Source organism: Janthinobacterium rivuli, from assembly GCF_009208735.1.
In the GTDB taxonomy this organism is placed as follows: domain Bacteria; phylum Pseudomonadota; class Gammaproteobacteria; order Burkholderiales; family Burkholderiaceae_D; genus Janthinobacterium.
Genome location: NZ_WFLJ01000022.1, coordinates 57,672 through 111,916, shown reverse-complemented (window position 1 = coordinate 111,916; position 54,245 = coordinate 57,672). Strand labels below are relative to the sequence as shown.

Here is a 54,245-nt window from a genome sequence, read left to right as displayed (position 1 = left end):
CATCTCGCTGGCGGAGGGACAGGCGCTGGCGGCGCTGGCCGGGCGGAAAAACCTGCTGTTTGCGCTCACGCATACCTACAGCGGCTACCCGCTGCTGCGCCACGCGAAAGCCTTGGTCGAGGCGGGCGAGCTGGGCGAGCTGCGCCTCGTGCAAGTGGAGTATTCGCAGGATTGGCTGGCCGACGCCATCGCGGCCGGCGGCATGAACGAGGGCAACTGGCACAACGACCCGCGCAAGGCGGGGCCCGGTGGTGTCCTGCTCGACGTGGGCTTGCACGCGTATCATTTGGCGCAGTTCGTCAGCGGCCAGACGCCGCAGCAGGTGCTGGCGGAACTGTCGACCTTTGTACCGCATCGCACCCTGGACGACCACGTGCAGGTGATGCTGCGCTACGCCAACGGCGCGAAAGGCACCCTGTGGGCCAGCCAGGTGGCGACGGGCTGCGAAAACACGGTGCGATTGCGCCTGTTCGGCAGCAAGGCGCAGCTGGACTTTGATCAGGAACAGCCGAACGAATTATGGTTCATGCCGCAGGGCGGCAACCGCCAGCTCTTGCGCCCGGGCCGGGTCGACAGCGCCGCCGCGCGCCACGCCACGCGCGTGCCGGCCGGCCATCCGGAAGGCTATCTGGAAGCGTTCGCCCAGCTGTACCTGGATGCGGCCTTGCGTATCCGCGCGTTGCAATCGGGCTTGCCCGTGCCGGAAGCGGCGCGCTGGTTGCCCACCGTCACCGATGGCGTGGCCGGCCTGGCGTTTGCCGAAGCCGTGCTGCGCAGCCATGCGGCGGGTGCCAGCTGGACGAACCTGGCAAGCTGACTGTTACACTGGGGCATGCGCTCCTTTACCATCACCATCGTCCCGCAAGGCTGGCAATTCCCGGCCGCCGCCGGCACCACCGTGCTGGCCGCCGCCGAGCTGGCCGGCATCCGCCTGCTCAGTTCCTGCCGCAACGGCACGTGCCGCACGTGTCTCTGTCATATGCCCGAGGGCAAAGTCCGTTACACGGTGGACTGGCCCGGCATCAGCCCCGATGAACGGCTCGACGGCTACATCCTGCCCTGCGTGGCCGTGGCGGACAGCGATCTCACCATCCAGGCGCGCGCCGTGCGCACGGGCAATTAACTCAGGACGGCTTGCCGCCCTTGAGGCGCTGCAGCAGCGCGTCCACGCTGTCGCTGACGGGCAAGCCATGGCGGCGCAGCAGCTGCACGTGCAAGACGAGGTTTTCCAGCACCAGCTTGGCCGCCACGGCCAGCAGGGCCAGGTTGCGGTCTTCCGGGCTGAAACTTTCCATCGCGTCGGCCATCTCGCACAGGTGGTTGGCGATCAGTCCGCGCAATTCCTGCTCGTTGAAGGGCAGGTCGGCAAAATCGATGGGATCGGCCACTTCCACTTCCTGCATCAGCACCGCTAGTTCTTCCGGGGTAATCGTCATGCCTGGCCTCCTTGTGTGCTCGGCCCTATTTTAGGCCATGCGCCATTGTATCGTCGGCAAAGCGGACTAGAATGAGTGCTGGCCAATGACGTCGAAGGCAGCATGGCGCACTTGCATTTTACGCAGCAACTGGCACGTTTCCTCGATGTCCCCACGCTCGAGGTGGCCGCGCCACGGCTGCGCGCCGCGCTCGATGCCGCGTTCGCGCGGCAGCCGCGCCTGCGCGGCTATGTGCTCGACGAGCAGGGTGCCTTGCGTCCCAACGTGGTGATCTTCATCGACGGCGCACGCTGCCGCGAGCGGCGCGTGCTGGACGACGCCTTGCGGCCCGACAGCCAGGTGTATATCTTGCAGGCACTTTCAGGAGGTTGACGCCATGACAGCAGTCCCGCAGCGCGCGTATCTCGGCACCCGCAAGGGCTTGTTCCAGTTCGATGTCGATGCGGCCGGCGCCTGGCAGCTGGCGCTGGTGCAATTTGCCGGCGACCCCGTCTCCATGCTGTTGCACGACGGCCGCGACGGCGCCCTGTACGCGGCCCTGAACCTGGGCCACTTCGGCGCCAAGCTGCACCGTCTCGACGCGGGCGCCAGTGCGTGGCAGGAAGTCGCCGTGCCCGCCTATCCCGCGAAACCGGAAGGCAGCAGCGATACCGTGGACTGGACCTTGCGGCAGATCTGGTCGCTGGCGGCCGGCGGCGCGGACCAGCCCGGCGTGCTGTGGGCGGGCACCTTGCCTGGCGGCCTGTTCCGTTCAAGCGACCGGGGCGACAGCTGGCAACTGGTGGAATCCCTGTGGAACGCGCCGCAGCGGGCGCAGTGGTTTGGCGGCGGCTATGACGTGCCCGGCATTCACAGCATTTGCGTCGACCCGCGCGACAGCGCCAAGGTGCTGGTCGGCGTCTCCTGCGGCGGCGTCTGGCAAACGGTCGATGGCGGCGCCAGCTGGGCCTTGAGCGCGACGGGCATGCGCGCCGATTACATGCCGCCCGAACTCGATGAAAACGAAGCCGTGCAAGACCCGCACCGCATCGTGCGCAGCGCCGGCGCGCCAGACGCGCTGTGGTGCCAGCACCATAACGGCATCTGGCGGTCGCGCGATGCCGGCTGGCACTGGGAGGAGGTGACGACGGCGCCGCTGTCGCATTTTGGTTTTGCCGTGGCCGTGCATCCGCGCGATGGCGACACGGCCTGGTTCGTGCCGGCGCAGGCGGACGTGCTGCGCATTCCTTTGGATGGCGCGCTGGCCGTGACGCGCACGCGCGATGGCGGGAAAACCTTCGAGGTGTTGCGCGATGGATTGCCGCAGCGGCATTGCTACGACCTCGTGTATCGCCACGGGCTGGCGCTGGCCGACGATGGGCGCAGTTTATTGATGGCGTCAACGACGGGCGGCGCCTGGTATTCCAGCGACGAGGGCGAACATTGGCAGACCATCTCTGCCCACCTGCCGCCCGTTTATGCCGTTTGTTTTTCCACGCCGTAGTAGCACAGGAAGATATCGACGGCCAGTTCCGTCACTTCGCGCCGGCGTGCCGGGCCCAGCAAAGGCTCACCGAGGGTGATCTGCGGCCAGAAGGCAAAGGTTTTCAAGGGCGACATCAGCAGGTGCGCCACTTCCAGCGTCTCGCCCGCCTTGATGCGCCCGTCCTGCTGCGCCGCGCGGATCCAGATATTCAGACCCGTTTCCTTTTCATTCAGGCGCGCCACCATCGCCTGCGCGCGCGCGGGCGAGTGGATGGTTTCGCCAAAGATCACGCGCGCCAGGTCGATGAAGGCCGGGTCGCACAGCAAGTCCATTTTCTGCTCGACCAGGGCCAGCACCTGCGGGCGCAGCGGCTGGTCGGCAACATAGGGTACGGCAGGCTGGGCCATGCTGCTTTCCCACATGCGCTGCAGGATTTCCGCGAACAGCTCGTCCTTGCTGGGGAAATGGTTGTACACGGTGCGCTTGGAAACGGCGGCCGTGGCGGCGATCCTGTCCATGCTGGTCGCATCGAAACCGTGCTCGCGGAACTCGGCGATGGCGGCATCGACGATGGCGACGCGCTTGCGGTCGGTGAGGCGTTGCGGTGCGGCCATGGCTGAAAATCTCCTTTGAAAACAATATTTTACACCTCTTGGTTTACTTTGCCTGGAATTGGAACTACACTGTGTAGTGTAATTTAATCCTTGTGTTTTATTGACTGGGCCGCACATGCACTTGCACCGTATCTTATTCTTGGGAGTCCTGATCATCATGAGTTCTTGCACCTTGCGCGCCGAACCTGCGGCGCCTGTTGAGTCCTTACAACGCCACGAAGGCAAGTTCCGCAATCCCGTGCAGATGCACAAGCTGGGCACGACAGCAACGCTCAAGCTGCTGTGGACATTTGTCTTTGACAAGCCCGACAGCACGGTGCCGGCCGCTGCCGTGCCCGTGCAAGCCTTGACCCAGGCGCAGTTGCTGGCCGCGCCCGACAACAGCCTGTTTCGCCTCGGTCACTCGACCCTGCTGCTGAAGCTGAACAATGAATTTTTCCTCACCGACCCCGTGTTTTCCGAGCGCGCCTCGCCCGTGCAGTGGGCGGGACCGAAGCGTTTCCACCAGCCGCCCATCAGCATCGCCGACTTGCCGCCGATCAAGGCCATCATCCTGTCGCATGACCATTACGACCACCTCGACCAGGCCGCCGTGCTGCAACTGGCCACCAAGACCGACCACTTCGTCGCGCCGCTGGGCGTGGGCGACACCTTGGTCGCCTGGGGCGTGCCGGCCGCCAAGGTACGGCAGTTCGACTGGTGGCAAGGCACCACGATTGCCGGCGTGAAACTCGTCGCCACGCCGTCGCAGCATTTTTCCGGACGTGGCTTGTTTGATGGCAACCAAACCCTGTGGGCGTCGTGGGTCATCGACGCGCCGGACGTGCGCGTGTTTTTCAGCGGCGACTCCGGCTATTTCGATGGTTTCAAGCAGATCGGCGACCAGTACGGCCCGTTTGACGTGACCATGATCGAGACGGGTGCCTACGACAAGCTGTGGCCGGACGTGCACATGCAGCCGGAACAGACCTTGCAAGCCCATCTGGACTTGCGCGGCAAGTGGCTGATGCCTGTGCATAACGGCACCTTTGACCTGGGGCTGCACGCGTGGCATGAACCGTTTGACCGCATCACGGGACTGGCGGCGAAGCAGGGCGTGCACCTGGCCACGCCGCAGATGGGCGAGGCGGTCGACCTGGCGCAGCCGAAGAAGGGCGAAAAATGGTGGCTGGCGATGCTGGAAGAGGAAATGCTGCGGTAATTTACGCCGTCACGTCGATCAGGCGTCCCAGGGTCTGGCCATAGCCGTTCAGCTGGGGCGTGCTTTTCGGCGCGGCGGGGGCCGGTTGCTGCGGCACGGCCACCTTGATCGCCCGGTCCAGCTGCGGCGCCTTGATGGCGGCCGGGGCATCGGCCTGCGCTTGCTGGTTGCTGCGCTGCGTCTGGCTCAAGGTTTCCTGTTCCCGCGCCAGCAACTGGCGGCTTTGCGCCAGTTGTTCGCTGTCGCGCTGTACCTGGTTCTGGCCCTGTTCGACCCGGCGTTGCGCCGTGGCCAGCGAGGCTTGCAAGTTGTTGACGGACGTTAGCGTGACCACATTGTTCACCTTTGAAAGTATGTCCAGGCGTGCAGGCAAGGGGGGAGGCCGGGCCGATGTGGCGCGCCGGGCATCATTGCCCGAACATGCCAGGCGGTAACCTTTACCTGAATCAAGAGTAGGACAAATTCTCCCACAGTTCCAGTCAATTATGTTTTCTTGATAATGCTATCGTGCGCGTCCTGTGTTGCGGAAGCGACATGCCGAAAGGAATGGAAGTGAGTACATGCTATCGCTTCTGTTTATTGTTTCTCTGCCATCGGCGATGCTGCTGTGCGGAGAGGGAGAGAGTAGTTACATTCAAAATGTTGTTTTTTAGATAGTCAATGTATTGTTGTTTTCATACCATGTCTGCGCACGCGAATGCGCGGTCTGGGTGGCGCTCTGGGCTATAATGGACGGTCAGAGTTGGTTTCTTTTGCCACACAGACAGGTAGTTAACATGAATCTCAAGAGCCTCGCAATTGCCCTCGGCATGTCGAAAACGACAGTCAGCAGGGCGTTGAACGGCTATCCGGAAGTCAATTCCCGCACCCGTGAAATCGTCCTGGCCGCTGCCAAGAAAGTCGGCTACCGGCCCAACCCGCTGGCGCGCAGCCTGGCCGTCGGCCGCACCAATGTGCTGGGCATGATCTATCCGCTGCTGCCCAGCGACCTGGGCGACAGCGTCTTTCTTTCCGTGGTCAATGGCATGTCCGACGCCGTCGAAGCGTCGAAGATGAGCCTGATCATCGCCCCCGTGTCGCCGCAGAATGAACAGCCGTCGTATGAAACCATGGTGCGCGGGCGCCAGGTCGATGGCCTGGTGGTGGGCCGCACCAAGGTGGTCGACGAGCGCATCGCCTACCTGACGAAGGTGGGCTTTCCCTTTGTCGCGAATGGCCGCACGCGCATCGACGCGCCGTATGCGTATTTTGATTACGACAACGACACGGGCATCGACCTGGCGGTGTCCTTCCTGGCCGCACACGGCCACCAGCGCATCGCCCTGCTGAGCGCGCCGCTGGATCTGCACTTCGCCTACGAACGCAAGGAGAGCTTTATCCGCTGCATGGCGCAAGCGGGCTTGCCGGTCGATCCCGCCTATCTGCTCGACAACACTTTCGACCGCCGCAGCGGCTACCAGGCCATGCAGCAATTGCTGGCCTGCTCGCCCCGTCCCACGGCCGTCATTGTCGATAATCACCTGTCCGGCGTGGGCGTGGTGCGCGCGCTGATGGATGCGGGCATCGAGATCGGCAAGGAAATCTCCGTCATCGTCTGGGGCAATGTGGAAGATACCTTGATCGGCATCAACGTCACCACCATCGACCAGCCCGACCTGCGCCGCGCCGGCGCCAAGATGGTCGAAATGCTGCAATCCCTGCTGGCCGGCACGCCGCCGGAACGGCTGCAGGAAATCTGGCAACCGGTGCTGTTGCCGGGGGCGACGGTGGGACGCTGCGCGGAATGAATCAGCATGTATTGCAAGTCCGGGACTCGTCCCGGACTTGGTTCTACGGTATCTAATGCTATCTCTTACGCTGTTTTCTCGGCATCTTCCGCAGGCAAATGCATCAGGACGGTAGCCTTCAATTGTTCTGCATGGGTGTACAGATCGTCTAGGCTGGCGATGGGGAACTTTTCCTCTTCCCTCTTTTGATTGAACAGGCCAACGGCAAGTTTTTCAGTATTGTTGAAGCGTAGGCGGCAAACTGGCTTACGATTATTGTCGTCTAACAAGATTGCACAGTAACTCTGCGAATCACGCATGACAATGCGGCGCGAACTGACAACACCGCGCAGTATCGCGCGGATGATGTGCAATCCTTCGATCTCTTCTGGTGTCGTGATGATCGGGTTTTCAACGACTCCTTCAGGAGGAATGACTGGCGCCAGTTCTTGTGCCGGCGATGATTCCGGCGTCATTGCACCCTTGAGGCGATCATTGATGCGCTCCCCCAATAATTGCTCAAATGCCCGTTTAGTAATGACGGTAAATTGATCTTTGACAGCGGGTGTAAAGCGCTTTCCTCCGAGTAAATCTGATGACAATATTTTTACAAATTCTTCGGAGGGATTGAGTGTCCATTCTGCCAGGCGATTCTGGATGGCACGCGTATATTTTAGATCGTTTGCTGTCGTCAATATGGTATCGACGTCGAATTGGGATTTTGCAAATTTCTTGAGTTCATCCACATCCCGCTCTTTGAAGTCCAGAATATTAAACTCAAAGAAGGGTTTTTCGTCCATCTTGTTGGGTTGCTCAAGGTCGGTGAAGAATTTATAGGTAAGTCCATTTGTCAAGACACCGAATCTTGCTGCGGTGACATGGAAATATCTGAACAACTGCCCAGCATGATTGATGCTCAGGTCACCACCACTTTTCTTGCATTCGAAGAGAATAATTGGTTTTCCTTCACTGAGAATCGCATAATCGACCTTCTCTCCTTTTTTTGTGCCCACATCGGCTATTAATTCTGGTGTCACCTCAGTGGGATCGAATACGTTGTAACCCAATATCTGGATGAAAGGCATGATCATTGCGTTTTTTGTGGCCTCCTCCGTCTGGATAATATCCTTGGTTGCTGCAATCCGGGAGGCAAGTGTCCTGAGCTGGTCGATTAAATCCATTGCTTTTCCTATGACGTGGGTAGAAATGCGTGAACACACTCGTTCCTGTTGAAAGTACAGAATGAACGAATAAGTTTTGCACGAATTTCATCTTCATGGCAATGAAAATCGAATTTTATGAAAAAAGCAGATACATAGAAAAATTACAAGTTGATTTCGATGACTTAAATGAAATTATTTTTACTGAAAATATGATTAATTTAATATTCCTTGAAATTTCTCGTCATCAGGCGTATTGGGATTAGCGAAAGTAATCAAATTTTCGATCATTCGCTCTATATTGCACTACGGGCTCCGCTTCCAATCCAGTTCATTGATCTCATGCGGTACCCGATTGCGGCTCTAATGAAGCAGGAAGATTGCCCCGGTGGCCCAGTGTTTGATCACGTGATGGTAAGTAACTGATTTGTATGAAAAATATGGTTTTGTTGTTTTTCTGGTGTGCATAAAAATATGCAGATATGAATAAAAATGCGCTATACCGGCAGTGTGTACTGTTGCCGGTATAGCGCAGCGCGAAGCAAGCGCCTTAACTTGGGGTCTTAGGCCGCGTGTTTCGTACCATTGGCCAGCACCGCCAGCAATCTCGCCTTGTCCTGGCGATACGTGGCGACGGCCGCTTCCTTGACGTGGCCGAAGCCGCGGATTTTTTCGGGCAGCGTCGCCAGTTCCACGCAGGTGGCCAGGTTGTCCGCCGTCAGGTTGACCAGCATGCCGGCCAGCAATTCGCGGTATTCGACGATCAGCGCGCGTTCCATCTTGCGCTCGGCCGTATAGCCGAAGACGTCGAAGGTGCCGCCTCTGAGCCCCTTGGCTTTCGCCAGCAGCTTGAAGGCGCGCCACATCCAGGAACCGAACTCCGCTTTCACGAGGTGGCCCTTGGCATCTTTCTTGGCGAACAGCGGCGGCGCCAGGTTGAATTTCACGGAGAAATTGCCCTCGAATTGCTGCTGCAATTGCTCGACGAAACGGCCATCCGTGTACAGGCGTGCCACTTCGTATTCATCCTTGTAGGCCAGCAATTTGAAGTAGCTCTTGGCGACAGCCGTCGACAGTTTCTGGCCCAGTCCCAGGGTGTTTTCGCGGTCGCGTACCTGTTTGACCAGGGTCAGATAACCATCCGCATACGCGGTATTTTGATACGCGGTGAGGAACTCCACGCGCTTCTTGATGACGCTGTCGAGGCTTTGCGGCATTTGCACGACGATGGCTTGCGACGGCGTGGCGATCTGCGTGACACGGCGCACGTCGACGGCGGCGCGGCGGCCCCACAGGAAACTCTTCTTGTTCGACTCGATGCCCACGCCATTGAGTTCAATGGCGCGCAGCAGGGCCGCTTCCGTCAACGGGATGCGGCCCTTTTGCCAGGCGTAGCCGAGCATGAACAGGTTGGCGGCGATCGAGTCGCCCATCAGCGCCGTGGCCAGTTTTGTGGCATCGATGAAGTCGGCCGCGTCCGCGCCGCCGACGGATTCCTCGATCAGCTGGCGCACTTCCGCCGTCGGATATTGCCAGTCGGCATTCTGCGCAAACGTGCCCGGCGGCTGCTCGTGCAGGTTGACGACGGCCAGGCTTCTGCCAGGACGCATTTTCGACACGGCATCCTGCGCGCCGGCCGTCAGCATGTCGCAACCGAGAATCAGGTCCGCCTCGCCCGTGGCGATGCGCTGGGCGCGGATGTGCGCCGGGGACCTGGCGATCTTCACGTGCGAGGTGACGGAACCGTTCTTTTGCGACATGCCCGTCATGTCCAGCACGGACGCGCCCTTGCCTTCCAGGTGGGCCGCCATGCCCATCAGCGCGCCCACGGTGATGACGCCCGTGCCGCCGATGCCGTTGATGAGGATGTTGTACGGCGCGTCGCAAGCGGGCAGGACGGGTTCCGGCAGGGGGCCGAAGTTGTCCGTCTCGCCCGCTTTACTCGCGCCCGTTTTCGTCTTTTTCAGGCTGCCGCCCTCGACCGTGACGAAGCTGGGGCAAAAGCCCTTGGCGCACGAGTAATCCTTGTTGCACGAGGATTGGTCGATGGTGCGCTTGCGGCCAAATTCCGTCTCTTTTGGCAAGATCGACACGCAGTTCGATTGCACGCCGCAGTCGCCGCAGCCTTCGCAGACGGCGTCGTTGATGACCATGCGTTTGGCCACGTCCGGATACTCGCCTTTTTTGCGGCGCCGGCGTTTCTCGGCCGCGCAGGTCTGGTCGTAGATCAGCACGGATACGCCTGCTACTTCGCGCAATTCGCGCTGCACGGCATCCATGTCCTTGCGGTCGTGCAAGGTCAGGTGGGCGGGCAGGTTGCTGCGGTCGCTGTAGCGGCTCAAATCTTCCGTCACCAGCGCGATGCGCGCGATGCCTTCGGCCGCCACCTGCTGCGCCATCATCGGCACGGTGATGAGGCCGTCGACGGGCTGGCCGCCCGTCATGGCGACGGCGTCGTTGTAGAGGATCTTGTAGGTGATGTTCACCTTGGCCGCCTGCGCGGCGCGGATGGCCAGGTAGCCGGAATGAAAGTAGGTGCCGTCGCCTAGGTTCTGGAACACGTGCGGCAGTTCGGAAAACGCGGCCTGGCCGATCCACGGCGCGCCTTCGCCGCCCATGTGCGTGGTCAGCTTGTTCATTTCCGGGTAGATCGACGTGGCCATCACGTGGCAGCCGATGCCGGCCAGCGCCAGGCTGCCATCGGGCACCTTGGTCGAGGTATTGTGCGGGCAGCCGGAGCAGTAAAACGCGGGGCGGAACGGCGTGTTCACGGCCTTCTTCAGCACGGCATCCTTGGCGTCGAGAAAACTCAGGCGTGCCTTGATCAGGTCGCAGGTGACGGGGTCGGAAATCAGGCGCGCGATGCGGCTGGCGATGACCCGCGCCACTTGCGAGACGGAAAAATCCGCCTTCGACGTGAGCAGCCATTCGCCGCGCGGCGCCACCCATTCGCCCTTTTCATCGAACTTGCCGATGACGCGTGGGCGCACGTCGTCGCGCCAGTTGTACAGCTGTTCCTTGAGCTGGTATTCGACGATTTGCCGCTTCTCTTCGACCACGAGAATTTCATCGAGGCCTTGCGCGAATTCGCGCACGCTGTCCGGTTCCAGCGGCCACGGCATGGCCACCTTGAACAGGCGCATGCCGACGTCGGCCGCCATTTGCTCGTCGATGCCCAGTTCTTCCAGCGCTTCGAGCACGTCCAGGTAGGATTTGCCGGAGGCGATGATGCCCAGCTTGGCGTTCGGGCTGGCTATGGTGGTGTGGTTGAGCTTGTTTTCGCGCGCGTAGGCGAGGGCCGCATAGATCTTGTAGTCCTGCATCAGCGCTTCCTGGTTGCGCGCCTGCTGGCCCAGCGGGATGCTCGACAGGCGGGCGTTCAGGCCGCCTTCGGGCATGATGAAATCCTGCGGAATTTTCACTTCCACGCGGAACGGGTCGGCGTCGATGGAGGCTGACGATTCGACCGTGTCGGCCAGCGCCTTGAAGGCCACCGTGCAGCCGGAAAAGCGCGACATGGCCCAGCCGTGGATGCCCAGGTCCAGGTATTCCTGCACATTGCACGGATACAGGACGGGGATCATCGAGGCGGAAAACAGGTGGTCGGACTGGTGCGGCAGGGTCGAGGAATACGCGCCATGGTCATCGCCGGCCACCAGCAGCACGCCGCCCAGTTTTGAAGTTCCCGCATGGTTCATGTGCTTGAAGACATCGCCGCAGCGGTCCACGCCAGGGCCCTTGCCGTACCACATGGCGAATACGCCGTCGTACTTGGCCGGGCCGATCAGGTCCACTTGCTGCGAGCCCCAGACGGCCGTGGCGGCCAAGTCTTCGTTGACGCCGGGCACGAACTGCACGTGGTGCGCTTCCAGCTGTTTCTTCGCTTTCCACAGGTTTTCGTCGAGGCCGCCCAGGGGCGAACCGCGGTAGCCGGAAATGAAACCGGCCGTGTTCAGCCCGGCGGCCTGGTCGCGCAGGCGCTGCATCATGGGCAGGCGCACGAGGGCCTGGATGCCGGACAGGAAGATGGCGCCGGAAGTGGCCGTGTATTTGTCGTCGAGGCTGACGGTGGTCAAACGGGATGTGTCGGGGGGCGTAGATGGCGCGGCACCGGCGTTTCTAGCGAACGCTGCGGAGCCGTTTTCCGTGGTCACGGACATGGCTGTCTCCAAAAGGGTGTTTCAGATAGCGGCTGCACATGGGGCGCGCCCGGTAAGGCGCGCGCTGTGCAGACGGGATGGCCGCGTGTGGGCGGCACATAACTAGTTTAAATTTAAAATAGTTAATGTGGTCAGTGTAGATCGATCGAGGGGAAGGGGCAAATACGCTTTGCCGATGGGGGTATAAGAAATACTTATGCCATGGGCGAGAGCACGTTCGCGCCCACCCAGCGCCCGCTGCCGCACAGTTCGGCGGCCACTTGCAGCACGAGGTGCTTCACGGCGTTGCCCGCGTTCGTCAGGGGGATGTTTTTCGAGGCGCACAGGGCTACCGTGCGCGACAGGACGGGGCTGTGGATGGCGTAGCTGCGCATGGCGCCGCTGTTCAGTTCGGCCAGCACGGGCGCGGCGGGCAGGATGGTGGCGCCCATGCCGGCCAGGATGGCCGATTTTAAAATGGCGATCGAGTTGATCTCGATCACGTTCGCCGTTTCCAGGCCCAGTTCGCGCGCGCGGCTGTCGATGCGCGGGCGCACGCCGTGCTGCAGGCCCGGCAGGATCAGGGTGGCGCTCAAGGCTTGCTGGAATGACACGGCATGGCCGGTCGGCGCGAACGGCGAATCGCTGCGGCAGATAAAACGCATTTCCTCTTCCACCAGTGGGCTGCAGGCAAACGGCGTCAGCTGGCCATCGTCGAACAGCACGGCCAGGTTGATGCGCCCCGATTTGAGCTGCTCATTGAGGTTGCCCGTGATTTCTTCCGTCAGTTGCAGGGTGATTTCGGGATAGCGTTCGCGCGCGGCCAGCAGCAGGGGCAGGGCCAGGGCGCCGGAGATACTGTGCGGCAAGCCCAGGGTGACATTGCCGGACGGCCGCGTGGCGCTTTGCGTGACGGCCGAGCGGGCGTCGGCCACCTGTTTCAGGATCGCCTGCGCATGTTCGTAAAACACCTTGCCCGCATCCGTGCTGAGTACGCCCTGGGCCGAGCGGTGCAGCAGCTGCACGCCCAGCTCCTCTTCCAGCTGGCGCAGCTGCTGCGTCAGGGCCGGCTGCGCCACGTGCAGGATCAGGGCCGCGCGCGACAGCGAGCCGTGGTCGACGATGGCAACAAAGTAGCGTAATTGGCGCAGTTCCATGGGTCCCAGACGCGGTGCGGTGATTGGAGAAAACAGGCTGTTGCGCCGCAGCGCCGAAGGCGGCCAGCAGAATAACAATTTTGTTATACTCATTCTAGCGCTTTCGGTACTCCAGCCGCGTATTTGTGGGATGACAGCATGCTCAAGAAAGTTGATTCGTCTCAATTAATAGTGGGCATGTACATCCATGACCTCAGTTGCGACTGGATGACGCACCCATTCGTGCGCAACCGTTTCCTGTTGCGCAGTGACGATGAAATCCGCAAGATCGTGCAGGCCGGCATCCATGACGTGGTGATCGACAGCGACAAGGGCCTCGACGTGCAGGACGCGCCCACCGTGGCGCAGGCGCGCGCCGAGACGGAGCGCGAACTGGTGCAGATCGCCACGCCGCCACAAGTGGTCACGCGCGTGTCGTTGGGCATGGAACTGGCGCGCGCCACGCAGGTGCGGCGGCAGGCGGCCAGCCTGGTGCGCACGGTGATGGCCGATGTGCGCCTGGGCAAGGCTGTTGAAATCGACCGCGTGCAGCACACCGTGCAAGACATCACCGAATCGATCCTGCGCAATCCCGGCGCCCTCGTCGGCTTGCTGCGCATCAAGAGCAAGGATGACTACACCTTCCTGCATTCCGTCAGCGTGTGCGCGCTGCTGGTGGCGTTCTGCCGCTCGCGCGGCATCGATGCGGCCACCACGCACCAGGCCGGCCTGGGCGGCTTGCTGCACGACACGGGCAAGGCGCTGGTGCCGGACAGCGTGCTGAACAAGCCCGGTCCTCTGACGCCGGAAGAATTTTCCATGATCAAGCGCCATCCGCGCGACGGCTACGACATCCTGCGCCAGTCGCCCGAGGTGGGCGCCATTCCGCTCGACATCGCCCTGCATCACCACGAGCGGCGCGACGGCAGCGGCTACCCGGACCAGCTGGCCGGCGACGCCATCAGCGAGCTGGCGCAGATGGCCGCCATCGTCGACGTGTACGACGCGCTGACGTCCGACCGCAGCTATCACAAGGGCATCGCCGCCGCCGAGGCCCTGCGCAAGATTTATGAGTGGAGCAAATTCCATTTCAACCCCGTGTTCGCGCAGGATTTCATGCGCTGCGTGGGCATCTATCCGGTCGGCACCATGGTGATGCTGGAATCGGGCCGTCTGGCCGTCGTCGTCGAGGCGCACGAAAGTAATCTGCTGGCGCCGAAGGTGAATGTGTTTTTCAGTACGAAGAGCAAGACCTACATCAAGCCGGAAACGGTCGACCTGTCGCGCGGCTTCGGCTTTGGCGGCGCCGACAAGATCGTCGGCCATGAGTCGGCCGCCAAGTGGCAGGTCGATCCCATGCGTTTTTTATCGCTGGCGGATGCCTAGAAGAACTCTGCCGTATCGTTCGAGGTGATGGTAGTTAACAGGCCCTTGGCGACCAGTTCGTCATAGTGGCAGGCCAGGTTGCGGCCATGGCTTTTCGCGTAATACAAGGCCTGGTCGGCGCGGCCGAGGATGATGACGGGCGCCTCGTAGGCGTTGATGCTGACGAAGCCCACGCTGACGGTGACCCTGCCCACTTGCGGGAAGTCGTGCGCCTCGACATTGGTGCGGAAGCGGTCGATGATTTTCTGCGCGTTTTCCAGTGTGATCGAGCGCAGCAGCACGACGAATTCCTCGCCGCCGAAGCGGAAGATGCGGTCTTGCGAGCGGAACGACGATTGCAGCTGGTTGGCGATCAGGATCAGCACTTCATCGCCATACAGGTGGCCGAATTTATCGTTGACCAGTTTGAAGTGATCGACGTCGATCACGGCCAGCCATTGCCGTTCCGTGTCCGTATGGTGGCGCCGTTCCTCATCGACGGGACGCGGCTTGTCCGCTTCCGGTTCGCCGCGGCTTTGCAGGATCTTTGCCAGCTGGTCGTCGAAGGTCTTGCGGTTCAACAAGCCGGTGAGCGAATCGCGTTCGCTGTAATCGAGCAGGTTCTGGAAATTGCGGTACACGCTGACGATGCCGCCGATCACCTGGATGGTGGCGCCCGTGTACGGCGTGGGGTTGGTGATTTCCAGGCAGGTGGTGACCTGGTCGCCGATCCAGATGGGCAGCCACAGCAGGTGGCGGCCGTCGGCGCACAGGGTGTCGGCGCTCGCTTCATGGCGCTTGATGCAGGCGGCCAGCGCCGGATAGTCCGACAACGGTTCGCCCGGCAGGGTCGGGTCGTTATGTTCTTCCATGCGGGCTACGCTGCCCGCCACGATGATGGCCCGCGACCGCACGAACACCTGGCCACGCACGGTGGTCAGGGCCAGCACACGGGTCTGCGACGCGGCAGCGAGTTCCTGGACCGCCGAGATCACGGAGATGTCGAGCATCGTGTGATCGCGGTGCCCGGTCATGTCCACCATGTGTTTCAGTAGGGAGTCCATTGTCGTTCTCTGGAAAGTAGTCACACAAGTGTCGTCATACCAGCATTGCATCAAGCAAGAGCATGTTCGCGTCCGTCTACAAGAAGCCAAGATTTATTTGGTGGCATGACGCTCTGTACCGCCGGGCGAGAGGCCTTTCCAAAGAAGAGCTAAGCAGGATAATGTCTTTTTGCCTAATAGGCAATTAACGTATGCAATATTTCATGTAAATACATGAGATTCATGCACGTCATTGCAAAAAACTTGCCCTGACGAAGGCTTTCAATCCTGATCGCAACATTTGCATGCGTCAGCCTTCATCTCAACAGAGTTTGATAATTTCCATATGGAAACTTGTGGCGCGTCAATTTGCCAAAACGTGGACGCTTTATAGTCAATGCAATGGCGCAGAAATTTACGGCAGGAAACATATTAGCAGGAATGGGCAATGTTTCACACCCGATTGCGCCAGGGACTTGTGATTCACTTTTGGGAGCTTGTCATGCATACCTTCCTGTCGGCAGTACAGCAGTTTGTCAAGGATGAGGATGGCATTACGGCAATCGAATACGGCCTGATTGCGGCCTTGATGGCTACCGCCATCACGGCCGGTTTCTTGCTGATCAAGACCAACTTGCTGGCCGTCCTCACCGACATTTCGTCGAACCTGGTGTTGACGCCCTAAGCGGGTGCCCGCCGCTGGCCGGCCAGTGGCGGGTTTTTTTCAGGAGGTGTCGCATGCCTGCCTATGCCGTATTCGACCTGCTGTTGCTGTGCTTCGTGACGGGGGCCGCCGTCAGTGATTTGATCCGCCGCAAGATACCGAATGGCGTGGTGTTGTCCGGCATCCTCGCCGCCCTGGCGCTGCACCTGTGGCTGTGGCCGCAAAGCGTGCTGCCGCTATGGCTGGGCGGCATGGCGACGGGCTTCTTCCTCTTTTTACCCTTGTACGTGCTGCGCGGCATGGCCGCCGGCGACGTCAAGCTGATCGCCATGGTGGGCGCCTTTGCCGGTCCCTGGCCCGTGCTGCAGATCTGTTTCGCCACGTTTGTCCTGGGCGGCGTAATGGCCGTGCTGATGATCACCTGGCAGGGCAAGTGGCGCGCCTGCCTCGGCAATCTGCGCCAGCTGCTGTGGCCGATGATCGCGCGCATGGCCGGCATTCCCCTGGCGCCAAACGCACTGGGCAGCGGCGCCAGCGTGGGCAACCTGCCGTACGGACTGGCCATCGCCCTGGGTTGCCTGGTGGTGCAAGGGCGGCATTATTTCTGATTGGTATTCATTGCTCTTGATCAATGGGCACCAGTCCCCGCTCGCTAGAATGAATTCTGTTGAATGCCCTCTTAACCGGCTTGGAGACGCAGCATGACCGAAGTCGACTATTCCATGAGCACCGAGAGCGCGCCGCGCCCTGCCGACGCGAACCTGATGCCGCCCTTGCCGCCGCAGCCGAAGAGCTTGCGCGAAACGGGATTGGAGCGGCCCCTGGTCGTCGAACTGATCGCCAAGCTGATGTTTGTGAGCGGCAAGACGCATCTGTCCGCGCTGACGACGCGCTTGCGCCTGTCGATCAATGTCTTGCGCGAAGTGCTCGATTTCATGGTGACGGAGCAGATGGCCGAAGTGGCCTGGCGTGGCGAATCCGAGATCGACGTGCAATATCAGCTGACGAACGCCGGCAAGCAGCGCGCCAGTGCCTTTCTCGAGCGTTGCGCGTATATCGGCGCCGCTCCCGTCACCCTGGAAGCGTACCGCGCCATGGTGGCGCGCCAGTCGTGGCTGGCGCAGGAGCAGCGCGTCGGCAGCGATGACCTGGCAGCCGTGCTGGGCGGCGCCCATGCGGGGCCGGGCATGCTCGACGTGGTCGGCGCGGCCCTGCATTCGGGGCGCTCGCTGCTGCTGTACGGTCCGCCCGGCAGCGGCAAGTCGACCCTGGCGCTGCAGCTGGGACAGTTGCTGCACGGTCTGGTCGCCGTGCCCTACGCCATCGTCGTCGGCCAGGAGATCATCCAGTTGCACGATCCGGCCCAGCACCTGCCGCCCGCGCCGCAGCACGTCAGCCATGCGCGCCAGGCGCTGGAGCGGCGCAGCACGGACATCCGCTGGGTGCTGTGCCAGCGTCCCGTGATCCACGTGGGCGCCGAGCTTGACGCCGGCATGCTGGAACTGCGCCATGACGCCAGCGGCGGCTGCTACCAGGCGCCGCCCCATGTGCGCGCCAACAACGGCATGCTGATCATCGACGACCTGGGCCGCCAGCGCCTGGGCGCGCAGGAGCTGCTGACGCGGCTGATGCAGCCGCTGGCGCGCGGCAGCGACCAGCTCGCTCTACCCGGCGGCGTGCAGATCAGCGTGCCGTTCGACAACGCCCTCGTGCTTGCCACGAACGTGCCGCCGGGCGAACTGTTCGACCCTGCCTTGCTGCGCCGCATCGGCTACAAGGTGCAGGTGGGACCGCTGGCCGAGAGCGCCTATCGCGCCTTGTTCCGCCAGCAATGCCGGCTGGCCGGCATGGCTATCGACGAGCCGGCCCTGAACCATTTGCTGCAGTTACATGGTGCGCAGGGACGGCCCTTGCTGGCCAGCTATCCGCAGGAATTGCTGGCGCGCATAGGCGACTTCGCCGGCTTTGCCGGCAGCGAGGCGCGCCTGACGGTGGGCGCCCTGGAACAGGCCTGGAGCAGCCTGTTTGCCAGCTGCGACATGCCGGCCGCCAGCCTGTGCGAGCGTATCGCATGAAAAACCGGCGCGCCCTCCTGATGATGGGCCTGGCGGTGGTGCTGGGCCTGCTGGCCGTGCTGCTGGCTTCGCATTGGCTGCTGCGCCAGACGCCGGCCGGCAAGGGCAAGATCGTCGTCGCCGCCAGCGACGTCAACCTGGGCCAGCGCCTGACGCCGGAGATGCTGCGCCTGGCCGAATGGCCGGCGGAAAGCTTGCCGCAGGGCGCGCTGCAAGATCCGGCGAAACTGGCGGGACGGGTGCTGAAAACCAGCGTGCTGCGCGGCGAGCCGCTGAGCGAAGCCAAGCTGGCGCCGGCCGGCACCCTGGGCGGCCTGTCAGCCCTGATCACGGAAGGGCGGCGCGCCATCACCGTGCGCGTCAACGACGTGATCGGCGTGGCCGGCTTCGCCTTGCCGGGCAACTATGTCGACATCATCGTCAGCACCCAGCAAGATGCCGGCGACCGTGCGTTTCCGCAAAGCCGCAACATTTCCAAGATCGTGCTCGAACGCATCCTCGTGCTGGCCGTGGCGCAGGAAGTGGGGCGCGACGAGACCAAGCCGCGCGTGGTCAATGCCGTGACCCTGGAAGTGACGCCGGAACAGGCGGAAAACCTGGACCTGGCGCGCAGCGTGGGCAGCCTGTCGCTGGTGCTGCGCAACCAGGTCGACCCGCAGCCCGGTGTGACGACGGGCGCCACCAAGCTGACCCTGCTGGGCGGCCCGCACGACGACGAGCCCGCTCCCGCCGCCGCCGTCGCGCCCGTGCTGGCCGTGGCGCCGCGTCCGGTGCGCGTGGCGAAGGCGCCGCCGGAGCCACAGCGCCAGTGCAGCGGCGTCATCGACGGGACGCGCCAGTCGCGCGAATGCTTTTAGCTGGCTTGCTCAACCATGGACACGCTCATGAACCGCGCCTTGCTGATACTGTGCTGCCTGCTGTCGCCGCTTGCCGGCGCGGCGGCCGATCCTGGCCCGCGCTGCGGCGGTGAAGCGGCCTCGCCCGGCAACCTGCAGCTGCAGGTGGGCAAGTCGAGCATGCTGCGCCTGCCCGAGGCGGTGCAGCAGCGCAGCGTGGGCAATCCGGCCGTCGTGCAAGCCATGCTGGTCGCGCCCGACACTTTATATGTGGTGGGCGTCGACGTGGGCAGCACCAACATGATCATCCAGGGAAAAAGCGGCGTGTGCAGCGTGGTGAACGTCAGCGTCAGCATGGACCCGGCCGGCTTGCAAGCGACTCTGGCGGCGCTCATGCCGGAAGAGAAAGCCATCCGCGTGACGGCCGTGGCCGACACCCTGGTGCTGTCGGGCACGGTGCAGGATGCGGGCGCCGTGCTGCGCGCCGTCGAGCTGGCGCACGCCTATGTGCGCCGCGCTACGGTGCCGCTGGCCTTGCCCAAGCCTGCCGATGGCGCCGCCATGCCGCCCGCCGCCACGGCGCCCGCTAGCGGCGCGGGCGCCGCGAACAGCCGCATCATCAACATGCTCGACGTCAGCGCGCCGCAGCAAGTGATGCTGGCCGTGCAGATCGCCGAAGTGTCGAAGTCCCTGCTGGAACGGCTGGAAGTGGGCGCCACCCTGCGCCTCGCGTCCGGCAGTTGGGCCACCACCTTGCTGTCGAATTTCCTCAGCGGCACGGCGAATGGCTTGCTCGACGTGCGCAAGTCGAATGGCCGCCAGCAGCTGACCATCGAGGCGCAGAAACAGGATGGCCTGGTGCGCATCCTGGCCGAACCGACGGTGATGGCGATCAGCGGGCAAGAGGGCAGTTTTTTGGCGGGCGGCAAGATATTCATTCCCGTCGGCCAGGACAACAACAAGATCACCCTGGAAGAGCGCGAGTATGGCGTCGGCCTGCGCTTTACCCCCACCGTGCTGTCGGGCGGGCGCATCAATTTGAAGGTGGCGCCGGAAGTGTCGGAACTGTCGCGCGAGGGGGTGGGCATTTCCGCCGCCGGCGTCAGCGGGCGCTCAATTTTGCCCGTCATCACCACGCGGCGCGCTTCGACCACGGTGCAGCTGTACGACGGCCAGAGCTATGCCATCGGCGGCTTGATCAAGAACAACCAGGTGAGCAACATCACGGGCGTGCCCTGGCTCAGCGAAGTGCCGATTCTCGGTGCGCTGTTTCGCAGCACGGATTTCCAGCACGACCGCACGGAGTTGTTGTTCGTCATTACCGCGCACCTGGTGAAACCCTTGCCGGCCGACGCCGTGCTGCCGACGGCCCAGCTGGCGCCGCCTTCGCGCAGGGACTTGATGTTGGGCGGCAAGATGGAAGGCACACCGCCGTCCGTGCCGCTGCCGCGCGCGGCCAATGGTTTCGAGTTGAAATGAGACGGGGAGACACGCCATGCCGAACTCGCTCCTGACATCGCTGCGGCGCCTGCCAGTGCTGGCGCTGGCGCTGCAGCTGGCCGCCTGCGCGCACAGCAGCACGCCGCAATTGGATCCGCGCTTCGGCGACGCCGTGCGGCTGGCCATGGCGCAGCAGGTGCGCGATCCGGCCAGCGCCGCCAATCGCGCGCCGGTTGACGGTCTCGACGGCCCCAGCGCGCACGCCGTCATGCAGCGCTATCGCGCCTCGTTCGTCGAACCGAACGGCCAGGCGCCGCAGCCGCTGCAGTTCATGCTGGGAGGCGGCAATGGCAAATAGACGCCAGGGGCAACGCGGGGCGATGCTGATCGCCTTTTCCATCCTGCTCATCGTGGTGCTGGGCTTTATCGGTCTGGCGCTCGACGTGGGACAGGTCGTCGGCCGCAAGACGGAATTGCAGAACCTGGCGGACAACGCGGCGCTGGCGGCCGCGGCGGAACTGGTGGGCACGCCCGAGGGCTTGCTTGCTGCCGTGACGAAAGCCAAGAGCAGTGCCGCCGACCGCAGCGTATGGCGTCGCCGCATGGAGGGCGCCATCCTGTCGGACGCCAGCATCCGCTTTGCCAGCGCGCCCGACGCACCCCTCGGGGAGTGGCATGCGGCGGGATCCGTGCCCGATCCTGCCACGGCGCTGTTCGTGCGCGTCGATACGCAGGCCAATGATCCGGCGCTGGGACGGGTGGCGACGGCGTTCCTGGGCGCCTGGTCACCGGCGCTGCGCACCTTGGACACGGGCGCGCGCGCCGTGGCGGGACGCACCAGCCTGCACCTGACGCCGCTGGCCATCTGCGCGTTGTCGGCCAGCGCGGCCAGCCCGCGCACGAACGCGGCGCTGCTGCCGGCCGTCGAGCTGCTGGAATATGGCTTTCGCCGCGGCGTGGCATACAACCTGTTGAAGCTCAATCCGCATGGCCCGGCGGCCGAGCATTTCGTGCTCAATCCGCTGGGCCGGCCGGGCGTGCTGGGGACGCCTCAGCAGGTCGGCGAAGCGAGCGTGCTGCCGTTTGTCTGCAGCGGCACGGTGCTGTATCCGCGCATCGGCAGCGCCCAGGTACATGTGCACCGGCCCTTTCCCGCCGCGCTGTGGCCGGCCTTCAATGCGCGCTTCAACGAGCATGCGGGCAGCGGCTGCCATCCCGTCACGGCGCCGCCGGACACGAATATCCGCGCGTATCCGAATACGGCCGCGAGCTGGTGGATGACGAACACGCCCGACGCGCCCAGCGCCCTGAGCATCGGCAATCCGCTGCTGTCCGTGGCCGATCCGGAATCGAACGCGGCGCCGCCCGCCATCGGCAGCTATGGACCGCTGTGGTCGTTTTCCAGGGCGGCCAGGTACAGTAACCCGAAGCCGGCCGGCGGCTACCTGCCATTTGCCACCAGCGACTGGCCCAAGCTGTATCCGGCCAGCCCGTCCGCGCCGGCCGCCAAGTCCGGCTACCCTGCCACGCCGCCATACCAGACGCTGGGATTCCAGACGGCGCCGAGCGGCAACACGGGCGTGGCGCAGCGCCGGCTGCTGCACATTGCCCTGCTGGCCTGTCCCGTGCCGGCCGGCAGCGACGTGCTGGCCCAGGTGCGCGGCATCGGCCGCTTCTTCATGACGGCGCCGGCCAGCAATGGCATGCTGAGCGCAGAATTCGCGGGCCTGGCGAGCGAGGGATCGCTGGCCGGCCCGGCGGAGCTGCTGCGATGAGGCCGCTGCGCCGCGCGCCGCGTCGCCAGGGTGGTGTGGCCGCCATCGAGCTGGCGCTGATCCTGCTGTTTTTCATGGGACTGCTGCCCTTCGTGCTGCTGTTCGGCCGCGCGCTGCTGGTGTACACGGCCCTGCAGAAAAGCGTGCATGACGCGGCGCGCCACATGGCGACCATGCCGCTGCCGCAGATGAGCAGCATCGGCACGGCGACCGAGGGTGTCGCGTTTTCCCGGCAGATGGTGGTCGATGCGATGGCGGAAAGCTGGCCGCAAATGGAGACCGTCCGGGTCAGCGTGGACTGCGTGTATGCCGACGAGCCCTATGCCTGCGGCAACTTCGCGACAGCGCCGGTGCAGGTGCGCGTCAAGGTGGCCGTGGACATGCCGGTCGATTTCCTGCCCGCGCTGACGCGCCCGTGGCTGCCGCAGTTGGCGCCGATCCCTTTGCGTGCCAACGCAATAGTGCGCTATGTCAATTAACTCGCGCCCCCGCCGGCAGCGCCAGGGTGGCGTCTTCGCCGTCGAATTCGCCATGCTGGCGCTGCTGTTCTTCCTGTTCCTGTTCGCCATGCTGGAAGTGGCACGCGCCGTGTATCTATGGAATATGGTGCATGAAATCACGCGGCGTGCCGCGCGCGCCGCCGCCGTCACCGATTTCAGCGATGCCGGCGCCTTGCAAGCCGTGCGTACGCACGCCGTGCTGCGCGCCACGCCGGGCACGCTGCCGCTGGGCGGCGGCATCAGCGACGCGTATGTGCGCATCGATTATTTGTCGGAAAGCGCTGGTGGCGCCGCGCCGGCGGCAGTGCCGGTGACGGTGATGCCGGCCTGCCCGCAGCGCAACCGCATCAATTGCCTGGACGATCCGCATGGCGCCAGTTGCATCCGTTTCGTGCGCGCGCGCCTGTGCCAGCCGGGCGTTGGCGCGCGCTGCGAGGCCGTGCCCTACCGGCCCGTCCTGCCGCTGCTGGGGGTGATGTTTCCCTCCGGCGCAGCGGCCATACGTTTGCCCAGCGGGACCACCATGGCGGTGGCCGAGTCACTGGGATATCCGGACAATCCCGGTTTTTGTCCATGAGCGCCAGGCCGTCGGCGCCGCCGAGTGTATCGCATAGAGTGAAGGAGGGGTGATGAAAGCCTTGATGATTAGCCGCGACGCCAGCTTGCACGATGAAATCGCGGCGCAAGGCGCGGCCCGTATGCCCGTGCTGCGGCTGCTGGAACGGCGCAGCGGCCTGCGCGACGCCGTCGAGCGCATGTTGCCCGAGGCGCCGGAGCTGGTTATCGTCGACGCCAGCGGCATCGATGCCGATGAAGCCGATTTGCTCGAACGCCTGGCGCGCCAGTATCCGCTGGCCGTGCTGATGCTGCTCACGCGCGGCCAGCAGCAGGATGTGCTGATCCGCGCCATGCGCGCCGGCATGCGCGAAGTGCTGCAACTGCCGCTGGTGCACAAGGCCTTCCACGAGGCGATGGACCGCGTCGATATCCAGGCCGGCGTGACGCAGATGCGCGACGGCAAGGTGCTTGCCTTCATCTCATGCAAGGGCGGCAGCGGCGCCACCTTCCTGTCGACGAATTTTTCCTACGCGCTGGCCAGCCTGGCCGGCTGCAAGGTGCTGCTGATCGACCTGCACGGCCAGTTCGGCGACGCCACGCTGTACGTCTCGGACCAGAAGCCGGCCATGACCCTGTCCGACATCTGCGCGCAGATCGCGCGCATGGATGGCGCCTTTCTCGCCTCGTGCCTGGTGCACGTGACGCCGAACTTCGGCGTGCTGGCGGCGGCCGACGACCCGGCGCACAAGGTCGACATGCAGCCCGAGCACATGGACCGCATCCTGGCCGTGGCGCGCCAGCACTACGATTACATCGTGCTCGACGTGGGACGCCAGATCGATGCGCTGTCGCTGCGCGCGCTCGACAACGCCGACGCCATCTATCCGGTGCTGCAGCTGGCCTTGCCCGACATCCGCGACGGGCGCCGCCTGCTCGATATTTTCCGCTCGCTCGGCTATCCGGGCGAGCGCCTGCGACTGATCGTCAACCGTTATGAGAAGGGCGGGCGGCTGCGCCTGGCGGACCTGGAGCAGGCGCTGGGCGCGGAAGTGGTGCACACGGTGCCCAACGATTACATCGCCGCCACCGATTCCGTCAACCAGGGCATCCCGCTGCTGCAGCTGTCGCGCACCAGCGTGCTGGCGCGCAGCCTGGCCGAGCTGGTGGAACTGGTGACGGCGCGCCGCGTGACGGAAAGCCGCGGCCTGTTCGACCGCTTGTTCAGCCGCAGCGAAGCTTAGGACGGGGATGGATGTCAAGGCTCCCGCCGGGGGCCATCATGGGAGCCGAGATGACTTTACGCGAACGCCTGGCGGCGAATGAAACGGTGCGCCCCGCCAGCAATGGACAGGGCGCGCTGGCGCTGCACGCCTACCAGGAACTCAAGAAAACCATGCACCAGACGATACTCGACCGTATCGATCTGGAACGCTTGAAACGCCTGACGGCGGAGCAGTTCAAGCACGAGCTGGCGCTGCTGGTGCAGCGCGTGATCGAGGAAGAGCGCATCGTCCTGAATCAGCACGAACGCCACAGCCTGGTGCTCGACATCCAGCACGAGATGCTGGGCTTTGGCCCGCTCGAACCCTTGCTGGCCGATGCCAGCGTGTCCGACATCCTCGTCAATACCTGCGACAAGGTGTATGTGGAGCGGGGCGGGCGGCTGCAGCTGACGGACGTGACCTTCCACGACAATGCGCACCTGATGAAGATCATCGAAAAGATCGTCTCGCGCGTGGGACGGCGGGTCGATGAATCGAGCCCGATGGTCGACGCGCGCCTGCCGGACGGTTCCAGGGTCAATGCCATCATTCCGCCGCTGGCCGTCGATGGCCCGATCCTGTCGATCCGGCGCTTTGCCGTGCAGCCTTTGACGATCGCCAACCTGCTCGACTACAAAAGCCTGACGCCGCCCATGGTGCAGGTGCTGCAGGCGCTGGGGCAGGCCAAGGTCAACATCCTGATCTCGGGCGGCACGGGCAGCGGCAAGACGACCCTGCTCAACGTGCTGTCCGGCTTCATTCCCGGCAGCGAGCGCATCGTCACCATCGAGGATGCGGCCGAACTGGCGCTGCGCCAGCCGCACGTGGTGCGCCTGGAAACGCGCCCGCCGAATATCGAGGGCAAGGGCGAGGTGAGCCAGCGCGCGCTGGTGCGCAACGCGCTGCGCATGCGGCCCGACCGCATCATCCTGGGCGAGGTGCGCGGCGCCGAGGCGCTCGACATGCTGCAGGCGATGAACACGGGCCATGAAGGTTCGCTGGCGACCATCCACTCGAACACGGCGCGCGACGCGCTGGCGCGGCTGGAAAACATGGTCGGCATGGCCAGCGTGAACCTGACGCCGCGCGCCACGCGCCAGCAGATCTGTTCGGCCGTGACGGTGGTGATGCAAGTGTCGCGCCTGACGGATGGCGCGCGCAAGCTGGTCAGCCTGCAGGAAGTGACGGGCATGGAGGGCGACATCATCGCCATGCATGAAATCTTCCGCTTCGAGCAGACGGGCGTCGATGCCGACGGCAAGGTGCTGGGCCATTTTTGCGCCACGGGCGTGCGGCCCCGTTTCACGGAACGCTTGCGCATGTTCGGCGCGCCGGTGCCCGATAGCGTCTTCGACCCCGATCGTATTTACGAGTAAAGGAAGCACCATGGACCTGGTCTTCTACGGCTTTGCCGTGCTGCTGTTTGCCGCCTGCATCCTGATGGTGGAAGGCGCCTGGCTGTGGTGGGCGGGCACGCACGGCAGCGCGGCGCGGCGCATCAACCGGCGCCTGCGGCTGATGGCGGCGCGCGGCGAGGCGGGCGGCGAGCGGGTTTCCATCCTCAAGCAGCGCCGCTATGCGCGGTCGCCCGGCCTGGAACGCTGGCTGCGGCGCGCGCCGCAGGCGGCAAAGCTCGACCACCTGCTGCTGCAATCGGGCTTGTCGTGGTCGGTGGCGCAATTCCTGGGCGGCGCGGGCGGCCTGCTGCTGGCGGGGCTGCTGTGGCTGGCCATCTGGCCGCTGCCGCTGCCGGGCGCCTTGCTGCTGCTGGGCGTGGCGGGCGGCGGACCATGGATGGTGGTGCTGCGGGCGCGCGCGGCGCGGCTGAAAAAGATCGAGGCGCAACTGCCGGAAGCGGCCGATTTCCTGGCCCGCGCGCTGCGCGCCGGGCACTCGTTTTCGAATGTGCTGCAGATGGTAGGCGACGAACTCAATGAGCCGATCAGCGGCGAATTCAAGATGGCGCACGAAGAGATCAACTACGGCGTGCCGATGAACGAGGCGCTGCAAAACCTGGCCGCGCGCATTCCGCTGACGGACTTGCGCTATCTCGTCATCGCCGTGCTGGTGCAGCGCGAATCGGGCGGGAACCTGGCCGAAGTGCTGGTCAGCATCGCGCGCATCATCCGCGCCCGCTTGAAATTGCTGGGGCAGGTGCGCGTGCTGTCGGCCGAGGGGCGCATGTCGGCCTGGGTACTGGGACTGATGCCGGTGGTGATGATCGGCGTCATGGCGCTGGTCAACCCGCAATACATCCGCCTGCTGTGGACCGATCCCAGCGGCATCAAATTGCTGTGGTACGCGGCCGGCAAGGTGGCGCTGGGCGTTGTCTGGATGCGCAACGTCATCCGCATCCGCATCTAAGAGATCGCCTGAAAAAAAGTCCATGGCGTTGTTGCGTCGCCTTGTCGTACTGTCGTATTGCCTTCGGCGACACGCCTAGCCCTGAACGTTTTGTCAGTCGATCAATCGGAGGAAATGCCATGACTGGCCCGCAACTGTTGTTCCTGTTGATCGTTTTCGCCGTGGTGGTGGCGCTGGCCCTGCTGGCGTGGCTGATTTTCTTTCCCGGCGCCTTGCGCCAGCGCCTGTTCGGTGCCATGGCGCCGGCCGCCAGTGAGGCGGTGTCCGACACGGGCTGGGTGGAGCGCGTGGCGCGCGTGGCGCAGCCGTTCAGCAAGCTGTCGCTGCCGGAAGAGGGCTGGGAACGCTCGCCGCTGCGCACGCGCTTCATGAACGCGGGCTGGCGGCAAGCCAGCGCGCCGGCCCTGTACTTTGCGGCGAAGACCGTGCTGGCCCTGCTGTTTCCCACCGTGCTGGGCCTGTATGCGGCCAGCGCCATGGCGGCGCAGTTGCGCAGCGTGCTGCTGTTGCTGCTGTGCGTCAGCGCCACCGTCGGCTATTACCTGCCGAACCTGGTGCTGGTCAGCACGGCCAAGCGGCGCCAGCGCGACATCTTCGAAAACATCCCCGACGCGCTCGACTTGCTGACCGTGTGCGTGGAAGCGGGCTTGAGCCTGGAGCGCGCGCTGGTGAAGGTGTCGGGTGAAATCCATATCAAGAGCGTGGTGCTGGCGCAGGAATTGCAACTAGTGCTGATGGAAATGCGCGCCGGCTTTTCCAAGGAAAAGGCGCTGCGCAACCTGGCCCTGCGCAGCGGTGTGGAAGATGTCGACACCCTCGTCGCCATGCTGATTCAATCGGAACGCTTCGGCACCAGCATGGGCGATTCGCTGCGCGTGCATTCGGAAAACCTGCGCGGCAAGCGCAGCCTGCTGGCCGAGGAGGCGGCAGCGAAGATTGCCCTGAAATTGCTGTTCCCGCTGATCTTTTGCGTCTTTCCCACCCTCATGCTGGTGCTCATGGGGCCGGCCGTGATCGAAGTCTATCGCGTGCTCGTGCCGGCCATGGCCAGTCGCTGAAAGGAGTCACCATGCGCTTGACGATTTCCCGCCTGGCAGCCGCCTGCGCCTGCCTGGGCCTGGCCGCCTGTACCACGCAGCCGGCCCACGCGCCGGTGCCGGCGTGGCCCGACGCCGATGCCGCCTACGTGGCGGGGCGCCAGCATTTCGAGCGGGGCGACCTGCCCGCCGCGCAAGCGGCCTATGAGCAAGCTCTGCGCACCGCGCCGCGCCACGTGAACGCGCGCAACGGCCTGGCCGTGCTGCACGCGCAGCGTGGCGAACATGACGCGGCGATCGCCCAGTGGCTGGCCCTGACGCAGGAGGCCGGCCCGCCGCAGCCGGGGCAGGCATATCTGTTCAGCAATCTCGGTCATGCCTATGCCTTGAGCGGGCGCGATGCGCAAGCCTTGTCCGCGCTGGAACAGGCGTGTCTGCTCGATCCGCTCAATGCGCTGGCCTGGCGGCACCTGGCGCAAGTGCTCGAACGGCTGGGACAGCACGCGCGCGCGGCCGTCATGCGGCGCCAGGCGCAGAGCCTGCAGGAACACGACCTGCGGCGCGACCTGGCCGTCTTGCGCAACGAGGCGCCGCCGCAGACTGTGCCCGCGGCCCTGCCGCAGCAGGATGTGCCCGCCATGGCGCGCATCGAGATCACGCAGAGCGACGGCATGGCCCGCTTGCAGCGCGTGCCGGCTGCCGCGGCCGTGGCGGCGCGCTCCATGCCGGCCGCTGCCGTGCCTCGTCCGCGCCTGGAAATTGTGAACGGCAACGGCGTGCCTGGCCTGGCCGCCGCGCTGGCGCGCAGCCTGGCCGCTGCCCCCGTGCAGGTGGTGCGCCTGGCCAATGAAACCCGCTTCCAGGTGACGCGCACGCGCGTCGAATACCGGCCCGCGCAGGAGCAGGCGGCGCGCCAGCTGGCCCGCCAGTTGGGGCTGCAGGTACAAAGCCAGGTGCAGACCCAAGCCGCCGATTGCCCTGTCAGCGAGCTGCGCCTGGTACTGGGGCGCGACCTCAGCGATCCGGCCATGCTGCACCGCTATTATCTGCAGCAGCTGCAACTGGCGCGCCAGGCGTTGGCACGGCTCGGTTAAAACGACGCTGCCGGCATAAGAAAACGCGGCGCCTTGGCGGGCGCCGCGTTTTTTCATGCCGCTGATTATGTCGACTGGCGGCGGCGTGTAAAAGCCAGGGCCGCCAATCCCATGCCCAACAGGAACAGCGTGCCCGGTTCCGGTACCGCAAGCGGCGGATCGATGACGACGATATCGGTGCGCGTGGACTTGGAAAAATTCAAGGTGTAGCTGCCGGCGGGCAGGGCGAAATTCGAGGTCAGGGAAAACATCGCGAAGTCATTCGTGAAGGTGCGCCCGGTGGCCGGGTCGTTGGTGCCGCTCGTCATGTTCAGGCTGAACGGATCGAGGCTGCCGACCGTATGGTTGCCGTTGATGTCGCTGCCATTGTTGGCGTCGCCATCGGGCGCGAACTGGAAGATCACGCCATCGGCATTCGCATGCGACAGGCAGCCGGCGGGGCTGGCGCTGTTGCAGGAGATATTGAAGATATCCATGATCGACACGCTCGACTTGTCGCCCATGGTCGTCACGCTGGTGCGCAGGTCGCGCCGGCCCATGAAGCTGAAGGTGATGAAGCCGGCGCTCGACAGCGTCAGATTGACGGAGCCGGTGAGGGTGTCGCCGGCCGTGGCCGTGGCGGCGCCGATCGTGTTGCGCTGTGCTTCGGCCACGGCGCGCACGGTGGCGCCGCCATTGAGCATATTGCCGAAGGCATGCGCATCGCCGCGCGCGAATTCCAGCGTGGAACTGGGACTGGGTGCGTAGTGATTTTGCGGCAAGCCGCCGCAGCCGCCGCCCGAACACACTTGCGGCACGTCCGCGTTGGCGGCCGGGCCCGTATTGACGGCGCGCGGATTGACTGCCACGCCGCCTTCGAAAAATGCGCTGTCGCTGGCATTGCGGTTGGCGCCGGCCAGCGACAGCGCACCGGCGCTGGTGGTGATGCGGAAATTGTTCAACTCGTTGACGGCCAGGCCGTAGGCGCCGGCCTGCGCCTGGCCGCTGGCCAGCAGGCTTGCCGCCGCCAGTGCGCCCAGCCAGCCCAGGGTCTTGCTTCGTGTGTGATTGACGTTCATCGCAGCCTCTTATCGTGGTCAGTCTCGGAAAATCCGGGGATCAGGAATCCAGAATGACTTGCCTGGATTCATCTCGTAGACAGTGATAAGCAGTTTGCATGCCACACAAAAAAATCACATGGAATCAAGTGCTTGCGTAAGGCGGACTGAGCTTGTGGATGCCAAGTGTAAGAAAGGCCGACGCCGCTTGGCGGGCGCCGCTGGCCAGCCTCAGGTGCCCCGGTGATAGCCCAGGTGCCCGCCCGAATTGCGCGCGCAACCGCAACCGATGCGCGCCACTTCCTCGCATTCCGTCAATTTCCAGTTGGTAATCGTCGTGTGTTGCCAGTCGATGTCGCTTTTCTTGACAGGTTTCACCGTCAGCGTGCGTTGCTCGACGTCCGTGTATTCCATCAGCTCCTCGTCGTCGGCGATGTCGAAATGACGGTGGATCAGGGAAATGCAGAAGCGGTCGAGCGCGCCATAGCGTTGCAGCACGTCGCGCAGTTCGCGAAAGCAGGCGAGGTCGTCGGGCAGCAGCGGATCGACGGCGGAAATATCGGCAACGGGCTGCCATTGCATGGCGTGGATGTTCAGGCTGTGCATGATAGGCTCCTGTGCCCCATGATGATAGGCCCAGGCTGCCAGAGGGGCGCCGGCACGCCTGGCGAAATGCTCATCGTCGCCGCGAAACCGCTGCGGCGCTTGCGCCAGATCAAAGGTGCGGCACATCGCGCCTCGCCCGGTAAAATAGGCCATGGCAAACAAAACCCCCACCTTCCCCGGCGCGCGCACGGGCCGCGGCCAGGTCCTGGCCGTGCTGCTGTCGAACCGCGACCAGTCCGGCGCCGAACCGCTGCAAGGCCGCGTCTCGCTGGCCGCCATCGTCAAGGCGCTGAAACGCAAATACCACTGGCCGATCGAGACGCACAGTTTTCCAGCCAACACGCAGGACGGCCGCGCCAGCTGGGCGACCGTCTACAGCTTGCCGGACAAGGTGATTGAGACCGCGCTGGACAACGGCGGCCGGGAGTGGCTGGAGAGCCGGGGAGCGGTCGGGCGGCGGTGAGTTGCCGACCTGCCCTATTCGAGCCGGAAGCCGACCTTGAGCGTGACCTGGAAGTGCGCCACCTTGCCATCGACGATATGCCCGCGCGATTCCGTCACTTCATACCAGTCCATGTGCTTGACCGTCAGCGCCGCCTTGGCAATGGCATCGCGTATCGCCTGATCGCTGCTCTCCGTCGACGTGCCGACCAGCTCGATCAACTTGTAAGTGTGTGCGGACATGATGTTCCCCCAGGTAGGCAAGCCAGACATCGGGAGCCTGCTTTGCGCAAGCACATGCTCATCTTGCTCCTAAATGTGCCGGACGTCATTGCGCGGTGCAGCAATGCGTCACGGGAGTGGTTCGCAGGAGGGAGAAAAGAAAAAAGGGCTACCAGCCGAAGCTTGTAACCCTTTGATTTACTGCTGAATTCTGGTGCCGACTGCCGGTTTCGAACTGGCCACCTGATGATTACAAATCAACTGCTCTACCAAATGAGCTAAGTCGGCAAAAACTGCGCGTTGCGAATTATACGCTATTTAATGCGCGTCAGGGTCGGGCGGCCGCCTTTTTTTGGTGGCTCGTCGTCGCCGGGCGTGGCGTTGTCGCGTTGTTCGGGGGAGCTGGTCGGCACGGACGACAGGGTGGGACCGCTGGCGGCGGGGGCGAGCACCGGTGGCGGGACGTCGGCGGAGGCCGGGCTGTCCGTCGGTTGCGCGTCCGGGTCATCGTAGCCCAGCACAGGCTCGAAGGCCATGCCCTGGCCGTTTTCGTTGGCGTAGATGGCCATCACGTTGTCGACCGGCACGTAGATTTCGCGCGAGACGCCGCCAAAGCGGGCGTGGAAGCGGATGGCGTCGTTGTCCATCTTCAGGCCGCTGGTGGCGCCGAAGCTGATGTTGAGCACGATTTCGCCCTTTTTCACGTATTCCATCGGTACCGTGGTGCGCGAATCGACTTTGACCGCGAGATAAGGCGTGTAGCCGCTGTCGGTGCACCACTCGTAGATGGCGCGCAGCATATAAGGTTTGGTTGAGATTTCAGACATGGTAGGCACGGTGAGGCGGGAGCGCCCCCCGTCAGGCATCAGGCGGGCGCACCGGTAGTTCAAAAGACTGGGACAGCGCAAAAAGCAACTTTAACACATGGCCCAAGATATCCCGGCAGGCGCGGCCTGCCGGGATTATCTTTAGCGGCGCATGACCTTTTCGGAAGGGGTCAATGCCTCGATATACGCAGGACGCGAGAAGATGCGTTCGGCGTATTTCATCAGCGGTGCGGCCGTCTTCGACAGTTCGATGCCGTAGTGGTCCAGGCGCCACAGCAGCGGCGCGACAGCCACGTCGAGCATCGAGAATTCGTCGCCCAGCATGTACTTGTTTTTCAGGAACAGCGGCGCCAGGGTCGTCAGGCGGTCGCGGATTTCCGCGCGTGCCTTGTCGTGGGCCTTGTCGTTGCTCTTGGCGCGTTCGCTTTCCAGCACGTGCACGTGCACGAACAGTTCTTTTTCGAAATTGAACAGCATCAGGCGCGCGCGGGCACGCATCAGCGGATCGGCCGGCATCAGTTGCGGATGCGGGAAGCGCTCATCGATGTACTCGTTGATGATGTTCGATTCATACAGGATCAGTTCGCGTTCGACCAGGATAGGCACCTGACCATACGGATTCATGGTCGAAATGTCTTCCGGTTTGTTGAACAGGTCGACGTCGCGCACTTCGAAGTCCATGCCTTTTTCAAACAGGACCAGGCGGCAGCGTTGCGAAAATGGGCAGGTTGTACCCGAATAGAGAACCATCATTTTTTATAGTTCCTTAGAAACAAAGGGGGTGAAGCCGCGAACGGCTCACCCCAGGTCGCTTGTCCACTCATGCGGACAACGCAGAAACAGGCATAAACCGGCCTATGGCCGGCGCCTCACTTATTTGACTTCCTTCCAGAACGACGCGTTAAGGCGCCATGCCAGCAGAGCAAAGACCGACAGGAACAGCAGCACCCACACGCCCAGGCGCTTGCGTGTCTGCTGTGCCGGTTCGGCCATCCACTCCATGTAGCCGACCAGGTCGGCTACCGCATTGTCATACTCGATCTTGTTCAACGTACCTGGCTTGACCTGCTCGAAGCCGGCAAATTTGTGGATCTTCTTGCCAGCTTCGTGCGGATCATTTTCTTCCACGAACTTGGCAGTCTGGACACCTTGCAATTCCCATAATACATGCGGCATGGCAACATTCGGCACGACCATGTTGTTCCAGCCGGTCGGACGAGTGTCGTCTTTATAGAACGTACGCAGGTAAGTATACAGGTAGTCGCCGCCTGTGCCAGCGGAAGATGATTTCGCGCGCGAAATTACCGACAAATCCGGCGGTACGACGCCAAAGAAGGCCTTGGCGTCCTGCGGTGCCAGGCTGGTCGTCATCAGGTCGCCGACTTTATCGCCGGAGAACAACAGATTCTGCTTGATCTGGTCTTCCGTCAAGCCCAGATCGCGCAGGCGGTTGTAGCGCATCGACACGGCGGCGTGGCAATTCAAGCAATAATTGACGAACAATTTGGCGCCATGTTGCAGCGCCGCCATGTTGGTCTGGCGGTCAGGAGCCTTGTCCAGCGGAAAGCCGCCTTCGCTGGCGAGAGCCATGGCAGGCACGAAGGCCAGGATGGCGAGCAGTTTTTTTGCAATCTTCATATGATGTATGTCCTTTGAGCGTGGCGTGAGAGCGGCTTAGTGCGGGTGGAACGTCACACGCGACGGCACGGTCTTGAACTTGCCCATGGCACTCCACCATGGCATCAGCAGGAAGAAGCTGAAGTAAATCAGGGTGCACACTTGCGACACGATGGTTTTCGTATCCGTTGGCGCCTGGGTCCCGAGGTAGCCGAGGATCAGGAACGACAGGCCGAAGATGGCATAGATGTATTTGTGCCAGGTCGGACGGTAGCGGATCGATTTCACGGGCGAATGGTCGAGCCATGGCAGGAAGGCCAGGATCACGACGGAACCGCCGAAGAACACCACGCCCCAGAATTTCGCATCGAGCACCTGCGGCAGCATGCCGATGATGGCGACGATGGCGATGCCGGCGATGATGGACTTGACCGTCGTCGACAGGCGCGACTTGAGCCAGATGAACACCACGTAGGCGGCCACGACACCCATCAGCACGTACATGAAGTCGGCCGTGGTGGCGCGCAGCACCGAGTAGAACGGCGTGAAGTACCAGGTTGGCGCGATGTGCAGCGGGGTTTTCAGCGAGTCGCCGGGCAGGAAGTTGTTGTATTCCAGGAAGTAACCGCCCATTTCCGGCGCGAAGAAGACGACGGCGCTGAAGATGACGAGGAAGATCGACACGCCGAACAGGTCATGCACGGTGTAGTACGGGTGCGAAGGGATCGAATCGACCGGGTGGCCGTCGGCGCCCAGGTTTTCCTTCACTTCGATGCCGTCCGGGTTGCTCGAGCCGACTTCATGCAGGGCGATCAAGTGCGCTGCAACCAGGCCCAGCAGTACCAGCGGGATGGCGATTACGTGGAAGGCGAAGAAGCGGTTCAGGGTGGCGTCGGAAACGACGTAGTCGCCGCGGATCCACAACGACAGGTCAGGGCCGATGAACGGGATGGCGCCAAACAGGTTGACGATCACTTGCGCGCCCCAGTACGACATCTGGCCCCATGGCAGCAGGTAGCCGAAGAACGCTTCGGCCATCAGGCACAGGAAGATGGCGAAACCGAACAGCCAGATCAGTTCACGTGGCTTGCGGTACGAGCCGTACAGCAGGCCGCGCGTCATGTGCAGGTAGACGATGATGAAGAAGGCCGAAGCGCCCGTCGAGTGCATGTAGCGCACCAGCCAGCCCCACGGCACTTCGCGCATGATGTACTCGACGGAATTGAAGGCCAGGGCCGCATCCGGTTTGTAGTGCATGGTCAGGAAGATGCCGGTGACGATCTGCAGCACCAGCACCAGCATGGCCAGCGAACCGAAGATGTACCAGAAATTGAAGTTTTTCGGGGCGTAGTACTTGCCCCATTGATCGTTCCACAGCTTGGTCAGGGGAAAGCGGTCATCGACCCAGCCCAGCGCTTTTTCGGCGACGGGAGCGTCTGCCGGGAATTTCGTTTCTTTGAAAGCAGCCATGATCAAGCCTCGCCTTTCTCGTCTTTACCTATCAGCAATTTGGTGTCGCTCAGGTACATATGGCGCGGCACTTGCAGGTTGTCCGGCGCCGGCTTGTTCTTGAACACGCGGCCTGCCATGTCGAAGGTGGAGCCGTGGCAAGGGCACAAGAAGCCGCCTTCCCAGTCATCGGGCAGCGACGGTTGCGGGCCGGGGGCAAATTTCGAGGAAGGGGAGCAGCCCAGGTGGGTGCAGATGCCGACGGCGACGAGAATTTCAGGCTTGATCGAGCGCGCTTCATTCATGCAGTACGACGGCGTGAATTCGGCGGGATTGCGCTGGGAATTGGCGTCGGCGACTTTGCCGTCGGTCTTTTTCAGCGACGCGATCATTTCCGGGGTGCGCTTCAGGATCCAGACCGGCTTGCCGCGCCATTCGACGGTGCGCATTTCGCCGGGTTGCAAGGTGGTGATGTCTACTTCGACCGGCGCGCCAGCCGCTTTCGCGCGCTCCGACGGCTGGAAGGTGCTTACCAAGGCTCCCGCGGTTGCCAATCCAACTACACTGCCCGCCGCGCACGTGGCGACGAGCAAGCCGCGACGGCCTGAATCGACCTGCTTTTCGTTACTCATGCAAACCCCAATCAGTCAAAATGCGAATCTTTATTATGAGTGGCAGCCGCGAAAAACCGTCGCCGAAGCTCTTTCCCACTGATTGCCGCAACCCGCATCTTTGTACGGTAAAGTGGCAACATCCCTGCGGAACTTCGGCCAATGGCGCAGCCCGTGCCAGTTTCTTGTTGATTATCCGGAAGTGAAAAAGTCACTTCTGGCAACCGCAAATTATAAGTGAAGCAAACAACGAATAGAACAAAAACGTTGCTTGTACCATAATTTATATACTTTTGCAGGAGGTGGCTAGTTCTTTCGAACTAGATGCACCCGGCTGTGCCCGAATTGGTCTCGCCGGCAACCACAAGTTGGTGTGCCCAGGAATCAATAGTATGATCGGCATGTTTTTTATACATATCCGAAGGAGAAATTCATGGCAATGATGAAAGAATTTAAAGAATTTGCAATGAAAGGCAACGTCGTCGATCTGGCGGTCGGTGTCATTATCGGCGGCGCCTTCGGCAAGATTGTCGATTCCCTGGTGCAAGACGTGATCATGCCGCCCATCGGCCGCATTTTCGGCGGCCTCGATTTCGCCAATTACTACCTGCCGCTGAATGGCCAAGCCACGACGATGACCCTGGTGGAAGCGAAAAAGGCGGGCGCCGTGCTGGCCTATGGTAACTTCCTGACCATTCTGCTCAACTTCATCATTCTTGCCTTCATCATCTTCCAGATGGTGCGCCTGATGAACAAGGCCCGCCGCAGCGAACCGGTCGCGCCGGCGCCGGCACCGGCCACGCCGGAAGACATCGTGCTGCTGCGTGAAATCCGCGACTCGCTGCAGCAGAACGCACGCAACAGCAACAATCTGGCAAAATAAGTTGTTCCGGCACGGGCCGGCTGACCTGGGCAGAAAACTGTATGCGACGATTCTGGTTATTGTTTGCGCAAACCGTGACGATCGCGTTGGCGCTGTACTTTGTGTATGGCGCGCTGCGCCCGGCCAGCCGGGTACAGCAACTGGGCTCAGTCGCCAAGCCGGTGCCCGTGGTGGAAACGGCGTCGAGCAGCCTGGCGCCCGGTTCCTACCGCGACGCGGCGGCGCGCGCCATGCCCGCCGTCGTCAACATTCTCACCCTGCAAGTGCCCAAGCGCGGCGCCCATCCGCTGGCGCGCGATCCCTTCTTTAAACGTTTCTTCGGCGACCGCGACCCGGACGGCGAGGATGACGAGGACTTGAAAAACAGCCTAGGTTCGGGCGTCATCGTCAGCCATGAAGGCTATGTGCTGACCAACAACCACGTGGTCGAAGGCGCCGACGAAATCGAAGTGGTGCTCACCGATGGCCGCAAGGCGCCCGCCAAGGTGGTGGGCCTGGACCCGGAAACGGACCTGGCCGTGATCAAGATCAACCTCGACAAGCTACCCGTCATCGTGCTGGGCCAGTCGGAACTGGCGCGCGTGGGCGACGTGGTGCTGGCCATCGGCAATCCGTTCGGCGTGGGCCAGACGGTGACCATGGGCATCATCTCCGCCCTGGGCCGCAACAACCTGCACATCAACAGCTTTGAAAACTTCATCCAGACGGATGCGGCGATTAACTTCGGCAATTCGGGCGGCGCGCTGGTCGACACGCGCGGCAATTTGATCGGCATCAATACGGCGATTTACTCGCAAAGCGGCGGCTCCGTCGGCATCGGCTTCGCCATTCCCGTCTCGACGGCGAAAACCGTGATGGAAGCCATCATCAAGGATGGCCACGTGGTGCGCGGCTGGATCGGCGTGGAAACGCAGGACATCACGCCCGAACTGGCGCAAAGCTTCAACTTGCAGCGCTCGAGCGGCGCCATCATCGCCGGCGTGGTGCGCAACGGCCCGGCCGACAAGGCGGGCATCGTGCCCGGCGACATCCTGCTGACGGTGGACGGCAAGCCCGTCGGCGACACGACGGAAATGCTCAACCTGATCGCCCAACTGCCGCCCGGCGGAAAAGCTAAAATGACGGTGCTGCGCAAGAATCGCGAAGCGGCGCTCGACGTGATGGTGGGCAAGCGCCCCCTCCCGAAAGAGCTTTCCAAATAGTTGCTGATCGGAATTTGACACATGCATGTGCGTGATTTGACCCAATTTTTACGTGAACTGAGCGACAACAACAACCGTCCCTGGTTTGTCATGAACAAGCCCCGCTACGACATCCTGCGCGAGGAATTCCTCGCGCTGGTGACGTCGCTGATTGCTGAACTCGGCAAGTTCGACCCGGCCGTGAAATACTGCAATCCGAAGAAGGCCTTGTTCCGCATCAACCGCGACGTGCGTTTCGCGCACGACAAGAGCCCGTATAAAACGCGCTTTTCGGCCGCCATCGCGCCGAACGACATGCGCCGTCCCAGCAAGGCGGGCGGTCCTACGTATTATCTGCAGATCGATGGCCAGGGCAATTTGCTGTTCGGCGCCGGCGAATACATGCCGCCGCCAGGCCGCCTGAAGGCGCTGCGTGAACACATGGTCAACGACGCGCCAGGTTTTTCCAAAGTGCTGAAAAATAAGCGCTTGAAAGCCCGTTTCGGCACCATCCAGAACGAGGGCAAGCTGCAGCGCCCGCCCAAGGGTTTCGAGGCGGACGCCGAACATATCGAATTCATCAAGCTGAAGAGCTTTTTTGTCTGGACCGAAGTGCCGCTGCCCGTGAATGAACCTGAGAAACTGCTGCCGACCCTGGCGGAAGGCTTGAAGGATGCGTGGCCGCTGGTCGAATGGATGCGCGGCGCGAAAGAGCCGGAGGAAGTCACCGAGTAATTGCTGAAGGAGCACATGATGGCACTGGAGCACGCAAGTTCAGGGCAGGTGATCGAGGTGCTGCGCAGGGATGGCGACGACCTGTCGCAGTTTTCCGCCATCGCGCTGGCCAAGACGGATGAGCTGGAATTGATCCGCATGTGCATGCCCAAGGGCAAGACCATGCCCGAGCATCATGTGCTCGGCGAAATCACCATGCTGTGCCTGCAAGGGCAGGTGGCGGTGCAAGCGCATGGCGGCGTGCACCTGCTGGGGCCGGGGCAGATGCTGTATCTGCTCGGCGGCCAGGCGCACGCGCTGGAAGCGCGCGAAGACAGCCTGGTGCTGCTGACGATATTGATGGCCAAGGCGGGACGCTAGGTACACCTAACCAAACCTACTGCGCGGCGCGGGTCGCGGCCTGCGATGCTCACTGTGCTAAAGCACAGCTCCGCTTCTCAGCCACAACTCACATCCGCTCGCTACGGTTTTGTTAGGCGTGATTACTCGTACACGTGCTCAGGCCGCCTCGGCACGCGGATCGCGCGACAGCAGCTGCTGCACCATCACATGCGGCACATCGCCATCGAACAGCACGCCGGCCACCGCGTTGGTGATCGGCATGTCGACGCCCATGCGGCGCGCCAGCTCGCGCACGGCCTTGGCGCACGGCACGCCTTCGGCCACGTGACCGAGTTCGGCCACGATGGTCTCCAGCGCCTTGCCTTGCGCCAGGCCCAGGCCGACGCGGCGGTTGCGCGACAGGTCGCCCGTGCACGTCAGGATCAAGTCGCCCATGCCCGTCAAGCCCATGAACGTTTCCGTCTGGCCACCCAAGGCCGTGCCCAGGCGCGTGATTTCCGCCAGGCCACGCGTGATCAGCGCGGCGCGCGCGTTCAAGCCCAGGCCCAGGCCGTCGGCCACGCCCGTGGCGATGGCCAGCACGTTCTTGACGGCGCCGCCCACTTCCACGCCCACCAGGTCTTCGCTCGCATACACGCGGATGGTGCCGCCATGCAAGGCCGAGACGACGCTGGCGCGCAAGGCCGCGCTGTGCGAGGCGATGGTCAGCGCGCACGGCAAGCCGCGCGCCACTTCCTGCGCGAACGAGGGGCCGGACAGGGCGCCGCCGGGGATGGCATCTCCCAGCACTTCCTGCACGATCTGGTGTGGCAGCAGGCCCGTGCCGCCTTCAAAACCTTTGCAGAGCCACACCAGGTTGCCGATGGCCTTGTTTTTCAGTTGCTGCAGCATGGGGCGCAAGCCTGCCACGGGGCAGGCGGCGATCAGGAGGCCGTGTTCGCCTGCGGCATGCGCGACGGCGGCGTCAAAATCGGCGCTGATGCGCAGCTGCGGCGGTAATGGGAAGCCTGGCAAATAGCTGTTTTCGCCGCTGGCGGCCATGGCGGCCATGGCCTCGCCATTGCGGCCCCACAGCAGCACGTCGTGGCGGCCAGCCAGGGCCATGGCCACGGCCGTGCCCCAGGCGCCGGCGCCCAGCACGGTGATGCGGCGCGGCGCGGCCTTGGCGGCGGTATCTGGAGTGTTTTCAGGGGGAATTTGCATGCAACCTCAGTCTGGCAGGGGGAGGGGCACGGCGCGGCTGGCCGTTACCCGGATGAATCTGGCGGTGCTTACAGGCCCCACACTTCGCTGGTCTTGACGTAGCCGCTCTGGCCATCCTTGTGGCGCACCTTGACCCAGCCGGAGCTGGGCTGCTCGCTCATTTCCAGCAGCACGCCCTTGTCGACGAGGATGATGGGCGAGGCGGTGTCGTCGGGGCTGGCGCGTACCTTGAGGTTCGCGGCGCGCGCCACGACGTTGCGCTTGGCCGACAGGCCCTTCGCTTCCGTCCAGGCCATTTCGCCGCTGGCATCGCGTACCTTGACCCATTCGCCGTAGCTGAGCACGACTTCCAGCGGCATGCCGCGCGGCGCCACGTACAGCTTGCCGCCCTTGGCCGATGGCGCGTCGTACAGGATCACGGGCGTTGCGCCCACCGTTTTGAAATCGACGGCATGGCTGGCGGCGGTGGCCAGCAGCAACACGGCGCCGGCCATCCAGCGGAACTTGCTCAAGAGCGCACTTTTCAACATGATATTTTTGAACCTTAACGAAACACGGCGGCCAGGCCGCCGTGTCAGGCCAGCCTTGACGGCTGGCGGGGTCTTGCCTGAAGCTTAGTGCGTCGTCGCGTCGGCTGCCGGGGCAGCTGCAGCGGCGTCAGCAATAGCTTGCAGACGTTGTTGGTAGAACACTTCGAAGTTGATCTCGGCCAGGTGCACTGGCGGGAAGCCGGCACGGGTGATCACGTCGGCGATGTTGGCGCGCAGGTAAGGGTAGATGATGTTCGGGCAGCCGATTCCCAGCAGTGGATCGAGTTGATCAGCAGGAATGTTGCGTGCTTCGAAGATACCGGCTTGCTTGCCTTCAACCAGGAAAGCGACCTTGTCGCCGACTTTGGCGGTCACGGTGATGGTCACGGTGGCTTCGAAGATGCCGTCGGCCAGAGGCGCAGCGCCCACGTCCAGTGCCACTTCGATCGCTGGTGCTTCTTGTTCCAGGAAAATAGCTGGGGAATTTGGTTGTTCCAGCGACATGTCTTTCAGGTAGACGCGTTGGATTTGGAAGACTGGTTGCAGATTTTCGTCAGACATGGAACGCTTTCGTTGTAAAGGACAAGAACGGCACACCGTTCAAATATGGTGCTTGCGGTATTCAAACCGTGCCGGGTAGGCGCGGCCAGATCAGGTGCGAGGGCAATTGTATCAAAACAATACGACAAAAAACCAAGCAATTTCTCGAACCCGCTTTATATCAGGCTGCCGTGCCATTTAACAAGGGGTCGAGCTTGCCAGCTTGATCGAGCGCATACAAATCGTCGAATCCGCCCACGTGGGTATCGCCCACATAGATCTGCGGCACGGTGCGGCGGCCCGTGCGTTCCATCATCTTGATGCGCTCTTCCGGGTCGAGGTCGACGCGGATCTTTTGCACGGCCACGCCCTTCGATTCCAACAGGCGCTCGGCGCGCACGCAATACGGGCACACGGCGGTGCTATACACAATTACGGGTACGGTCATGATGATTCCTTCAGTTAATGCTGGTTTATTTCGCCAGCGACAAGGTTTTCAATGGCAAACCCTGCTTTTTCCATTCGTCGAGGCCACCTTCCAGGCTCGTTGCCTCAGCGAAACCGGCTTTGCCCAGCAGGCCGACGGCGGTTGCCGAACGCGAACCTTTCTGGCAAACCACTACAATGGGGCGCGTTTTGAATTTTTCCAGCTCGCCCAGGCGTTTTGCCAGTTCCGGCAGCGGAATATTTTTGGCGTCAGGCAAGTGGCCGGTGGCGAATTCCTCCGCGCTGCGCACGTCGACGATGATGGTTTTGCCACGGTTGATCAGTTGCGTGACTTCCAGCACGGTCGCGCGCTTGCCGCGCATCGACAGCAGTGGCCAGAGGAGGGCGCCGCCGGAAATAATGACGATGGCAAACAGAAAAATGTGGTCGATAATGAATTTCACGTAGGGTCCAATGGTTTAAGTCAATCCGCGCATTATAAAATAGAAGCTGGACGAGGTCTTTTTACGTTTTGCTTTTTTGATTTGAACCCCTTGAGAAGATAGAACTATGTACAAAATCGTTTTCATGCGTCACGGCGAGTCCACCTGGAACCTCGATAACCGCTTCACCGGCTGGACCGACGTCGATCTGACGGAAAAGGGCGTCAACGAAGCCAAGGCCGCCGGCCAGATCCTCAAGCAGGAAGGTTTTACGTTCGACGTGGCCTACACTTCCGTCCTGAAGCGCGCCATCCGCACCCTGTGGCTGGCGCTCGACGAGATGGACATGATGTATTTGCCGATCAAGAACGATTGGCGCTTGAACGAGCGCCACTACGGCGCCCTGCAAGGACTGGACAAGGGCGAGACGGCCGCCAAGTATGGCGACGAGCAAGTATTGGTATGGCGCCGCAGCTACGACACGCCGCCGCCGCCGCTGGCGGAAGACGATGAGCGCGCCTCGTTCAACGACCCGCGCTACGCCGGCTTGCCGAAAGCATCGATTCCGCTGACCGAATGCCTGAAAGACACCGTGGCGCGCGTGATGCCGGCCTGGGACGAGGAAATCGCCCCGGCCATCCGCGCCGGCAAGAAGATCATCATTTCGGCCCACGGCAACAGCCTGCGCGCGCTGATCAAGATGCTCGATGGCATCAGCGACAGCGACATCGTCGGCCTGAACATCCCGAACGGCCAGCCGCTCGTATATGAACTGGACGCCGACCTGAAACCGATCCGCCATTACTACCTGGGCGACCCGGCAGCGATTGCGGCAGCGCAAGCGGCCGTGGCGAACCAAGGGAAGGCCAAGTAACTTGTTGTCTTTCTTCCGCGGCACAGCCATCGCCCCCTCTGCTGAACGACCCCTGCCGGCGTGGCGCGCCGGTGCCATGCTGTGCGCAGCGCTGCTGTTGTCCAGCGGTGCCGCGCAGGGCGCCAAGCCCACCGAACGCAGCAAGCAGAAGGCGGCCGCGGAAGCACAACGTGCTGGATTGCAACAAAAACTGACGGCGCTCAAGCGCGACATCAGCCGCACGGAAAGCGCCAAGGATGACGCGGCCGATACCCTGGCCGAGTCGGAAGAGGCCATTTCCAACGCCAACCGCGCCTTGCGCGACCTGGCGCAGGAGCAAAGCGAGACGGGTGTGAAACTCAATGCGCTGGGGCAAGAGCACCAGCAATTGACGGCCACCGTCGAGAAACAAAAAGCGCAGCTGTCAAAGTTGCTGCGTGAACAATATGTCGCCGGCAATGAAGACCGCATCAAGCTGCTCTTGTCGGGCGACAACCCGAACCGCATCAACCGCGACTTGCAATTGATGGCGTACGTGTCGCAGGCGCAGGCGCGCCTGCTGGAAGCCTTGCGCGCCAACTTGCTGGCCGTGGAGAAAAACCAGGCGGACGTGCAGAACGCCAAGGATGAACTGGAAGAAATCGCGCAGGAAGAGCGCGACCAGAAGGCTTTGCTGGTGCAGGAGAAGGCGCGCCGCGCCGCCTTGCTGACGAGCTTGTCGCAACGCCTGGTGGCGCAGCGCAAGGAAGTGGGCAATGTCGAGCGTGACGAGCAACGCATGGGCAACCTGGTCGACAAGCTGGCGAAACTGATCGAAGAGCAGGCCGCGGCCGCCGCGGCCGAAAAGAAACGCCAGCAATTGCTGGCCGAGCAGCGCGCCGCCGCCAAAGCGGCCGCCGACGCCAAGATCGCGGCGGAAAAGCGCGAACGCCAGCTGGCCGCGCGCGCCAAGGCCGCCCAGGCGCAGGCCGAACGCGAACGCCTGGCGAAAGAGCAACAAAACAAATCGGGCAAGATCAAGCCGCAAACGCCGCCACCGCCGCCCGTGAAACTGGAGCCGATCGACGACGATGAGCCACCGCAAGTGGCCAAGGTGGCGCCGAAACCGGAACCCAAGCCGGAACCGGAGCCGGAACGCCCAAGCCTGGGCCCGGCCGCGCCGGCCGGCGCCTTTGCCAGCCTGAAAGGCCAGCTGCGCGCGCCCGTGGCCGGCAAGATCGCCGCCCGCTTCGGCAGCAAGCGCGGTGACGGCCCCAGCTGGAAGGGCGTGTTCATCCGCACGGGCGAAGGCAGCGAGATCCACGCCATCGCCGGCGGCAGGGTCGTGTTCTCCGACTGGCTGCGCGGTTTCGGCAATCTGATCATCGTCGACCACGGCGGCCAGTACATGAGTATTTATGGCAATAACCAGTCCTTGCTGAAACGCGTGGGCGACGCCGTCAAGGGCGGCGACGCCATTGCCAGCGCGGGCAACAGCGGCGGCAACGAGGAATCAGGGCTATACTTTGAACTGCGTCATCAGGGCCGCGCCTTCGACCCCGCCACCTGGGTGAAGTTTTAAGTTCCCCACCATTGCTGCGGCAGCGAATTTGTAGATTGCGAAGAATACATGGGTATCAAAGTCAAAAGTATCGGCCTGATCGGTCTGGGCGTCCTGGCCGGCATCGGCATGTCGCTGCAGTTCCCGGCCGTGGCGCAAAAAATCACGAATGCCCCGCTGCCGCTCGACGAGCTGCGCCAGTTGTCCGATGTCTTCGGCCTGATCAAGACCGATTATGTCGAGAAGGTGGAAGACAAGAAACTCTTGACGGAAGCCATTTCCGGCATGGTTTCGTCCCTGGACCCGCACTCCGTGTACCTGGATAAAAATGCCTTCAAGGAAATGCGCGAAAGCGTGCAGGGCAAGTTTGTCGGCATCGGCATCGAAGTGAGCATGGAAGACGGCTATGTGAAAGTCGTCTCGCCCATCGAGGATAGCCCGGCCGCCAAGGCCGGCATCCTGGCGGGCGATTTGATCACCCGCCTCGACAACATCCCGCTGAAAGGCTTGCAGCTGGAAGAAGTCATCAAGAAGATGCGCGGCCAGCCGGGTACCAAGCTGGTGCTGACGATGTCGCGCAAGGGCGAAAGCAAGCCGCTGGTGTTCCCCATCGTGCGCGAGGAAATCCGCGTGCAGAGCGTCAAGGCCAAGATGGTCGCGCCCGGCTATGCCTGGCTGCGTATCGCCCAGTTCCAGGAACCGACCGTCGATGACATGGTCAAAAAGATCAACGCGCTGTATGCGCAAGACCCCAAGCTCAAGGGCCTGGTGCTGGACTTGCGCAATGATCCCGGTGGCGTCGTGCCGGGCGCCATCGGCGTGGCGACAGCATTTCTTCCGGGTAACTCCGTCATCGTCTCGACCAAGGGCCAGTTGCCCGAGTCGAAACAGGTGTTTTATGGCCGCCGCGAATTCTATGCGCCGCCGGGCGCCAAGGCCGACCCGCTGGCCAAGCTGCCGGCCGCGCTGAAAACCGTGCCGCTGGTGGTGCTGGTCAACGCCGGTTCCGCGTCCGCCTCGGAAATCGTCGCCGGCGCCTTGCAGGATTACCAGCGCGCCACCGTCATCGGCACGCAAACCTTCGGCAAGGGTTCCGTGCAAACCTTGCGCCAGATCACGGCGGACACGGCCGTCAAGCTGACGACGGCGCGCTACTACACGCCGAAAGGCCGGGCCATCCAGGCGCGCGGCATCGTGCCCGACCTGCTGGTTGATGAAACGGCCGAGGGCGACGGCTGGAACAGCCTGCGCGTGCGCGAGGCGGACCTGGAAAAACACTTGAGCAGCAACGATGGCAAGCCGGAAGCGGCCAAGCCGACCATGGAAGGCATGCAGGATCAGCTGGAAGAAGAGCAGCGCCTGATCGCCACGGCGAAAAAGCGCAAGCCGCTCGAATACGGCGCCAAGGACGACTTCCAGCTGCAACAAGCCTTGAACCACTTCCAGGGCTTGCCGGTGCAGTTGGCCAAGGCCGATGCCAAGGTGGACAAGATCGGCGCCAAGCCGGAAATCGCTTCCGACATCAAGGCTGAAGACAAGAAGATTCCTGTGCAAAAACCGTAGTCGCCGCCATGAACGACGCTCAACTGCTGCGCTATTCGCGCCATATCCTGCTGGACCAGATCGGCATCGAAGGCCAGCAAGCCTTGCTCGACGCGCATGTGCTGGTGATCGGCGCGGGCGGGCTCGGCTCGCCGGCGGCCATGTATCTGGCCGCCAGTGGCGTCGGCAAGCTGACCCTGGTCGATGACGACACGGTCGACCTGACCAATCTGCAGCGCCAGATCGCCCACACCACACAGCGCGTGGGCCAGCCGAAAGTGCTGTCGGCGCGCGAGACCTTGAGCGGCATCAATCCAGAGATCGATATCGTCGCCTTGCAGGAGCGCCTCGACGGCGCGCGCCTGGCCGAACTGGTCTTGTCGGCAACGGTGGTGCTCGACTGCACCGACAACTTCGCCACGCGCCACGCCGTCAACCGCGCCTGCGTGGCGGCCAGGGTGCCACTGGTGTCGGGCGCCGTGATCCGTTTCGACGGGCAAGTGAGCGTGTTCGACCCGCGCACGGGCACGCAGCCGTGTTATTCCTGCCTGTTTCCGCAGGAGCAGCAGTTCACGGACGAGGCGTGCTCGACCATGGGCGTGTTCGCGCCGCTGGTCGGCGTGGTGGGCGCCATGCAGGCGGCCGAGGCCTTGAAACTGATCATGGGCGCGGGCGAGTCCCTGGCGGGACGCCTGCTCTTGCTCGACGGCTTGCACATGGAATGGAGCAGCATGCGCGTCGCGCGCGACCCTGGCTGCGCCGTTTGCGGCGAAGTGGTCTTGCCGGCCTGACAGCCGCCGCACAAATTTTTCCCTATATGACAGGCATTGTCATATTTCCGCTTTATACTCTGCTCTCATTACTCACCTTCTTCTCTCTTTCTTATGCAAAACGCAGCAAACCATCCGATACGCCAGCGCCGCGCGCGCGGCTTCACTTTGATCGAAATCATGGTCGTGGTGGTAATCATGGGTATCCTCGCGTCGCTGGTGGTGCCCAAGCTGATCGCCCGCACGGGCGAGTCGAAAGTGGCGGCGGCGAAAGTCGACATCGCCACCGTGATGCAAGCCTTGAAACTGTATCGCCTGGATAACCAGCGCTACCCGACCACCGAGCAGGGCTTGCAGGCGCTGATCGAGAAACCGACCACGGGACCGGCCGCGAACGGCTGGAAGGCGGGCGGTTACCTGGAAAAGATGCCGAAGGACCCATGGGGTAACCCGTACCAATACTTGTCGCCGGGCGTGAAGGGCGAAGTCGACCTGATTTCGCTGGGCGCCGACGGCCAACCTGGCGGTAGCGGCGACGATGCCGATATCGGCTCCTGGGAACTGTAAGTTTTCCATTGCATGCCTGCCATGAGCACCGGTCGCGCACTGCCCCGGCCACGCGCCAGCGGCTTCACGCTGATCGAATTGCTGGTGGTGATGGTGATCATCGGCGTCACCCTGGGCCTGGTGTCGCTGAACGCCATGCCGAATGGCCAGCAAGCGCTGCAGAAGGAAGCCGAGCGCATCGCCCTGCTGCTGCAACTGGCGCGCGATGAAGCCATCGTGCGCAGCCGGCAGGTGGCGTTCGAGGCTGACGAAAATCAATACCGTTTCCTGGTCCTCAATGAAAAGCTGTGGCAACCCGTGACGCAGGACGATTTGCTGCGCGAGCGGGCGTTTGCCAACACGCCCATGCTGCTCAGCGTGCAGCCCTCGAACAGCGTGGCCCAGCCGCTGCGCATCATCTTCGGCCGCGAACCGGTCGACAAGCCTTTCGTGCTGACCCTGGCCAGCGGCGAGCGCAGCGTGGCGATCCGCGCCGACGGCATCGGCCACTTCACGGTCGAGCAATGATGCGGCTCCCACGTCATGGCCGCCAGCGCGGCTTCACTTTGCTGGAAGTCCTGGTCGCCCTCGTCATCGTCGGCACGGCCCTGGGCGCGTCCTTGCGCGCCGTCGGCAGCCTGACGCAGAACAGCGATGGCTTGCGCAGCGCCATGATGGCCACCTGGTCGGCGGAAAACCACCTGGTGCGCCTGCGCCTGGCGAAGACGTTTCCGCAGACGGGCAAGCGCACGGTGGACTGCCCGCAGGGCGATCTAAAGCTGATCTGTGAAGAGGAAGTGGTGGCCACGCCGAATCCCCGCATCCGGCAAGTGCGCGTCAACGTGTATGACGTGCAATATCCGGCCCGGCGCATCGTGCGCCTGGTGTTACTTTCCTTTAACGACTGATGGCGCGCCGTCACCTTTCCGCCCAGGGGTTCACCCTGATCGAGCTGCTCGTGGCGATCGGCATCCTGGCCATGGTCGCCGTGCTGGGCTGGCGCGGCCTGGACAGCATCATGCGTTCGCGTGAAGTGCTGACGAGCCAGCTCGAGCAGGCGCGCGGCATGCAACTGGCGTTTGCCCAGATGCAGAGCGATTGCGACCATCTGGCCGGCGCCGGCCAGAGCAATACCTTGCTGAATGGCCGCATCAACCTGTTGGCGGAGAATGACCGCCTGACCCTGGTGCGGCTGGCCGCGTCGGAACAGGAGCCGCAGCAGTTGCAAGTGGTCACTTACCGCCTGCGCGGCGGTGTGCTGACGCGGCGCGAGTCGAACGGCACGCGCGACCTGGCCGTGCTCGACACCCTGTGGCAGGCGGCGCGCGACGATACCGATACCTCCGGCGCCGATGTGGCCCTGATGCAGGGCGTCGACAGCATGGTCATGCGCGGCTGGAGCAATGGCGCCTGGAACGTGCTGACGGCCGGCGTCACCATTTCCAAGCAAGTGCCGGGTCTGGAAGTGACTCTGCAGATGCCGGGCCAGGACGCGGGCCTGTCCAAAGTCTTTTTATTGGGGCCGGGATGAAGCGTTTTTCCCGCCCAGCACGCCAGCGCGGCGTGGCCGTCATCACGGCCTTGCTGCTGACGGCGCTGGCCATCACCGTCGTCGCCAGCCTGTTCTGGCAGCAGCAGGTGCAGGTGCGCTCGATGGAAAACCAGCGCCTGCGTCTGCAGACGCAGTGGGCCATGCGCGGCATGGTCGACTTCGCCCGCTTCTGGCTGCGCCAGGACAATCCCATGCTGACGGCGCTCGATGGCGTATGGGCCACGCCCATCGAGGAAGCGCGGCTCGACGATTACGTCGACCGCGAAAAGGTCGACACGGAAAAATTCGACGCCACCGTCTCGGGCCGCGCGCTCGATGCGCAGGCGCGCTTTAATATCAGCAACCTGCTTGAAGCCACGGGCGGCATCAATGCGAAACAGGTGCTGGCCTACCAGCGTTTGCTGTCGAACCTGCGGCTCGACAGCGGCCTGGCGCAAGCGACGGCCGATGCCGTGCTGCGCGCCAAGCCGAAGCCACGCACGGCCGACAGCGGCGCGGACGGCAAGACGCCCGCTGCCGCGCCCGCCACGGGTGGCGGCAGCGAGCCGGTGGCTTTCACGCAAATCGAGGATTTGCTGGCCGTACCCGGCTATACGCCGCAGATGATCGAGCAGTTGCGCGACTTCATCATCGTGCTGCCGGAATTGACGCCGATCAATGTGAATACGGCGCCGGCCGAGGTGTTGGCGGCCGTGACGATGATGTCGCTGTCCGAGGCCAGTGCCCTGACCTTGAGCAATCCGCGTAAAAAGTTTGTCGATAAGTTAAATTTCCAGAATAATATTAATGCTGAACTAATTGAAGGCGTGGAACTCGATGTGAAGAGCCGCTACTTCCTCACCGTCATCCGCGTGCGGCTGGACCGTGCCGCCCTCGATGCCGTGGCGCTCATCAATCGTAAAACGGATCCGCAGCGCACCACCAGCCTGGTGTGGCTGCGGGAAAATTAACAGCTGAAAGCGAGTCACTTTGACAATACTGTATATCCGTCACCCGGCCAAGGCGTCCACCGACAGCGCGCCTGCCTGCTCCTTCGCGTTGGCCGGCGACGGCGGCGCCATGCTGCAGCAGGGCAGCGCGCCGCTGGGCAGCCTGGGCCAGCTGATCGCCGGCGCGAAGCAGGTGGTGCTGCTGCTGGCGGCGGCCGACGTGACCCTGCTGCGCCTGAAAACGCCGCCGCTGGCCGGCGCCCGTTTGCGCGCGGCGTTGCCGGGCCTGGTGGAAGAACACATCCTCGGCGACACCCAGGATTGCCTGCTGGCCGCCGGCGCGCCTGACGCTGCCGGCATGCGCACGGTGGCCGTGGCGCAGCGCGCCTGGGCCGAGGTACTCGTGAAGGCCTTGCTGGCGCAGGGCGCGCGCAAGGTGGCGCTGCTGCCGTCGCAGCTGTGCCTGCCCTTGCAGCCGGGCGGCGTGACGGCTTCCCTGCAGACAGCTGGTGACGCCCTGGAACTGGCCTTGCGCCAGACGCCGCAAGAGGGCCTGGGTCTGGTGCTGCCGGCCCAGCCGCAACAGGCGCTGCTGACGACGCGCGCGTTTGCCGGCGACGTGCCGCTGACGGTGTATGTGGCGCAGGCCGAGCTGGCGCAGTATCAGCAACTGGCCGCCGGCATGGCGGGCGTGACGGTGGAAGCGGACCATTGGGTGCACTGGATCGCCGGCGCCAAGGGCGCGGGGCTGGACCTGGCCGCCGCGCTGGGCACGGCCACGGGATCGGCCACCGAATGGCGCCGCTGGCGCTGGCCGCTGCGCCTGGCGCTGCTGGCCGTCATCGTCAATCTGGTGGGCATGAATATCGAATGGATGCGGCTGAAGCGCGAGGCGGCCACCGTGCGCACCTCGATGCAGCAAACCTTCAAGGCCGCGTATCCGAATGAAGCGCCCGTGTATGGGCTGGAAGCGGAGCAGATGCGGCGCAATATCGCCGCCGCCCGCCTGCAGGGCGGCCAGGCCAGCATGGATGACTTCACCAGCATGAGCGCGGCCCTGGGCGAGGCGCTGGGCGGCCTGGCCGGGCGCGGCGTGGTGGCGTCGCTGGAATACCGCGAGCGCAGCCTGATCGTCAGGCTGAAACCGGATATGGTCGACGCCAGCGCCCAGGCGCAGGTGCGCGACGGCCTGGCCGCGCGCAAGCTGGCCTTGAATGAAACGGCGCCGGGCGTGTGGAAGATCACGCCGGCCACGGGAGCAAAAGCATGAGTACAGCAGTCAACCAGGCGCGCGCCGCGCTGATCGGGCAGCAGCAGGCCGTACAGGCCTTCTGGGCCGAGCGCACGCCGCAGGAGCGCAAGCTGCTGGCCATCGGCGGCGTGGTGGCGGGGCTGGCCCTCGTCTACGCGGTGTGTTTCGAGCCGGCGTGGACGGGCCGCATCGCCTTGCAAAAGAGCTTGCCCGAGCTGCGCCAGAACGCGGCCCAGTTGCAGGCGCTGGCGCGTGAAGCGGGTGACCTGGCGCGCCAGGCGCCCGTGCAGGTCGCGCCCATGAGCCGTGACAGCCTCGACGCCTCGTTGAAGGCGCGCGGCCTGGCGCCGCAATCGCTGTCGCTGACGGGAGAGTATGCGCGCGTGCAGTTGAACGGCGTGCCGTTTGCCAGCGTCATGCTGTGGCTGGACGGCTTGCGCCGCGAAGGCCGCGTGGCGGTGCAGGAAGCGAAGATCACGGCGCAGGGCAAGGCGGGCCTGGTCGATGCCAGCCTGACCCTGCACCAGAGCCCGGGCGCGGCACGATGATGCGCCTGCTTGGCTGGCTGCTGGCCATCTGCGTCAGCGTCTGCGTCACCCTGCTGGTGTTTTTTCCGGCCGGCTGGGTGGCCGGTATCGTGGAAAAGCAGACGGGCGGACGTTTGACCTTGGGCGACGCGCAAGGTACCCTGTGGCGCGGCTCGGCCTTTATCGGCGGGGCCGCCAGCGCGAACGGCGCCGTGACGCCGCTGCTGCCGGGGCGCTTCAGCTGGCGCATTTCGCCGTCCGTGCTGTGGGGATCGGTCGACGTGGAATTGCAGAATGCGCAGGCGCTGTCGCAGGCGGTGAACCTGCGCGGCTCGTGGTCGCAATGGCAGGTCAGTCCGGCGGCGCTGCTGCTGCCGGCCGATGGCCTCGGCGGCCTCGGTGCGCCGTTGAATACCGTGGCGCCGACGGGCAGCATGCGCCTGTCGTGGAGCACCCTGCAACTGGCACTGGAAAAACAGCAGTTTTCCGCCGTCGGGCGCACCACCTTGCAGATGACGGACATGGCGTCGCGCCTGTCGTCCCTGCGTCCGCTGGGCAGCTACGAATTGGATTTCGATTGGCAGGGGCAGCAGGCGACGTTGACACTGCGCTCCATCAAGGGACCGCTGCTGCTCGACGGCAGCGGCAGCCTGCAACAGGGGCGCATGCAGTTTTCCGGCCAGGCCCAGGCCGCAGCAGGATATGAAGAGACCTTGGCGAGTTTGTTGAATTTGCTGGGACAGCGCCGTAGCAATAGCGAAAAAAACATCATCGCCTTAGAGTTCAGACAATGAAAAAACCATCCGTGAGCCCAAATAAATCCACCTTCTCGCTGCGTCGCCTGTCGGCCGCCGCCTTGCTGTGCTGTTCCGTGGCCGGCATGCCGGCGCCCGTCTGGGCCGCGCCCGGCGATGAAGCGGCGCTCAATTTCGTCGGCGCCGACATCGAGTCCGTGATCAAGGCGGTGGGCCATTACACCAACATCAATTTCGTCATCGACCCGCGCGTCAAGGGCACGATCACCCTGGTGTCGGAAAAATCGATCAGCAAGACGCAGGCCTTCGCGCTGCTGGCCTCGGCCTTGCGCCTGCAGGGCTATGCGGTGGTCTCCGGCGACGGCTACGCGAAAGTGGTGCCGGAAGCGGACGCCAAGCTGCAGTCCGTGCCGACCCAGGTGGGCAACGGCGCCAGCCAGGTGAAGGGCGACCAGATCGCCACCCAGGTGTTTTACCTGAACTACGAATCGTCGGCCAACCTGCTGGCCGTGCTGCGCCCGCTGATTTCGCCGAACAACACGATCAACGCCAACCCGGGCAACAACTCGCTGGTGATCACCGATTACGCGGATAACCTCAAGCGCCTGGCGAAGATCATCGCCGCGCTCGACGTCCCCGCCTCGACGGACCTGGACGTGATCCCCGTGCGCTATGCCATCGCTTCCGACCTGGCCTCGATGGTGAACAAACTGATGGAAGGCGGGAATGCGGGCGCCGGCGCAGGGGCCGACGCGGGCAAGGTGTCCGTGCTGGCCGACCCGCGCACCAATTCGCTGGTGCTGCGCGCGCCGTCGGCGGCACGCGCCAACCTGGCCAAGTCGCTGATCTCGAAGCTGGACCAGCCCACCACGCAGCTGGGCAACGTGCACGTGGTGTACCTGAAGAATGCGGACGCCACCAAGCTGGCGCAGACCCTGCGCTCGGTGGTGACGTCGGACGGCACGGCCGCGTCGGCGCAGCAGCCGACCAATAACAGCCTGAATACGAACAACCAGAATAGCCAGGGCGGCGGCATGAACAGCACTGGCCTGGGCGGCAATACGCAAAGCGGCACCACGGGCGGCGCTTCGCTGAGCAACGGGCCGCAGCAACTGTCATCGGGCGGCGCGGCCGGCTTCATCCAGGCCGACGCTTCCACCAACACCCTGATCCTGACGTGCAACGAGGCCGTCTACCGCAACCTGCGCGCCGTGATCGACCAGCTCGACGTGCGCCGCGCCCAGGTCTACATCGAGGCGCTGATCGTCGAAGTGACGTCGGCCAAGGCATCCGAGTTCGGCGTGCAGTGGCTGGGACTGTCCGGCGACAGCAGCAGCAGCTACCGCGTGGGCGCGCTGCAGTCGTTCGCCGGCGGCACCGACAACAATATCGCCAAGCTGGCGCTGGGCGGCGGCAAGGTGCTGCCGACGGGCGGCCTGACCCTGGGCATCTTCAAGCAGATCAACGGCGCGCTGGGCCTGGGCGCCGTGGCGCATGCGCTGGAATCGGACGGCAACGCGAACATCCTGTCGACGCCGAACCTGATCACCCTGGACAACGAGCTGGCGACCATCAAGGTGGGCCAGAACGTGCCTATCCTGACGGGCCAGTACACCAGCACGGCCGGCACCAACACCAACCCGTTCCAGACCATCGACCGCAAGGAAGTGGGCCTGACCCTGAAGGTGCGTCCGCAGATTTCCGAGGGCGGCACCATCAAGCTGGGCATCTATCACGAGACGTCGAGCGTGGACAAATCCACGTCGACGGCCGTCAGCGGCATCACCATCAACAACCGCGTGATCGAAAACAATGTGCTGGCCGACGATGGCCAGATCATCGTCCTGGGCGGCCTGATCGAGGACAGCACGGGCGACAACGCGGAAAAAGTGCGCGGCCTGGGCGACATCCCCCTGATCGGCAACCTGTTCAAGTACCAGACGCGCGAGCGCAAGA

At 63.4% G+C, this 54,245-nt stretch carries 59 protein-coding genes and 1 tRNA gene (2 of these 60 cut by a window edge); 39 read left to right on the top strand and 21 right to left on the bottom strand.

Annotation, left to right across the window (positions count from 1 at the left end; genetic code table 11):
* Positions 1-817 carry the 3' portion of a Gfo/Idh/MocA family protein gene (locus GCN78_RS25195; RefSeq protein WP_226939817.1) on the top strand. It extends 332 nt beyond the left edge of the window, so only the last 817 of its 1,149 coding nucleotides appear in the window; its start codon lies beyond the left edge, outside the window; its stop codon occupies positions 815-817.
* Positions 818-832: 15 nt separating this feature from the next.
* Positions 833-1,123: a 2Fe-2S iron-sulfur cluster-binding protein gene (locus GCN78_RS25190; protein WP_152254154.1), complete on the top strand. Its 291-nt coding sequence runs from the start codon at positions 833-835 to the stop codon at positions 1,121-1,123.
* Between the two features lies 1 nt (position 1,124).
* On the opposite strand, the gene GCN78_RS25185 is transcribed toward GCN78_RS25190, so the two are convergent.
* Positions 1,125-1,436 (bottom strand): hypothetical protein, encoded by a 312-nt coding sequence (locus tag GCN78_RS25185; RefSeq protein ID WP_152254153.1) that lies wholly within the window; start codon positions 1,434-1,436, stop codon positions 1,125-1,127.
* Positions 1,437-1,538: 102 nt separating this feature from the next.
* Here GCN78_RS25185 and GCN78_RS25180 point away from each other — a divergent pair, with 102 nt between their 5' ends.
* Together GCN78_RS25180 and GCN78_RS25175 are read left to right on the top strand one after the other, a co-directional pair.
* The gene (locus tag GCN78_RS25180; protein ID WP_152254167.1) at positions 1,539-1,808 is read left to right on the top strand and encodes a MoaD/ThiS family protein; all 270 of its coding nucleotides are present in this window, start codon (positions 1,539-1,541) and stop codon (positions 1,806-1,808) included.
* A 4-nt stretch (positions 1,809-1,812) separates the two neighbouring features.
* Positions 1,813-2,919 (top strand): WD40/YVTN/BNR-like repeat-containing protein, encoded by a 1,107-nt coding sequence (locus tag GCN78_RS25175; protein ID WP_152254152.1) that lies wholly within the window; start codon positions 1,813-1,815, stop codon positions 2,917-2,919.
* Here the strand turns inward: GCN78_RS25175 and GCN78_RS25170 are convergent.
* Positions 2,892-3,515: a TetR/AcrR family transcriptional regulator gene (locus GCN78_RS25170; RefSeq protein WP_152254151.1), complete on the bottom strand. Its 624-nt coding sequence runs from the start codon at positions 3,513-3,515 to the stop codon at positions 2,892-2,894. The genes GCN78_RS25175 and GCN78_RS25170 overlap by 28 nt on opposite strands.
* Before the next feature lie 157 nt (positions 3,516-3,672).
* On the opposite strand from GCN78_RS25170, the gene GCN78_RS25165 reads away from it, so the two are divergent.
* Positions 3,673-4,716, top strand: a complete 1,044-nt coding sequence (locus GCN78_RS25165) for an MBL fold metallo-hydrolase (RefSeq protein WP_152254150.1) — start codon at positions 3,673-3,675, stop codon at positions 4,714-4,716.
* Between the two features lies 1 nt (position 4,717).
* On the opposite strand, the gene GCN78_RS25160 is transcribed toward GCN78_RS25165, so the two are convergent.
* Complete coding sequence (locus GCN78_RS25160; RefSeq protein ID WP_152254149.1) at positions 4,718-5,050, bottom strand: hypothetical protein; 333 nt, start codon at positions 5,048-5,050, stop codon at positions 4,718-4,720.
* Between the two features lie 442 nt (positions 5,051-5,492).
* Here GCN78_RS25160 and GCN78_RS25155 point away from each other — a divergent pair, with 442 nt between their 5' ends.
* On the top strand, positions 5,493-6,503 hold the full coding sequence (locus GCN78_RS25155; RefSeq protein WP_152254148.1) for a substrate-binding domain-containing protein: 1,011 nt from the start codon (positions 5,493-5,495) through the stop codon (positions 6,501-6,503).
* Between the two features lie 65 nt (positions 6,504-6,568).
* Here the strand turns inward: GCN78_RS25155 and GCN78_RS25150 are convergent, their stop codons facing one another.
* From GCN78_RS25150 to GCN78_RS25140, 3 genes are all read right to left on the bottom strand, one after another.
* Positions 6,569-7,663, bottom strand: a complete 1,095-nt coding sequence (locus GCN78_RS25150; RefSeq protein ID WP_152254147.1) for a type I restriction endonuclease — start codon at positions 7,661-7,663, stop codon at positions 6,569-6,571.
* Positions 7,664-8,205: 542 nt separating this feature from the next.
* Entirely contained in the window at positions 8,206-11,802 is a 3,597-nt protein-coding gene (locus tag GCN78_RS25145; RefSeq protein WP_152254146.1) for an indolepyruvate ferredoxin oxidoreductase family protein, read from the bottom strand.
* Between the two features lie 194 nt (positions 11,803-11,996).
* The gene (locus GCN78_RS25140) at positions 11,997-12,938 is read right to left on the bottom strand and encodes a LysR substrate-binding domain-containing protein (RefSeq protein ID WP_152254145.1); all 942 of its coding nucleotides are present in this window, start codon (positions 12,936-12,938) and stop codon (positions 11,997-11,999) included.
* A gap of 138 nt (positions 12,939-13,076) precedes the next feature.
* Between GCN78_RS25140 and GCN78_RS25135 the strand changes: the two genes are divergently transcribed.
* Positions 13,077-14,303 carry an HD-GYP domain-containing protein gene (locus tag GCN78_RS25135; protein ID WP_152254144.1) on the top strand — a complete coding sequence of 409 codons (1,227 nt, stop codon included), beginning with the start codon at positions 13,077-13,079 and terminating at the stop codon, positions 14,301-14,303.
* On the opposite strand, the gene GCN78_RS25130 is transcribed toward GCN78_RS25135, so the two are convergent.
* Positions 14,300-15,346 carry a GGDEF domain-containing protein gene (locus GCN78_RS25130; RefSeq protein ID WP_152254143.1) on the bottom strand — a complete coding sequence of 349 codons (1,047 nt, stop codon included), beginning with the start codon at positions 15,344-15,346 and terminating at the stop codon, positions 14,300-14,302. The genes GCN78_RS25135 and GCN78_RS25130 overlap by 4 nt on opposite strands.
* 481 nt (positions 15,347-15,827) lie before the next feature.
* On the opposite strand from GCN78_RS25130, the gene GCN78_RS25125 reads away from it, so the two are divergent.
* From GCN78_RS25125 to GCN78_RS25060, 14 genes are all read left to right on the top strand, one after another.
* Entirely contained in the window at positions 15,828-16,010 is a 183-nt protein-coding gene (locus tag GCN78_RS25125) for a Flp family type IVb pilin (RefSeq protein WP_034752975.1), read from the top strand.
* Positions 16,011-16,063: 53 nt separating this feature from the next.
* Positions 16,064-16,597: an A24 family peptidase gene (locus GCN78_RS25120; protein ID WP_152254142.1), complete on the top strand. Its 534-nt coding sequence runs from the start codon at positions 16,064-16,066 to the stop codon at positions 16,595-16,597.
* Positions 16,598-16,690: 93 nt separating this feature from the next.
* Complete coding sequence (locus tag GCN78_RS25115; protein WP_152254141.1) at positions 16,691-18,064, top strand: ATP-binding protein; 1,374 nt, start codon at positions 16,691-16,693, stop codon at positions 18,062-18,064.
* Entirely contained in the window at positions 18,061-18,921 is an 861-nt protein-coding gene (gene cpaB, locus GCN78_RS25110; protein WP_152254140.1) for a Flp pilus assembly protein CpaB, read from the top strand. The genes GCN78_RS25115 and cpaB overlap by 4 nt, the downstream gene beginning before the upstream one ends.
* A gap of 27 nt (positions 18,922-18,948) precedes the next feature.
* The gene (locus tag GCN78_RS25105) at positions 18,949-20,379 is read left to right on the top strand and encodes a type II and III secretion system protein family protein (RefSeq protein ID WP_152254139.1); all 1,431 of its coding nucleotides are present in this window, start codon (positions 18,949-18,951) and stop codon (positions 20,377-20,379) included.
* Between the two features lie 16 nt (positions 20,380-20,395).
* Entirely contained in the window at positions 20,396-20,698 is a 303-nt protein-coding gene (locus tag GCN78_RS25100; RefSeq protein ID WP_152254138.1) for a hypothetical protein, read from the top strand.
* Positions 20,688-22,115, top strand: a complete 1,428-nt coding sequence (locus GCN78_RS25095) for a pilus assembly protein TadG-related protein (RefSeq protein WP_152254137.1) — start codon at positions 20,688-20,690, stop codon at positions 22,113-22,115. Before GCN78_RS25100 ends, GCN78_RS25095 begins: the two co-directional genes overlap by 11 nt.
* A complete protein-coding gene (locus GCN78_RS25090) occupies positions 22,112-22,594 on the top strand; it encodes a TadE/TadG family type IV pilus assembly protein (RefSeq protein WP_152254136.1) in 483 nt (160 codons plus the stop codon). Before GCN78_RS25095 ends, GCN78_RS25090 begins: the two co-directional genes overlap by 4 nt.
* Entirely contained in the window at positions 22,584-23,192 is a 609-nt protein-coding gene (locus tag GCN78_RS25085) for a TadE/TadG family type IV pilus assembly protein (RefSeq protein ID WP_152254135.1), read from the top strand. Before GCN78_RS25090 ends, GCN78_RS25085 begins: the two co-directional genes overlap by 11 nt.
* Before the next feature lie 52 nt (positions 23,193-23,244).
* Positions 23,245-24,414, top strand: coding sequence for an AAA family ATPase (locus GCN78_RS25080; protein ID WP_152254134.1), 1,170 nt, complete (start codon positions 23,245-23,247; stop codon positions 24,412-24,414).
* A 50-nt stretch (positions 24,415-24,464) separates the two neighbouring features.
* Complete coding sequence (locus GCN78_RS25075) at positions 24,465-25,811, top strand: CpaF family protein (protein WP_152254133.1); 1,347 nt, start codon at positions 24,465-24,467, stop codon at positions 25,809-25,811.
* 10 nt (positions 25,812-25,821) lie between these two features.
* Entirely contained in the window at positions 25,822-26,799 is a 978-nt protein-coding gene (locus GCN78_RS25070) for a type II secretion system F family protein (RefSeq protein ID WP_152254132.1), read from the top strand.
* A 119-nt stretch (positions 26,800-26,918) separates the two neighbouring features.
* Entirely contained in the window at positions 26,919-27,857 is a 939-nt protein-coding gene (locus tag GCN78_RS25065) for a type II secretion system F family protein (RefSeq protein WP_152254131.1), read from the top strand.
* An 11-nt stretch (positions 27,858-27,868) separates the two neighbouring features.
* Positions 27,869-28,930, top strand: coding sequence for a LytR C-terminal domain-containing protein (locus GCN78_RS25060; protein ID WP_152254130.1), 1,062 nt, complete (start codon positions 27,869-27,871; stop codon positions 28,928-28,930).
* 65 nt (positions 28,931-28,995) lie between these two features.
* On the opposite strand, the gene GCN78_RS25055 is transcribed toward GCN78_RS25060, so the two are convergent.
* Both GCN78_RS25055 and GCN78_RS25050 read right to left on the bottom strand, forming a co-directional pair.
* Positions 28,996-29,988: an EDSAP-1 family PEP-CTERM protein gene (locus GCN78_RS25055; protein WP_152254129.1), complete on the bottom strand. Its 993-nt coding sequence runs from the start codon at positions 29,986-29,988 to the stop codon at positions 28,996-28,998.
* A 210-nt stretch (positions 29,989-30,198) separates the two neighbouring features.
* A complete protein-coding gene (locus tag GCN78_RS25050) occupies positions 30,199-30,573 on the bottom strand; it encodes a hypothetical protein (RefSeq protein WP_152254128.1) in 375 nt (124 codons plus the stop codon).
* Positions 30,574-30,724: 151 nt separating this feature from the next.
* Here GCN78_RS25050 and GCN78_RS25045 point away from each other — a divergent pair, with 151 nt between their 5' ends.
* The gene (locus GCN78_RS25045; RefSeq protein WP_152254127.1) at positions 30,725-31,036 is read left to right on the top strand and encodes a hypothetical protein; all 312 of its coding nucleotides are present in this window, start codon (positions 30,725-30,727) and stop codon (positions 31,034-31,036) included.
* A 14-nt stretch (positions 31,037-31,050) separates the two neighbouring features.
* Here the strand turns inward: GCN78_RS25045 and GCN78_RS25040 are convergent, their stop codons facing one another.
* The 7 genes from GCN78_RS25040 to petA form a co-directional block, all read right to left on the bottom strand.
* Positions 31,051-31,257, bottom strand: a complete 207-nt coding sequence (locus GCN78_RS25040) for a dodecin (RefSeq protein ID WP_034753599.1) — start codon at positions 31,255-31,257, stop codon at positions 31,051-31,053.
* Between the two features lie 191 nt (positions 31,258-31,448).
* Positions 31,449-31,524 (bottom strand) — tRNA-Thr (locus tag GCN78_RS25035).
* A 26-nt stretch (positions 31,525-31,550) separates the two neighbouring features.
* Complete coding sequence (locus tag GCN78_RS25030) at positions 31,551-32,063, bottom strand: ClpXP protease specificity-enhancing factor (RefSeq protein ID WP_152254126.1); 513 nt, start codon at positions 32,061-32,063, stop codon at positions 31,551-31,553.
* Positions 32,064-32,204: 141 nt separating this feature from the next.
* Entirely contained in the window at positions 32,205-32,816 is a 612-nt protein-coding gene (locus tag GCN78_RS25025) for a glutathione S-transferase N-terminal domain-containing protein (RefSeq protein ID WP_010394154.1), read from the bottom strand.
* Positions 32,817-32,936: 120 nt separating this feature from the next.
* Entirely contained in the window at positions 32,937-33,701 is a 765-nt protein-coding gene (locus GCN78_RS25020; RefSeq protein ID WP_152254125.1) for a cytochrome c1, read from the bottom strand.
* Between the two features lie 36 nt (positions 33,702-33,737).
* Entirely contained in the window at positions 33,738-35,150 is a 1,413-nt protein-coding gene (locus GCN78_RS25015; RefSeq protein ID WP_152254124.1) for a cytochrome b, read from the bottom strand.
* A gap of 2 nt (positions 35,151-35,152) precedes the next feature.
* The gene (gene petA / locus GCN78_RS25010) at positions 35,153-35,761 is read right to left on the bottom strand and encodes a ubiquinol-cytochrome c reductase iron-sulfur subunit (RefSeq protein ID WP_152254123.1); all 609 of its coding nucleotides are present in this window, start codon (positions 35,759-35,761) and stop codon (positions 35,153-35,155) included.
* Positions 35,762-36,173: 412 nt separating this feature from the next.
* Here petA and mscL point away from each other — a divergent pair, with 412 nt between their 5' ends.
* The 4 genes from mscL to GCN78_RS24990 are packed head-to-tail and all read left to right on the top strand — an operon-like array spanning position 36,174 to position 38,899.
* Positions 36,174-36,623 (top strand): large conductance mechanosensitive channel protein MscL, encoded by a 450-nt coding sequence (gene mscL / locus GCN78_RS25005; RefSeq protein ID WP_070223752.1) that lies wholly within the window; start codon positions 36,174-36,176, stop codon positions 36,621-36,623.
* Between the two features lie 41 nt (positions 36,624-36,664).
* Positions 36,665-37,825, top strand: a complete 1,161-nt coding sequence (locus GCN78_RS25000; RefSeq protein ID WP_193316870.1) for a Do family serine endopeptidase — start codon at positions 36,665-36,667, stop codon at positions 37,823-37,825.
* A gap of 21 nt (positions 37,826-37,846) precedes the next feature.
* Entirely contained in the window at positions 37,847-38,539 is a 693-nt protein-coding gene (locus tag GCN78_RS24995; RefSeq protein WP_152254122.1) for a DUF2461 domain-containing protein, read from the top strand.
* A gap of 15 nt (positions 38,540-38,554) precedes the next feature.
* Entirely contained in the window at positions 38,555-38,899 is a 345-nt protein-coding gene (locus tag GCN78_RS24990; RefSeq protein WP_226939816.1) for a cupin domain-containing protein, read from the top strand.
* A gap of 138 nt (positions 38,900-39,037) precedes the next feature.
* On the opposite strand, the gene GCN78_RS24985 is transcribed toward GCN78_RS24990, so the two are convergent.
* The 5 genes from GCN78_RS24985 to GCN78_RS24965 all read right to left on the bottom strand — a co-directional run bounded on the left by GCN78_RS24985 (position 39,038) and on the right by GCN78_RS24965 (position 42,044).
* Positions 39,038-40,084 carry an NAD(P)H-dependent glycerol-3-phosphate dehydrogenase gene (locus tag GCN78_RS24985; RefSeq protein ID WP_152254121.1) on the bottom strand — a complete coding sequence of 349 codons (1,047 nt, stop codon included), beginning with the start codon at positions 40,082-40,084 and terminating at the stop codon, positions 39,038-39,040.
* Between the two features lie 68 nt (positions 40,085-40,152).
* On the bottom strand, positions 40,153-40,614 hold the full coding sequence (locus tag GCN78_RS24980; RefSeq protein ID WP_152254120.1) for an SH3 domain-containing protein: 462 nt from the start codon (positions 40,612-40,614) through the stop codon (positions 40,153-40,155).
* Positions 40,615-40,698: 84 nt separating this feature from the next.
* A complete protein-coding gene (gene secB, locus GCN78_RS24975) occupies positions 40,699-41,175 on the bottom strand; it encodes a protein-export chaperone SecB (protein WP_034753023.1) in 477 nt (158 codons plus the stop codon).
* Positions 41,176-41,335: 160 nt separating this feature from the next.
* Positions 41,336-41,602, bottom strand: coding sequence for a glutaredoxin 3 (grxC, locus tag GCN78_RS24970; protein WP_034753025.1), 267 nt, complete (start codon positions 41,600-41,602; stop codon positions 41,336-41,338).
* A gap of 25 nt (positions 41,603-41,627) precedes the next feature.
* Entirely contained in the window at positions 41,628-42,044 is a 417-nt protein-coding gene (locus GCN78_RS24965; RefSeq protein ID WP_046681994.1) for a rhodanese-like domain-containing protein, read from the bottom strand.
* Positions 42,045-42,150: 106 nt separating this feature from the next.
* Here GCN78_RS24965 and gpmA point away from each other — a divergent pair, with 106 nt between their 5' ends.
* From gpmA to gspD, 13 genes are all read left to right on the top strand, one after another.
* Positions 42,151-42,897: a 2,3-diphosphoglycerate-dependent phosphoglycerate mutase gene (gene gpmA, locus GCN78_RS24960; protein ID WP_152254119.1), complete on the top strand. Its 747-nt coding sequence runs from the start codon at positions 42,151-42,153 to the stop codon at positions 42,895-42,897.
* Between the two features lie 76 nt (positions 42,898-42,973).
* Positions 42,974-44,437, top strand: a complete 1,464-nt coding sequence (locus GCN78_RS24955; protein WP_152254164.1) for a murein hydrolase activator EnvC family protein — start codon at positions 42,974-42,976, stop codon at positions 44,435-44,437.
* 48 nt (positions 44,438-44,485) lie between these two features.
* Positions 44,486-45,979, top strand: coding sequence for a S41 family peptidase (locus GCN78_RS24950; RefSeq protein WP_152254118.1), 1,494 nt, complete (start codon positions 44,486-44,488; stop codon positions 45,977-45,979).
* An 8-nt stretch (positions 45,980-45,987) separates the two neighbouring features.
* Complete coding sequence (locus GCN78_RS24945) at positions 45,988-46,749, top strand: HesA/MoeB/ThiF family protein (RefSeq protein ID WP_152254117.1); 762 nt, start codon at positions 45,988-45,990, stop codon at positions 46,747-46,749.
* A 159-nt stretch (positions 46,750-46,908) separates the two neighbouring features.
* Entirely contained in the window at positions 46,909-47,295 is a 387-nt protein-coding gene (gene gspG, locus GCN78_RS24940) for a type II secretion system major pseudopilin GspG (RefSeq protein ID WP_264372699.1), read from the top strand.
* Between the two features lie 12 nt (positions 47,296-47,307).
* Complete coding sequence (locus GCN78_RS24935; protein WP_152254116.1) at positions 47,308-47,802, top strand: GspH/FimT family pseudopilin; 495 nt, start codon at positions 47,308-47,310, stop codon at positions 47,800-47,802.
* Complete coding sequence (gspI, locus tag GCN78_RS24930) at positions 47,799-48,182, top strand: type II secretion system minor pseudopilin GspI (RefSeq protein WP_152254115.1); 384 nt, start codon at positions 47,799-47,801, stop codon at positions 48,180-48,182. Before GCN78_RS24935 ends, gspI begins: the two co-directional genes overlap by 4 nt.
* On the top strand, positions 48,182-48,805 hold the full coding sequence (locus GCN78_RS24925) for a PulJ/GspJ family protein (protein WP_152254114.1): 624 nt from the start codon (positions 48,182-48,184) through the stop codon (positions 48,803-48,805). The genes gspI and GCN78_RS24925 overlap by 1 nt, the downstream gene beginning before the upstream one ends.
* The gene (gene gspK, locus GCN78_RS24920; protein WP_152254113.1) at positions 48,802-49,776 is read left to right on the top strand and encodes a type II secretion system minor pseudopilin GspK; all 975 of its coding nucleotides are present in this window, start codon (positions 48,802-48,804) and stop codon (positions 49,774-49,776) included. Before GCN78_RS24925 ends, gspK begins: the two co-directional genes overlap by 4 nt.
* A 19-nt stretch (positions 49,777-49,795) precedes the next feature.
* Positions 49,796-51,025 carry a type II secretion system protein GspL gene (gene gspL / locus GCN78_RS24915; protein WP_193316869.1) on the top strand — a complete coding sequence of 410 codons (1,230 nt, stop codon included), beginning with the start codon at positions 49,796-49,798 and terminating at the stop codon, positions 51,023-51,025.
* On the top strand, positions 51,022-51,555 hold the full coding sequence (gene gspM, locus GCN78_RS24910; RefSeq protein ID WP_152254112.1) for a type II secretion system protein GspM: 534 nt from the start codon (positions 51,022-51,024) through the stop codon (positions 51,553-51,555). The genes gspL and gspM overlap by 4 nt, the downstream gene beginning before the upstream one ends.
* On the top strand, positions 51,552-52,328 hold the full coding sequence (locus GCN78_RS24905; RefSeq protein WP_152254111.1) for a type II secretion system protein N: 777 nt from the start codon (positions 51,552-51,554) through the stop codon (positions 52,326-52,328). The genes gspM and GCN78_RS24905 overlap by 4 nt, the downstream gene beginning before the upstream one ends.
* Positions 52,325-54,245, top strand: the 5' portion of a protein-coding gene (gene gspD, locus GCN78_RS24900) for a type II secretion system secretin GspD (protein ID WP_152254110.1). Its footprint extends 323 nt past the window's final position; 1,921 of the gene's 2,244 nt are visible here — the first part of the coding sequence; it begins with the start codon at positions 52,325-52,327; its stop codon lies beyond the right edge, outside the window. The genes GCN78_RS24905 and gspD overlap by 4 nt, the downstream gene beginning before the upstream one ends.

What these genes read in the sequence shown, in the direction of transcription:
- GCN78_RS25190 (WP_152254154.1), top strand. Translation starts at nt 833, where the DNA reads ATGCGCTCCTTTACCATCACCATCGTCCCGCAAGGCTGGCAATTCCCG.
- GCN78_RS25185 (WP_152254153.1), bottom strand. Translation starts at nt 1,436, where the DNA reads ATGACGATTACCCCGGAAGAACTAGCGGTGCTGATGCAGGAAGTGGAA.
- GCN78_RS25180 (WP_152254167.1), top strand. Translation starts at nt 1,539, where the DNA reads ATGGCGCACTTGCATTTTACGCAGCAACTGGCACGTTTCCTCGATGTC.
- GCN78_RS25175 (WP_152254152.1), top strand. Translation starts at nt 1,813, where the DNA reads ATGACAGCAGTCCCGCAGCGCGCGTATCTCGGCACCCGCAAGGGCTTG.
- GCN78_RS25170 (WP_152254151.1), bottom strand. Translation starts at nt 3,515, where the DNA reads ATGGCCGCACCGCAACGCCTCACCGACCGCAAGCGCGTCGCCATCGTC.
- GCN78_RS25165 (WP_152254150.1), top strand. Translation starts at nt 3,673, where the DNA reads ATGAGTTCTTGCACCTTGCGCGCCGAACCTGCGGCGCCTGTTGAGTCC.
- GCN78_RS25155 (WP_152254148.1), top strand. Translation starts at nt 5,493, where the DNA reads ATGAATCTCAAGAGCCTCGCAATTGCCCTCGGCATGTCGAAAACGACA.
- GCN78_RS25150 (WP_152254147.1), bottom strand. Translation starts at nt 7,663, where the DNA reads ATGGATTTAATCGACCAGCTCAGGACACTTGCCTCCCGGATTGCAGCA.
- GCN78_RS25145 (WP_152254146.1), bottom strand. Translation starts at nt 11,802, where the DNA reads ATGTCCGTGACCACGGAAAACGGCTCCGCAGCGTTCGCTAGAAACGCC.
- GCN78_RS25140 (WP_152254145.1), bottom strand. Translation starts at nt 12,938, where the DNA reads ATGGAACTGCGCCAATTACGCTACTTTGTTGCCATCGTCGACCACGGC.
- GCN78_RS25135 (WP_152254144.1), top strand. Translation starts at nt 13,077, where the DNA reads ATGCTCAAGAAAGTTGATTCGTCTCAATTAATAGTGGGCATGTACATC.
- GCN78_RS25130 (WP_152254143.1), bottom strand. Translation starts at nt 15,346, where the DNA reads ATGGACTCCCTACTGAAACACATGGTGGACATGACCGGGCACCGCGAT.
- GCN78_RS25125 (WP_034752975.1), top strand. Translation starts at nt 15,828, where the DNA reads ATGCATACCTTCCTGTCGGCAGTACAGCAGTTTGTCAAGGATGAGGAT.
- GCN78_RS25120 (WP_152254142.1), top strand. Translation starts at nt 16,064, where the DNA reads ATGCCTGCCTATGCCGTATTCGACCTGCTGTTGCTGTGCTTCGTGACG.
- GCN78_RS25115 (WP_152254141.1), top strand. Translation starts at nt 16,691, where the DNA reads ATGACCGAAGTCGACTATTCCATGAGCACCGAGAGCGCGCCGCGCCCT.
- cpaB (WP_152254140.1), top strand. Translation starts at nt 18,061, where the DNA reads ATGAAAAACCGGCGCGCCCTCCTGATGATGGGCCTGGCGGTGGTGCTG.
- GCN78_RS25105 (WP_152254139.1), top strand. Translation starts at nt 18,949, where the DNA reads ATGAACCGCGCCTTGCTGATACTGTGCTGCCTGCTGTCGCCGCTTGCC.
- GCN78_RS25100 (WP_152254138.1), top strand. Translation starts at nt 20,396, where the DNA reads ATGCCGAACTCGCTCCTGACATCGCTGCGGCGCCTGCCAGTGCTGGCG.
- GCN78_RS25095 (WP_152254137.1), top strand. Translation starts at nt 20,688, where the DNA reads ATGGCAAATAGACGCCAGGGGCAACGCGGGGCGATGCTGATCGCCTTT.
- GCN78_RS25090 (WP_152254136.1), top strand. Translation starts at nt 22,112, where the DNA reads ATGAGGCCGCTGCGCCGCGCGCCGCGTCGCCAGGGTGGTGTGGCCGCC.
- GCN78_RS25085 (WP_152254135.1), top strand. Translation starts at nt 22,584, where the DNA reads ATGTCAATTAACTCGCGCCCCCGCCGGCAGCGCCAGGGTGGCGTCTTC.
- GCN78_RS25080 (WP_152254134.1), top strand. Translation starts at nt 23,245, where the DNA reads ATGAAAGCCTTGATGATTAGCCGCGACGCCAGCTTGCACGATGAAATC.
- GCN78_RS25075 (WP_152254133.1), top strand. Translation starts at nt 24,465, where the DNA reads ATGACTTTACGCGAACGCCTGGCGGCGAATGAAACGGTGCGCCCCGCC.
- GCN78_RS25070 (WP_152254132.1), top strand. Translation starts at nt 25,822, where the DNA reads ATGGACCTGGTCTTCTACGGCTTTGCCGTGCTGCTGTTTGCCGCCTGC.
- GCN78_RS25065 (WP_152254131.1), top strand. Translation starts at nt 26,919, where the DNA reads ATGACTGGCCCGCAACTGTTGTTCCTGTTGATCGTTTTCGCCGTGGTG.
- GCN78_RS25060 (WP_152254130.1), top strand. Translation starts at nt 27,869, where the DNA reads ATGCGCTTGACGATTTCCCGCCTGGCAGCCGCCTGCGCCTGCCTGGGC.
- GCN78_RS25055 (WP_152254129.1), bottom strand. Translation starts at nt 29,988, where the DNA reads ATGAACGTCAATCACACACGAAGCAAGACCCTGGGCTGGCTGGGCGCA.
- GCN78_RS25050 (WP_152254128.1), bottom strand. Translation starts at nt 30,573, where the DNA reads ATGCACAGCCTGAACATCCACGCCATGCAATGGCAGCCCGTTGCCGAT.
- GCN78_RS25045 (WP_152254127.1), top strand. Translation starts at nt 30,725, where the DNA reads ATGGCAAACAAAACCCCCACCTTCCCCGGCGCGCGCACGGGCCGCGGC.
- GCN78_RS25040 (WP_034753599.1), bottom strand. Translation starts at nt 31,257, where the DNA reads ATGTCCGCACACACTTACAAGTTGATCGAGCTGGTCGGCACGTCGACG.
- GCN78_RS25030 (WP_152254126.1), bottom strand. Translation starts at nt 32,063, where the DNA reads ATGTCTGAAATCTCAACCAAACCTTATATGCTGCGCGCCATCTACGAG.
- GCN78_RS25025 (WP_010394154.1), bottom strand. Translation starts at nt 32,816, where the DNA reads ATGATGGTTCTCTATTCGGGTACAACCTGCCCATTTTCGCAACGCTGC.
- GCN78_RS25020 (WP_152254125.1), bottom strand. Translation starts at nt 33,701, where the DNA reads ATGAAGATTGCAAAAAAACTGCTCGCCATCCTGGCCTTCGTGCCTGCC.
- GCN78_RS25015 (WP_152254124.1), bottom strand. Translation starts at nt 35,150, where the DNA reads ATGGCTGCTTTCAAAGAAACGAAATTCCCGGCAGACGCTCCCGTCGCC.
- petA (WP_152254123.1), bottom strand. Translation starts at nt 35,761, where the DNA reads ATGAGTAACGAAAAGCAGGTCGATTCAGGCCGTCGCGGCTTGCTCGTC.
- mscL (WP_070223752.1), top strand. Translation starts at nt 36,174, where the DNA reads ATGGCAATGATGAAAGAATTTAAAGAATTTGCAATGAAAGGCAACGTC.
- GCN78_RS25000 (WP_193316870.1), top strand. Translation starts at nt 36,665, where the DNA reads ATGCGACGATTCTGGTTATTGTTTGCGCAAACCGTGACGATCGCGTTG.
- GCN78_RS24995 (WP_152254122.1), top strand. Translation starts at nt 37,847, where the DNA reads ATGCATGTGCGTGATTTGACCCAATTTTTACGTGAACTGAGCGACAAC.
- GCN78_RS24990 (WP_226939816.1), top strand. Translation starts at nt 38,555, where the DNA reads ATGATGGCACTGGAGCACGCAAGTTCAGGGCAGGTGATCGAGGTGCTG.
- GCN78_RS24985 (WP_152254121.1), bottom strand. Translation starts at nt 40,084, where the DNA reads ATGCAAATTCCCCCTGAAAACACTCCAGATACCGCCGCCAAGGCCGCG.
- GCN78_RS24980 (WP_152254120.1), bottom strand. Translation starts at nt 40,614, where the DNA reads ATGTTGAAAAGTGCGCTCTTGAGCAAGTTCCGCTGGATGGCCGGCGCC.
- secB (WP_034753023.1), bottom strand. Translation starts at nt 41,175, where the DNA reads ATGTCTGACGAAAATCTGCAACCAGTCTTCCAAATCCAACGCGTCTAC.
- grxC (WP_034753025.1), bottom strand. Translation starts at nt 41,602, where the DNA reads ATGACCGTACCCGTAATTGTGTATAGCACCGCCGTGTGCCCGTATTGC.
- gpmA (WP_152254119.1), top strand. Translation starts at nt 42,151, where the DNA reads ATGTACAAAATCGTTTTCATGCGTCACGGCGAGTCCACCTGGAACCTC.
- GCN78_RS24955 (WP_152254164.1), top strand. Translation starts at nt 42,974, where the DNA reads ATGCTGTGCGCAGCGCTGCTGTTGTCCAGCGGTGCCGCGCAGGGCGCC.
- GCN78_RS24950 (WP_152254118.1), top strand. Translation starts at nt 44,486, where the DNA reads ATGGGTATCAAAGTCAAAAGTATCGGCCTGATCGGTCTGGGCGTCCTG.
- GCN78_RS24945 (WP_152254117.1), top strand. Translation starts at nt 45,988, where the DNA reads ATGAACGACGCTCAACTGCTGCGCTATTCGCGCCATATCCTGCTGGAC.
- gspG (WP_264372699.1), top strand. Translation starts at nt 46,909, where the DNA reads ATGGTCGTGGTGGTAATCATGGGTATCCTCGCGTCGCTGGTGGTGCCC.
- GCN78_RS24935 (WP_152254116.1), top strand. Translation starts at nt 47,308, where the DNA reads ATGCCTGCCATGAGCACCGGTCGCGCACTGCCCCGGCCACGCGCCAGC.
- gspI (WP_152254115.1), top strand. Translation starts at nt 47,799, where the DNA reads ATGATGCGGCTCCCACGTCATGGCCGCCAGCGCGGCTTCACTTTGCTG.
- GCN78_RS24925 (WP_152254114.1), top strand. Translation starts at nt 48,182, where the DNA reads ATGGCGCGCCGTCACCTTTCCGCCCAGGGGTTCACCCTGATCGAGCTG.
- gspK (WP_152254113.1), top strand. Translation starts at nt 48,802, where the DNA reads ATGAAGCGTTTTTCCCGCCCAGCACGCCAGCGCGGCGTGGCCGTCATC.
- gspM (WP_152254112.1), top strand. Translation starts at nt 51,022, where the DNA reads ATGAGTACAGCAGTCAACCAGGCGCGCGCCGCGCTGATCGGGCAGCAG.
- GCN78_RS24905 (WP_152254111.1), top strand. Translation starts at nt 51,552, where the DNA reads ATGATGCGCCTGCTTGGCTGGCTGCTGGCCATCTGCGTCAGCGTCTGC.